Annotated in this window: 45 protein-coding genes (1 of these 45 cut by a window edge); 16 read left to right on the top strand and 29 right to left on the bottom strand. The window is 65.7% G+C overall.

Going from position 1 to position 57,214, the window contains the following annotated elements:
* On the bottom strand, positions 1 to 1,012 hold the 5' portion of the coding sequence (locus AZSI13_RS09040; protein ID WP_109040851.1) for a class 1 fructose-bisphosphatase. Its footprint begins 5 nt before the window's first position; 1,012 of the gene's 1,017 nt are visible here — the first part of the coding sequence; the start codon lies at positions 1,010 to 1,012; its stop codon lies beyond the left edge, outside the window.
* Positions 1,013 to 1,075: 63 nt separating this feature from the next.
* Complete coding sequence (locus AZSI13_RS09035; protein ID WP_109040850.1) at positions 1,076 to 4,930, bottom strand: EAL domain-containing protein; 3,855 nt, start codon at positions 4,928 to 4,930, stop codon at positions 1,076 to 1,078.
* A 179-nt stretch (positions 4,931 to 5,109) separates the two neighbouring features.
* Here AZSI13_RS09035 and AZSI13_RS09030 point away from each other — a divergent pair, with 179 nt between their 5' ends.
* The gene (locus AZSI13_RS09030) at positions 5,110 to 7,647 is read left to right on the top strand and encodes an EAL domain-containing protein (protein ID WP_109040849.1); all 2,538 of its coding nucleotides are present in this window, start codon (positions 5,110 to 5,112) and stop codon (positions 7,645 to 7,647) included.
* Positions 7,648 to 7,709: 62 nt separating this feature from the next.
* On the opposite strand, the gene AZSI13_RS09025 is transcribed toward AZSI13_RS09030, so the two are convergent.
* Positions 7,710 to 8,534 carry an inositol monophosphatase gene (locus AZSI13_RS09025; RefSeq protein ID WP_109040848.1) on the bottom strand — a complete coding sequence of 275 codons (825 nt, stop codon included), beginning with the start codon at positions 8,532 to 8,534 and terminating at the stop codon, positions 7,710 to 7,712.
* A gap of 17 nt (positions 8,535 to 8,551) precedes the next feature.
* Complete coding sequence (locus AZSI13_RS09020) at positions 8,552 to 9,112, bottom strand: thioredoxin family protein (protein ID WP_109040847.1); 561 nt, start codon at positions 9,110 to 9,112, stop codon at positions 8,552 to 8,554.
* 95 nt (positions 9,113 to 9,207) lie between these two features.
* Here AZSI13_RS09020 and AZSI13_RS09015 point away from each other — a divergent pair, with 95 nt between their 5' ends.
* From AZSI13_RS09015 to AZSI13_RS09000, 4 genes are all read left to right on the top strand, one after another.
* Positions 9,208 to 9,993 (top strand): 16S rRNA (uracil(1498)-N(3))-methyltransferase, encoded by a 786-nt coding sequence (locus tag AZSI13_RS09015; protein ID WP_109041031.1) that lies wholly within the window; start codon positions 9,208 to 9,210, stop codon positions 9,991 to 9,993.
* Between the two features lie 3 nt (positions 9,994 to 9,996).
* Entirely contained in the window at positions 9,997 to 11,520 is a 1,524-nt protein-coding gene (gene pap, locus AZSI13_RS09010; protein WP_109040846.1) for a polyphosphate:AMP phosphotransferase, read from the top strand.
* A gap of 92 nt (positions 11,521 to 11,612) precedes the next feature.
* A complete protein-coding gene (gene argA, locus AZSI13_RS09005; RefSeq protein ID WP_109040845.1) occupies positions 11,613 to 12,959 on the top strand; it encodes an amino-acid N-acetyltransferase in 1,347 nt (448 codons plus the stop codon).
* 101 nt (positions 12,960 to 13,060) lie between these two features.
* Positions 13,061 to 13,333 carry an oxidative damage protection protein gene (locus tag AZSI13_RS09000; protein WP_109040844.1) on the top strand — a complete coding sequence of 91 codons (273 nt, stop codon included), beginning with the start codon at positions 13,061 to 13,063 and terminating at the stop codon, positions 13,331 to 13,333.
* A gap of 80 nt (positions 13,334 to 13,413) precedes the next feature.
* Here the strand turns inward: AZSI13_RS09000 and AZSI13_RS08995 are convergent, their stop codons facing one another.
* The 8 genes from AZSI13_RS08995 to AZSI13_RS08960 form a co-directional block, all read right to left on the bottom strand.
* Complete coding sequence (locus AZSI13_RS08995; protein WP_165833427.1) at positions 13,414 to 13,824, bottom strand: DUF4124 domain-containing protein; 411 nt, start codon at positions 13,822 to 13,824, stop codon at positions 13,414 to 13,416.
* A 143-nt stretch (positions 13,825 to 13,967) separates the two neighbouring features.
* A complete protein-coding gene (phoU, locus tag AZSI13_RS08990) occupies positions 13,968 to 14,678 on the bottom strand; it encodes a phosphate signaling complex protein PhoU (RefSeq protein ID WP_109040842.1) in 711 nt (236 codons plus the stop codon).
* 90 nt (positions 14,679 to 14,768) lie between these two features.
* Entirely contained in the window at positions 14,769 to 15,440 is a 672-nt protein-coding gene (rpiA, locus tag AZSI13_RS08985) for a ribose-5-phosphate isomerase RpiA (RefSeq protein ID WP_109040841.1), read from the bottom strand.
* 59 nt (positions 15,441 to 15,499) lie between these two features.
* A complete protein-coding gene (locus AZSI13_RS08980) occupies positions 15,500 to 17,185 on the bottom strand; it encodes a hypothetical protein (RefSeq protein WP_109040840.1) in 1,686 nt (561 codons plus the stop codon).
* A gap of 146 nt (positions 17,186 to 17,331) precedes the next feature.
* On the bottom strand, positions 17,332 to 19,077 hold the full coding sequence (lpdA, locus tag AZSI13_RS08975; RefSeq protein ID WP_109040839.1) for a dihydrolipoyl dehydrogenase: 1,746 nt from the start codon (positions 19,075 to 19,077) through the stop codon (positions 17,332 to 17,334).
* A 12-nt stretch (positions 19,078 to 19,089) separates the two neighbouring features.
* Positions 19,090 to 20,745: a dihydrolipoyllysine-residue acetyltransferase gene (gene aceF, locus AZSI13_RS08970; RefSeq protein WP_109040838.1), complete on the bottom strand. Its 1,656-nt coding sequence runs from the start codon at positions 20,743 to 20,745 to the stop codon at positions 19,090 to 19,092.
* Between the two features lie 20 nt (positions 20,746 to 20,765).
* The gene (aceE, locus tag AZSI13_RS08965; RefSeq protein ID WP_109040837.1) at positions 20,766 to 23,438 is read right to left on the bottom strand and encodes a pyruvate dehydrogenase (acetyl-transferring), homodimeric type; all 2,673 of its coding nucleotides are present in this window, start codon (positions 23,436 to 23,438) and stop codon (positions 20,766 to 20,768) included.
* 389 nt (positions 23,439 to 23,827) lie between these two features.
* Positions 23,828 to 24,985 carry an ABC transporter substrate-binding protein gene (locus AZSI13_RS08960; protein WP_109040836.1) on the bottom strand — a complete coding sequence of 386 codons (1,158 nt, stop codon included), beginning with the start codon at positions 24,983 to 24,985 and terminating at the stop codon, positions 23,828 to 23,830.
* Between the two features lie 269 nt (positions 24,986 to 25,254).
* Between AZSI13_RS08960 and AZSI13_RS08955 the strand changes: the two genes are divergently transcribed.
* Positions 25,255 to 27,960: a PAS domain S-box protein gene (locus AZSI13_RS08955; protein WP_109040835.1), complete on the top strand. Its 2,706-nt coding sequence runs from the start codon at positions 25,255 to 25,257 to the stop codon at positions 27,958 to 27,960.
* Between the two features lie 2 nt (positions 27,961 to 27,962).
* Positions 27,963 to 28,616 (top strand): response regulator transcription factor, encoded by a 654-nt coding sequence (locus AZSI13_RS08950; protein ID WP_109040834.1) that lies wholly within the window; start codon positions 27,963 to 27,965, stop codon positions 28,614 to 28,616.
* A gap of 48 nt (positions 28,617 to 28,664) precedes the next feature.
* Here the strand turns inward: AZSI13_RS08950 and AZSI13_RS08945 are convergent, their stop codons facing one another.
* The 4 genes from AZSI13_RS08945 to AZSI13_RS08930 all read right to left on the bottom strand — a co-directional run bounded on the left by AZSI13_RS08945 (position 28,665) and on the right by AZSI13_RS08930 (position 33,199).
* On the bottom strand, positions 28,665 to 29,423 hold the full coding sequence (locus tag AZSI13_RS08945) for a phosphatase PAP2 family protein (protein ID WP_235609721.1): 759 nt from the start codon (positions 29,421 to 29,423) through the stop codon (positions 28,665 to 28,667).
* Positions 29,424 to 29,428: 5 nt separating this feature from the next.
* Positions 29,429 to 31,105 carry a phosphoethanolamine transferase gene (locus AZSI13_RS08940; RefSeq protein ID WP_109040832.1) on the bottom strand — a complete coding sequence of 559 codons (1,677 nt, stop codon included), beginning with the start codon at positions 31,103 to 31,105 and terminating at the stop codon, positions 29,429 to 29,431.
* Positions 31,106 to 31,200: 95 nt separating this feature from the next.
* On the bottom strand, positions 31,201 to 32,544 hold the full coding sequence (locus AZSI13_RS08935) for a sensor histidine kinase KdpD (RefSeq protein WP_235609720.1): 1,344 nt from the start codon (positions 32,542 to 32,544) through the stop codon (positions 31,201 to 31,203).
* Complete coding sequence (locus AZSI13_RS08930) at positions 32,531 to 33,199, bottom strand: response regulator transcription factor (RefSeq protein WP_109040831.1); 669 nt, start codon at positions 33,197 to 33,199, stop codon at positions 32,531 to 32,533. The genes AZSI13_RS08935 and AZSI13_RS08930 overlap by 14 nt, the downstream gene beginning before the upstream one ends.
* A 207-nt stretch (positions 33,200 to 33,406) precedes the next feature.
* Between AZSI13_RS08930 and AZSI13_RS08925 the strand changes: the two genes are divergently transcribed.
* From AZSI13_RS08925 to AZSI13_RS08915, 4 genes are all read left to right on the top strand, one after another.
* Positions 33,407 to 34,009 carry a malonic semialdehyde reductase gene (locus AZSI13_RS08925; RefSeq protein ID WP_109040830.1) on the top strand — a complete coding sequence of 201 codons (603 nt, stop codon included), beginning with the start codon at positions 33,407 to 33,409 and terminating at the stop codon, positions 34,007 to 34,009.
* Between the two features lie 100 nt (positions 34,010 to 34,109).
* On the top strand, positions 34,110 to 34,292 hold the full coding sequence (locus AZSI13_RS08920; RefSeq protein WP_109040829.1) for a hypothetical protein: 183 nt from the start codon (positions 34,110 to 34,112) through the stop codon (positions 34,290 to 34,292).
* 30 nt (positions 34,293 to 34,322) lie between these two features.
* Positions 34,323 to 34,484: a hypothetical protein gene (locus AZSI13_RS17560; protein WP_165833425.1), complete on the top strand. Its 162-nt coding sequence runs from the start codon at positions 34,323 to 34,325 to the stop codon at positions 34,482 to 34,484.
* A gap of 94 nt (positions 34,485 to 34,578) precedes the next feature.
* Positions 34,579 to 35,280: a c-type cytochrome gene (locus AZSI13_RS08915; protein ID WP_109040828.1), complete on the top strand. Its 702-nt coding sequence runs from the start codon at positions 34,579 to 34,581 to the stop codon at positions 35,278 to 35,280.
* Between the two features lie 202 nt (positions 35,281 to 35,482).
* Here the strand turns inward: AZSI13_RS08915 and AZSI13_RS08910 are convergent, their stop codons facing one another.
* The 7 genes from AZSI13_RS08910 to ppc form a co-directional block, all read right to left on the bottom strand.
* Positions 35,483 to 36,100 carry a methyltransferase domain-containing protein gene (locus AZSI13_RS08910; RefSeq protein ID WP_109040827.1) on the bottom strand — a complete coding sequence of 206 codons (618 nt, stop codon included), beginning with the start codon at positions 36,098 to 36,100 and terminating at the stop codon, positions 35,483 to 35,485.
* Positions 36,097 to 37,065, bottom strand: a complete 969-nt coding sequence (locus AZSI13_RS08905; protein ID WP_109040826.1) for a VTT domain-containing protein — start codon at positions 37,063 to 37,065, stop codon at positions 36,097 to 36,099. The genes AZSI13_RS08910 and AZSI13_RS08905 overlap by 4 nt, the downstream gene beginning before the upstream one ends.
* Before the next feature lie 133 nt (positions 37,066 to 37,198).
* Positions 37,199 to 37,681 carry a hypothetical protein gene (locus AZSI13_RS08900; RefSeq protein ID WP_109040825.1) on the bottom strand — a complete coding sequence of 161 codons (483 nt, stop codon included), beginning with the start codon at positions 37,679 to 37,681 and terminating at the stop codon, positions 37,199 to 37,201.
* A 112-nt stretch (positions 37,682 to 37,793) separates the two neighbouring features.
* The gene (locus AZSI13_RS08895; RefSeq protein WP_109040824.1) at positions 37,794 to 39,293 is read right to left on the bottom strand and encodes a DegQ family serine endoprotease; all 1,500 of its coding nucleotides are present in this window, start codon (positions 39,291 to 39,293) and stop codon (positions 37,794 to 37,796) included.
* Between the two features lie 266 nt (positions 39,294 to 39,559).
* A complete protein-coding gene (locus tag AZSI13_RS08890) occupies positions 39,560 to 41,146 on the bottom strand; it encodes a class I adenylate-forming enzyme family protein (RefSeq protein ID WP_109040823.1) in 1,587 nt (528 codons plus the stop codon).
* Between the two features lie 205 nt (positions 41,147 to 41,351).
* A complete protein-coding gene (locus tag AZSI13_RS08885) occupies positions 41,352 to 41,984 on the bottom strand; it encodes an acetate uptake transporter family protein (protein ID WP_109040822.1) in 633 nt (210 codons plus the stop codon).
* Positions 41,985 to 42,247: 263 nt separating this feature from the next.
* Positions 42,248 to 45,049, bottom strand: coding sequence for a phosphoenolpyruvate carboxylase (gene ppc, locus AZSI13_RS08880; RefSeq protein ID WP_109040821.1), 2,802 nt, complete (start codon positions 45,047 to 45,049; stop codon positions 42,248 to 42,250).
* Positions 45,050 to 45,248: 199 nt separating this feature from the next.
* On the opposite strand from ppc, the gene hemC reads away from it, so the two are divergent.
* From hemC to AZSI13_RS08855, 5 genes are all read left to right on the top strand, one after another.
* Entirely contained in the window at positions 45,249 to 46,208 is a 960-nt protein-coding gene (gene hemC / locus AZSI13_RS08875) for a hydroxymethylbilane synthase (protein WP_109040820.1), read from the top strand.
* A gap of 138 nt (positions 46,209 to 46,346) precedes the next feature.
* On the top strand, positions 46,347 to 47,114 hold the full coding sequence (locus tag AZSI13_RS08870) for a uroporphyrinogen-III synthase (RefSeq protein ID WP_109040819.1): 768 nt from the start codon (positions 46,347 to 46,349) through the stop codon (positions 47,112 to 47,114).
* 27 nt (positions 47,115 to 47,141) lie between these two features.
* Positions 47,142 to 48,242 (top strand): uroporphyrinogen-III C-methyltransferase, encoded by a 1,101-nt coding sequence (locus AZSI13_RS08865; protein WP_109040818.1) that lies wholly within the window; start codon positions 47,142 to 47,144, stop codon positions 48,240 to 48,242.
* Complete coding sequence (locus AZSI13_RS08860) at positions 48,239 to 49,450, top strand: heme biosynthesis HemY N-terminal domain-containing protein (RefSeq protein WP_109040817.1); 1,212 nt, start codon at positions 48,239 to 48,241, stop codon at positions 49,448 to 49,450. The genes AZSI13_RS08865 and AZSI13_RS08860 overlap by 4 nt, the downstream gene beginning before the upstream one ends.
* A 150-nt stretch (positions 49,451 to 49,600) precedes the next feature.
* Positions 49,601 to 49,840, top strand: a complete 240-nt coding sequence (locus AZSI13_RS08855) for a hypothetical protein (RefSeq protein WP_109040816.1) — start codon at positions 49,601 to 49,603, stop codon at positions 49,838 to 49,840.
* A gap of 216 nt (positions 49,841 to 50,056) precedes the next feature.
* Here AZSI13_RS08855 and hemF read toward each other — a convergent pair whose 3' ends face one another.
* From hemF to dusB, 6 genes are all read right to left on the bottom strand, one after another.
* Positions 50,057 to 50,962 carry an oxygen-dependent coproporphyrinogen oxidase gene (hemF, locus tag AZSI13_RS08850; RefSeq protein ID WP_109040815.1) on the bottom strand — a complete coding sequence of 302 codons (906 nt, stop codon included), beginning with the start codon at positions 50,960 to 50,962 and terminating at the stop codon, positions 50,057 to 50,059.
* Positions 50,963 to 50,973: 11 nt separating this feature from the next.
* Positions 50,974 to 52,707, bottom strand: coding sequence for a diguanylate cyclase (locus tag AZSI13_RS08845; RefSeq protein ID WP_109040814.1), 1,734 nt, complete (start codon positions 52,705 to 52,707; stop codon positions 50,974 to 50,976).
* Positions 52,708 to 52,725: 18 nt separating this feature from the next.
* The gene (purD, locus tag AZSI13_RS08840) at positions 52,726 to 54,009 is read right to left on the bottom strand and encodes a phosphoribosylamine--glycine ligase (protein WP_109040813.1); all 1,284 of its coding nucleotides are present in this window, start codon (positions 54,007 to 54,009) and stop codon (positions 52,726 to 52,728) included.
* A gap of 90 nt (positions 54,010 to 54,099) precedes the next feature.
* Positions 54,100 to 55,665: a bifunctional phosphoribosylaminoimidazolecarboxamide formyltransferase/IMP cyclohydrolase gene (gene purH, locus AZSI13_RS08835; protein ID WP_109040812.1), complete on the bottom strand. Its 1,566-nt coding sequence runs from the start codon at positions 55,663 to 55,665 to the stop codon at positions 54,100 to 54,102.
* A 77-nt stretch (positions 55,666 to 55,742) separates the two neighbouring features.
* Positions 55,743 to 55,982: a helix-turn-helix domain-containing protein gene (locus AZSI13_RS08830; RefSeq protein ID WP_109040811.1), complete on the bottom strand. Its 240-nt coding sequence runs from the start codon at positions 55,980 to 55,982 to the stop codon at positions 55,743 to 55,745.
* Positions 55,983 to 56,066: 84 nt separating this feature from the next.
* Positions 56,067 to 57,098, bottom strand: coding sequence for a tRNA dihydrouridine synthase DusB (dusB, locus tag AZSI13_RS08825; protein WP_109040810.1), 1,032 nt, complete (start codon positions 57,096 to 57,098; stop codon positions 56,067 to 56,069).
* Positions 57,099 to 57,214: the final 116 nt, after the last annotated feature.

Below are 57,214 nucleotides of genomic sequence, written 5' to 3'. Positions count from 1 at the left end.
GGTCCTGGTGGTAAGCGGTGACCCGCTCGACTTCGTTCTTGGAGCCGAGCACCACCGGCACCCGCTGATGCAGCTTGTTCGGCTGCAGGTCGAGAATGCGTTCCCGGCCGGTGGTGGCGGCGCCGCCGGCCTGCTCGACGATCAGGCTCATGGGGTTGGCTTCGTACATCAGGCGCAACTTGCCACCCTTTTCCGCCGTCTTGCTGTCCAGGGGGTACATGAAGACGCCGCCCCGGGTGAGGATGCGGTGCACATCGGCCACCATGGAGGCGACCCAGCGCATGTTGAAGTCCTTGCCCCGAGGGCCGTCCTTGCCCTGCAGCAGTTCGTCCACGTAGCGTTGTACCGGCGCTTCCCAGAAGCGCTGGTTGGACATGTTGATGGCGAATTCCTTGGTGTCTTCGGGGATGCGCAGATTTTCCTGGGTCAGCACGAAGGAACCCACTTCCCGATCCAGGGTGAAGCAATGCACGCCATCACCCAGGGTCAGCACCAGCAGCGTGTTGGGGCCGTAGAGGGCGTAGCCGGCAGCCAGCTGTTGGGTGCCGGGTTGGAGGAAGGCCTGTTCATTCGGCTCCATGCCTTCGGGGCAGCGCAGCACGGAGAAGATGGTGCCGACGGAAACGTTGATGTCGATGTTGGAGGAGCCATCCAGGGGGTCGAACATCAGCAGGTATTCGCCCTTGGGGTAGCGGTTGGGAATGGGGTGGGGATCGTCCATTTCCTCGGAGGCCATGGCCGCCAGATGGCCGCCCCATTCGTTGGCCTCCAGCAGGATCTCGTTGGAGATCACGTCCAGCTTTTTCTGGGCCTCGCCCTGCACGTTGTCGCTGCCGGCTTCCCCCAGCACACCGGAGAGAGCGCCCTTGCCGATGGAGATGGAGATGGCCTTGCAGGCCCGGGCGACGACTTCGATGAGGAAGCGCAGGTCGGCGTTGATGCGCTCCTCGCGCTGGGCTTCGATCAGGTATCGGGAAAGGGTGGTGCGGCTGGTACGGGAAGTGTGGGACATGAAATTCCTTGGTGCTGAAAACAGGTGGCCAGCCGGCAAGGCCGGGCGGCGAAGGCGGCCATTTTACCCTGCCCGGCGCGCCTGCTGGGCGAGGAACTCGGTGGCCGCCGCTTCGGGCAGGGGGCGGCTGAAGAAGTAGCCCTGTACTTCGTCGCAGCCATCGGTGGCCAGCATATCCAGCTGGGCTGCCGTTTCCACCCCTTCGGCCACCACTTCTAGGCCCAGGCTGTGGGCCAGGGCAATGGTGCCGCGGGCAATGGCCGCATCGTCCGGGTCCCGCTCGATGTCACGCACGAAGGAACGGTCGATCTTCAGCCGGTCGATGGGGAAAAGCTTGAGGTAGGAAAGGGAGGAATAGCCGGTGCCGAAGTCGTCGATGGCCAGGGTGACGCCCATGTCGTTGAGGGCGTGCAAGGTCTGGATGGCTTCCTCCGGGTGTTCCATGACGCCACTTTCGGTGATCTCCAGCTCCAGGAGGTCTGCGGGCACTCTGCTTGCTGCCAGGATCGCTGCGACGCGCTGCGGAAATTCTCGCTGTCGTAGTTGCCGGGTGGAGAGGTTGACCGCCATGCGCAGTGGGGGCAGACCCTGGGCCAGCCAGGCTTGGAGTTGGTGGCAGGCGCGCTCCAGTACCCAGTCGCCGATGCCGACGATGAGGCCGGTTTCTTCGGCAATGGGAATGAAGCGGTCCGGCGGAATCAGGCCGTCGTCCGGGTGGCGCCAGCGCAGCAGGGCTTCCACCCCGGTGATGCGGTCTGCCGCCAGGGCAAATTGGGGCTGGTAGTGCAGCTCGAATTCCTGGTTGGCCACCGCCTGGCGCAGTTTGCGTTCCAGCTCCAGGCGCTCGGTAGCGGCCCGGTTCATGGCGGCAGCGAAGAACTGGAAGTTGTTCCGACCGATGGCCTTGGCGTGATACATGGCGGTGTCGGCGTTCTGCATCACCGCCGGCACCGATTCGCCGTCGTCGGGGAAGAGGCTGATGCCGATGGAGGCGGAGGTGTGCAGCTCGTGGGGGCCTACCCGCAGGTCTCGGGCTACTTCCTCGATGATCTTGCCGGCCACGTGGGCGGCATCGTTAGCCCCTTCGACGTCCGGCAGAACCACCACGAACTCGTCCCCTCCGAGGCGGGCCACGGTATCCGATTCCCGTACCGAGGAGCGCAGGCGGTGGGCAATTTCCATGAGCAAAGAGTCGCCCACGGCATGGCCGAGGGAATCGTTGATGGTCTTGAAGCGGTCCAGGTCCATGAACATGACCGCCACCTTGTTGCCGTGGCGCCGGGCATCGGCCAGAGACTGCTCCAGGCGGGCTTCCAGGGTAAAGCGGTTGGGCAGGCCGGTGAGGGGGTCGTGGTGGGCCAGGTGGTGGATGCGGGCCTCGGTTTCCTTGCGTTCCGTAATGTCGGAGAAGAGGGTGATGTAGTGGGTGAGGGCGCCGCTTTGCAGATCGTGCACGGCATTGATGGTCATCCACTTGGGATAGACCTCGCCATTCTTGCGTCGGTCCCAGATTTCCCCGGCCCAGGCCCCTGTATCCCGCAGGGTTTGCCACATCTGGGCGTAGAACGCCTTGTCGTGGCGGCCAGAGGAGAGAATGCGCGGGTCCTGGCCCAGCACTTCGTCCGGGCCATAGCCGGTGATGTCACAGAAGGCCCGATTCACCGAAATGATGCGATTGCCCAGGTCGCAGATCATGATCGCCTCGGGGCTGTTGGCGAAGACCTTTTCTGCCAGTAGCAGGCGTTCCTGCGCCTGACGGTGTTGGGTGACATCCGTGTAAACCATGACGAAGCCGCCCGCGGCCAGCGGTACGCCACGCACGTGCAGGACGGTGCCATTGGGTCGGATGCGCTCGAAAGAGCGGGGCTCGGGAGCTCGGGCGAGTTGTAGTACTTCGTTGACGGCCTGTTCCGGGGAGCGGTTTCCGTATTCACCGCGGGCTACATTGAAATCGAGGATGCTCTGGAGCGCGGGCAGGCCTTCGGCAAAAAGGCTGGGCGGCAGGTCCAGCAGGACCTTCAGGCGGGCATTGCAGGTGATCATCTGCAGCTCGGCGTCGAACAGGGCGACGCCATCCGGGGAGTTATCCAGGATGCTTTGCAGGATAGTGTTCTGCTGCTCCAGGCGTTTCTGGGCTTCCTTGGTGTCGGTGATGTCGGTGTAAGTGGTGACGAAGCCGGCGAGCCGTCCCTCGTCGTAGAGGGGCTCACCCTGGATCAGCGTGGTACGGCCATTGGGCCGGGTGCGTTCGAAATGGTGAGGGCGGAACTGCATGGCCAGGGCCTTGCGTTCCTGAACGTAGATTTCCGGGTCGCCGGGACCGTATTCTCCCCGTTGGGCCGGATGGCGGATCAGGTCCTCGAAGGGCACGCCTCGATAGAGCGCCTCCGATGGCAGGCCGAGAACTTCCTGCATCCCCACGTTCCACAACTGCAGGCGCAGTTGTTCGTCGAAGACGCTGATGCCCTGGGGCAGGTTGTGCAGCACGGCGGCCAACTGGGCCGACTGGCGGCGGAATTCCTCTTCCGCCAGCTTGCGCTCGGTGATGTCCTGGGTGGTGCCGCTGGCCCGCAGGGGAGTGCCGGCCTCATCCGTGACGATGCCGCCGCGGTTGATGAAGTGGCGAATGCTGCCGTCGGGCAATATGACCCGGTATTCGACGCTGAAGGGAGCGTTGGGGTGGAGGCGGTGGTCGGTGGCCTCCATGACGGCCTGCCGGTCGTCGGGGTGGACGATGGACAGGAAGCGTTCGTAGGAGGCCTCCTCGTTCGCTTCCAGGCCCACTAGATGGTAGGCCTCCTCCGACCACCACAGGCGGTTGTTGCGCAGGTCCCGTTCCCAACTGCCGATACGGCCAATGCGCTGGGCCTCCAGCAGCCGGTCCTGGGTGCGGTGCAGCTTGTCGGCAGCAATACGCTCCCGTTCCTGCTGCTCGGCGAACAACAGGCGTTGCTGGCGCAGCAGATACAGGGTGAAGGATGCGCCGGAGAGCATGAGTAACAGGGAAAGCCCGTAAGCCATGAGGTTGCGCTGGCGGGCCGGAGTGAAGACTTCTTCCTTGTCCACCTTGGCGACCACGTACCAGGAGGTGCCTGGAATGGCAGTACTGGTGGCGAGCACGGCCTTCTGACGATAGTCCTGCCCTTCCAGGGGAGCGTTCTTGCCGAGCACGGCGTGGGCAGCGGGCAGGTAGGGGTCGGAAAGGGGGTGGTGCAGGCGCAGGGCCGTATTGTCCTGGTGGCGCAGCTGGTTGAGGAACAGCACCTGTTCCCCTTCCCGGCGGACCAGCAGGGTTTCCGCCGATTCGCTGGGTACGGGCCAGCTTTGGATGAGCGGATACAGGGTGATGTTGGGATCAATGCGCTGGATCAGGAAGCCCAGTCGCTTGTCGTTACGCGGGCTGCGGATGACCATGACCAGATCAATGAAGGGGCGCTGCCGGTCATCCAACTGCAGATCGGAAAATTGGGGCTGGCCGCTGTATTCCACCGCCTTGAACAGATTCCGGGTAGCGTCTCCCAGATAACCGTTGAGGGGATAGGGGGCTGTTTCAAAGACCAGTTCCCCGTCACCCGAAAGCAGGAGGAATTCCCGGGTATCCTGATAGTCCGCCATGGGCCGGAGGATGTGCCGTACGCGGTCCCGCTGTACCGGTGATAGAGCGCTCCGGTGGAGGAATTCCTCCAGCCCGAGGCTGTCCTGCCAAGCTCTTGCCTGGGCCAGGCGGTCACTGCGCCAGGCGGTGACCTGCTGCACCTTGAGATCGGCCACCGCCTGCAATTCCTGGTACACCTGCTCGCGAACCGCGGCCTCTTCCGTATGGGCGAAATAGACGTTGGCCATCCCCAGGCTCACTGCCAGGAGAAAGAAAACGGCGATTACGGTGGCCTGGAGTTGGGTTTCGCGACGAGAAGGCATGGCACAGGGGCCGGGCAACGGTTGGGGTTCCGCATTTTATTCTAGATTTCCGTAAGGGTATTTGACCTTTGCGGCTTGCCCGTGGCTTGGGCCTATAGTAATTTGCCAAAGGCATTGCCCCATGTCCGCCTATGTCAAATGGCTAATATTCATAAAAATACGGGGCTCAGGGATACTTCATGAAAATCAGAACCTTCGTGCTGCTGACCTCCATGCTGGTGGGATTGTCGTTCTTTGGCGGCAGCTACTGGGCAGTCAGTCGTGCTTTCGACAGCACCGTGCGGGACCATGCCCGGGAAGGGGCCAATACCATGGCCCGCATGGCCTTTGTTTCCATGTACGAGCTGATGAGTACCGGCTGGCGCCGGGCCCAGGTCGAACGTTTCCTCCAGGGCATGCGGGATGCCACCCGGGATTCCAACGCGACGGTAGAAATCTACCGCGGTCCCAAGGTTGAGGCCGTCTTCGGCGCGATCGAGCAGCCCCCCCTGGATGCCTTGCTGCAGCAGGGCTTTGCTACTGGTCAGCCTCAGGAAAGTGTGCAGGGTCCCTTCGTCCGTTTCGTCTATCCCCTGCGGGCCGAAGCCCGCTGTCTGCGCTGCCACGATAACGTTGAGGAGGGTGACGTGCTGGGCGCCATCGAGGTCCGCCAGAATGTCAGCGGCCTGGTGGAACAGGCGCGAGGTGAGTTTTTCTGGTCCCTGGTCATTCTCATGCCTTTGGGTTTGTTTCTGGCCCTGGGGGCAGTATGGTGGGTCAATAACCGCCTGGAAGGTGCCTTGCGTCATGTCGAGGAGGGGGTGGCCGGGGTCAATGCCATTGCTGACCTACGAAAACTGGAGCTGCACAGCCGTCGTCCGGGCTTTGCCGAACTGACCCGCATCGTCTGCGCCATTGAGGAGCTGGTAGAAAAGCTGCGGGCCGTGGCGGTGGACAAGGACATGCTGAAGTTCGAGATCGGCCTGCTGGAGAAGTTCGTCATCACTTCGGACATCATTCGCGACTGGACCGAATACGTGAATCACCTGGTGGTGGACATCAACAAGGTGATGAATGCCCACGTGCTGTTCTCCATCTTTCAGATCGACGATGAACTGTTCGACCTGGAAATCTTCTGGTACCGGGAGCCCACGGCGGCCACCAAGGCTCGGGTGGAAAAACACATTCGCGACGTGCTGAAGCAGAATCCCCGCTTCTCTGTCATCACCTCCTTCACCATCAACCACCACGTGGCCAAACCCGGCGGCGAGAAGGTGGAGCTGGCGGAAGAAGAGGTGCAGCTGCGGGTGAAGTCCTTCTTCGTCGATACACCGAAGATCGGCGGCATCGTCGGCATCGGCGTGCAGGCCGACGAGCTGGAGGACGATACCCGTCATCTGGTGCTCGATTCCGTGCTTTCCACCCTGCTCAATGTGGTCGGTTCGGTGAAGGCCATCTACAAGTACACCAAGGACCTGGAGTATTACGCCACCCGGGACCCCCTGACCGACCTCTTCAACCAGCGGGTGTTTTGGGAAATGGTGGGCTACGAGGTGGACCGCTCGGTGCGCCATAACGAACATTTCGGCCTGCTGCTCATCGACCTGGATAACTTCAAGCTGGTAAACGACAACTACGGCCATGCCGTGGGGGACAAGTTCCTCCAGTCCTTCGCCCGTGAGGTGAAGGGGGTACTGCGCAGCGGCGACATCTTTGCCCGTTATGGCGGCGACGAATTCGTGGTCATCCTGCCCGAGGCTGATCTGGAGGAAACCTCGATCATTGCCCAGCGCATTCTCGATGCCTCCCGGGCCAGCTGCATTACCGCCGACAACGGCGACATGGTGAACGGTACCGCCTCCATCGGCCTTGCCATCTATCCGGACCATGCGACGGAACCCAAGGACCTCTTCCTCTTTGCCGACAACATGATGTACAAGGCCAAGGCTGAAGGTAAGGAGCGGGTGGCCATTCCCACCGCCGAAGATGTCATGGAGGTGTTCCGCGACATTTCCCAGAAGAGCGTCACCATCCTCAAGGCCATCGACGAGAAGCGTCTGGTGCCCTTCTTCCAGCCCATTCTGGATGTGCAGGCGGGCAAGGTGGTGGGTTACGAGGTGCTGTCGCGGATCGAGGTGGATGGCGAAATCATGCGGGCCGACGAATTTGTGGAAATCGCCGAAAAGATCGGCGTCATCCACCGCCTGGATTGCCTGGTGATCGAGTTGGCGTTGAAGAAACTGGCGGCGGAAGGCCACGACGGCTACGTTTTCCTCAACCTTTCGCCCCGGGCCATGGTGCTCAACGAGTTCTCCCTCTCCCTGCGCCAGATCGTGGCGGAGAGCGGCATTCCGCCGGAACGCATCGTTTTCGAGATCACCGAGCGGGATACGGTGAAGAACCTTTCCCTGATGGAGCGCTTCCTCAACGACCTGAAGTTCGACGGTTTCAAGCTGGCCATCGACGACTTCGGTTCCGGCTTCTCTTCCTTCCACTACCTGCGCCGCTTCCCGGTGGATTTCCTCAAGGTGGAAGGGGATTTCGTGGTCAACATCCTCAACAGCACCAAGGACCGGGCCTTCGTCCAGAGCATGCAGTCCCTCGCCCATGAGCTGGGCATCCAGGTCATCGCCGAATTCGTCGAAACCCAGGAAGTGCTGGATGAACTGAAACAGATGGGCATGGATATGGCCCAGGGCTACCACATCGGCCGGCCTGACCGGAATATCCTCAGCTAAGGTGGCTTTGCCCCTAAGCGGCTAAGCCGCCGGGCCGCTTTCACCGGCCCGGGCGGCGACCCTTAATCCGTGGTCCGTAGCCAGTCCCGCCAGGCGGCAAAAACCTGGGGATCAAGGGCGGCCACCACGGGGCGGCGCCACAGGTCGTCGCTGTGGAAATCGTCCCGTTCCAGGGTGCACATGGCGCCGCCCGCTTCCTTGAGGATCAGGCAGCCGGCAGCGTAATCCCACAGCATCTGCCCGCCGTGCACCACGACATCGATACGGCCCGCCGCCACCTGGCACCACTCCAGGGCGCTGCTGCCGAAATTGCGCTGGGAGAAGAAGGGCGGCGCGGTGGCGATACGTAGCGCCAGAGCCCTGGGCAAGCGTTTCAAATCCACATTGGCTACCGCCTCGTCGAGGCAGCCGGCTACTTGCCGCAGGGGCAGGCGCTTGCCGTTGAGATAGGCACCGCCGCCTTCCCAGGCGTAGAACAACTCGTTGCTGATGGGGTTGTAGGTGACGCCCAGGCAAGGCCTGCCCTGGCGCAGCAGGGCGATGGAAACGGCGAAGACGGGCAGCCCGTTGACAAAGTTGGTGGTGCCGTCGATGGGGTCGATACACCAGGCATCCCCACCGCCGGCGGCCAGGGCGGCTTCCTGTTCGGCCCGGCTCATCTCCTCGCCGATCACCGGTACGGCGACGATCTGCGGTAGCCGTTGCAGCAAGGCCTGCTGGCAGGCCAGGTCGGCTTCCGAGAGCAGGGTGCCGTCATCCTTGCGGTGGTGGATGGCCTTCATGAAGCGGGGCACGATTTCCCGACTGGCCACTTCGTGGACGGTGGCGATCGCCGTCTCGACAACGGGGCGCAGGGCCAGGTCGGGGGGCAGGGCAGAGGCGGGCATGGCCGGGAATCCGGGCTTCAGTCTTGCCGCCACTTGATGGAGCAGCCGATGCTGGGAGTCTGCTCCGCCGGCCCATGGCCGCTGGCGGCCACCTGGATCATGGCCTGCTTCAGTTCCCGGGGCGTATCCGGCTGGGGCGGGTTGCGCCCGGTGGCGTCCAGGCGGCCCCGGTATTGCAGTTGCAGGTCGGCATTGAAACCGAAGAAGTCCGGCGTGCACACTGCCCCGTAGGTTCGGGCCACGGCCTGGCTGGCATCCAGCACGTAGGGGAAGGGCAGGTCCCAGGTCCGGGCCAGCGTCTGCATGTGGGGAAAATCGTCTTCCGGATAGGCCGCCGTGTCATTGCTCATGATGGCGATGCTGCCGATGCCATGGTGGTCCCGGAGTTCGCGGCAGTCGGCTACCAGCCGTTCAAGTATCGCTTTGACGTAGGGGCAGTGATTGCAGATGAACATTACCAGCAGGCCCTTGGGCCCCCGGGCGGAGGCCAGGCTGTGCTGCTGCCCGTCCGTGCCGGGCAGGAGAAAGTCTGGCGCAGGCCATCCAAAATCGCAGACCGGGGTGGTAAGGCTGACCATGAGAGGCTCGCTTTCAGGAGCGGGGCATCGGGCGGAATCCCGCGTGAACACAGGGAAATAGGCCGCTTTCGAGCGGTCATGCCTATAATAGCATGATGACTGATCCCCGCTTTTTCTGCTCCCCCGCCCAGATTGTCCTGGGTCCCGATCTTTCCCTTGAACTGCCCGAAGGACCGGGCCGCCATGCCGCCCGGGTGCTGCGCCTGGAAGCAGGCGATGGCTTGGTGTTGTTCGATGGGCAGGGCGGGGAATATCCCGCCCGCATCGAACGGGTGACCAAGGACCGGGTGCAGGTGCGTATCGGTGCCCATCGTGCCGTGGAGCGGGAGTCGTCCCTCGACCTGACCCTGATCCAGGCGCTGCAGGGCGGCGACAAGATGGATTTTACCCTGCAAAAGGCCGTGGAACTGGGGGTTCGCCGTTTTCAGCCGGTGGCCAGCCGGCGCAGCGTCGTGCGCCTGGATGGCGAGCGCGCGGCCAAGCGTCTCGACCACTGGCAAGGCGTTGCCGTGGCCGCCTGCGAACAATGCGGGCGCAACCGCATTCCGCAGGTGCTGCCGGTGCAGGCCCTGGAGCAGGCCCTGGCCCGGGAGGCGGCAGAGGCTGCCGCGCCGGAAGCCGCCGCAGGTGGTGCCCAGGCCCTGCGACTGGTCTTGCTGCCGGAGGCGGCTGTGCCTCTTACTGCCCTGCCACCACCGGCCGGCCCCGTGGTTTTTCTCGTCGGTGCCGAAGGTGGTCTGGCACCGGAAGAGAGTGCCGCCGCCTTGGCGGCGGGATTCACCCCGGTGCGTCTGGGGCCCCGCATCCTGCGTACCGAAACCGCCGGCCTCGCTGCCGTGGCGGCCATGCAAGCCCTCTGGGGCGATTTCAGGGAGGAGTGAGTCATGTTTGAATCGGCAGAACTGGAACACCGGGTCGACAAAGCCAGCTTCGACGAGCAGGCCCCCCTGCTGCGGGCGGATTTGCTCGATGCCCAGTACGACGTGCTGCAGGCCAAGCGTTTCCCCGTGATCATCCTGGTGAACGGGGTGGACGGTGCCGGCAAGGGGGAAACGGTCAATCTGCTCAATGCCTGGATGGACCCGCGCAACATCGACACCCATGCCTTCCCCCCGCCTTCCGACGAGGAACGGGAGCGCCCCCCCGTATGGCGCTTCTGGCGCGCCCTGCCGCCGAAGGGGCGGGTCGGCATCATGTTCGGCAACTGGTATACCGAGCCCATCCAGGGCCGGGTGAATGGCACCATGAAGGCTTCGGAGCTGGATCAGCGGCTGGAAGAAATTGTCCGCTTTGAGAAAATGCTGACGGACGAAGGCGCCCTGCTCATCAAGTTCTGGTTCCACCTCTCCCGCAACGACCAGAAGAAGCGCCTCAAGCTCCTCTCCAAGGACCCCAAGACCCGCTGGCGGGTGACCGATCAGGATTGGTGGCGCTACGAGCATTACGACGAATACCGCCAGGTGTCCGAACACACCCTGCGCCACACCAGCACCGGCAATGCCCCCTGGGTGGTGGTGGATGGTTTCGATGAACGCTACCGCTCCCTGGCTGTGGGGCGCATCGTCCTGCAGGCGGTGCAGAAGCGCCTGGCCCGGCCTGACGGCAACCTGCGCATCGCCGCGGCCCCCTTCCAGCGCCCGGTGCCCGGGGAGAACCTGCTGACCTCCCTGGACATGTCCCAGAAGCTGGCGAAGAAGAAATACGAGAACGAGCTGGAGCTATGGCAGGGCAAGCTGAACACCCTCTGCCGTGACGAGCGCTTCGCCAACCGTTCCCTCATCATCGTCTTTGAAGGCAACGACGCTGCCGGCAAGGGCGGCACCATCCGTCGCATTACCAGTGCCCTGGATGCCCGGCAATACCAGATCGTGCCGATTGCCGCGCCCACCGAAGAAGAGCGGGCCCAGCCCTACCTCTGGCGCTTCTGGCGCCAGGTGCCGCGCCATGGCCGGGTCAGCATCTTCGACCGCTCCTGGTATGGCCGGGTGCTGGTGGAACGGGTCGAGGGCTTCTGCGGCGAGGCCGACTGGATGCGGGCCTACGCCGAAATCAACGATTTCGAGGATCAGCTGGTGCGGGATGGCGCCGTGGTGGTGAAGTTCTGGATGGCCATTTCCAAGGACGAGCAGTACCGCCGCTTCAAGGAGCGGGAAGACACCCGCTTCAAGCGTTTCAAGATCACGGATGAAGACTGGCGCAACCGGGAAAAGTGGGACGCCTACGAGCAGGCTGTCTGCGACATGGTGGACCGCACCAGCACCGAGATCGCCCCCTGGACCCTGGTTCCGGCCAACGACAAGAACTTCGCCCGCATTCAGGTGCTGCGTACCCTGTGCGAGCGGCTCGAAAATGCCTTGAAGGAAAAGCCGGTGAAAAAAACGCCGGCCAAGGCCGCAAAAAAGAAATGAGACAGGCGTAAAGTCCCGTCTGCGCTGCCCGCAGACGCCTTTGTCCTCTCCGCCCATTGTGATCTACAGCTCCTTGCCAGAATTGCCGTGCCATGACCGATAACGTTCCGACTACCGCCGCCCAGTTCGTCGCCTGGTTCCGTTCCGTTGCGCCCTACGTCAATGCCTTCCGCGGCAAGACCTTTGTCGTCGCCTTCGGTGGGAAATTCATCTCCGGCCCCCTGGCTCGCACTTTCGCCTATGACGTCAGCCTGCTGGCCAACCTGGGGGTGCGTCTGGTGCTGGTACACGGTTCCCGCCCCCAGATCGAGGAGGAACTGCGGGAAAAGGGCCTGGAAAGCCGCTTCCATGCCGGCCAGCGGGTCACCGATGCGGATACTCTGGATTGCGTCATCGATGCCGTGGGCAGCGTCTATCTGGAAGTGGAGGCCCTGCTTTCCCAGGGGCTGCCCAATACCCCCATGGCCGGCAACACCATCCGGGTGGTAGGGGGTAACTTCATCACGGCCCGCCCCCTGGGGGTGCTGGATGGGGTGGATCTGCAATACACCGGTACCGTGCGCAAGGTGGATGCGGAAGGCCTCAAGGCCCAGCTGGGCCTGGGCAACATTGTCCTGCTCTCCAACCTAGGGGCCAGCCCCACCGGCGAAATTTTCAACCTCTCTATGGAGGAAGTGGCGGAAGAGGTGGCCAAGGCGGTGGTGGCCGATAAACTGATCTTCCTCACCGACAGCCAGGGCGCCAGCGATGCAGAAGGCAACCTGCTGGATGAACTGACCGCCGATGCGGCGGAACAGCTGGTGCGGGTCGGCGAATGGCTGTCGCCGGACTTGAAGCGTTATCTGCCCTGCGCCGTGCGGGCCAGTCGCCGGGGCGTGGGCCGGGTGCACATCGTCGGCTACGACCTGGATGGCGCGGTGCTGCAGGAATTGTTCACCCACGACGGCGTCGGTACTGTGGTTACCCGGGATCCCCTGGATACCCTGCGGGATGCCAAGCCGGACGACATCGGTGGCCTGGTGGGGCTGATTGCTCCTCTGGAAGAAGACGGCACCCTGGTGCACCGCCCGCGGGAATTGCTGGAGCGGGAAATCGGCCGTTTCTCGGTGGTGGAGCACGACGGTGTGATTGTCGGCTGCGCCGCCCTTTATCCCTATGCGGAGGACGGCCAGCGAGCCAAGACGGCGGAACTGGCCTGCCTGGCCGTATCGCCGGAGCACCGCCGCTGGGGCTACGGCGAGCGTCTGATGCAGCACATTGAAACCAAGGCCCGTTCGGTTGGGGTGAAGCACCTCTTCGTGCTGACGACCCGTACCACCCACTGGTTCATCGAGCGTGGTTTCGCCCTGGCCTCGGTGGATGAGCTGCCGGAAGAGAAGCGCCACATGTACAACCTGCAGCGCCGCTCCAAGGTGCTGATGAAGCGTCTGGGCAAGTAGGGGCGGGGAGTAGCCCTGGTCCGGCTGGGGGCTTTCCCGGCTTGCCGGCCGGCTCGGGCTATAATCTTCGCCGAACCATTTCTGGATACGGAGAAACACCCATGGCAAGAACCGTGAACTGCATCAAGCTGGGCCGCGAGGCCGAAGGCCTGGACTTCGTCCCCTATCCCGGGGAACTGGGCAAGAAGATTTTTGAGAATGTCTCCAAGGAAGCCTGGCAGCAGTGGATTCGCCTGCAGACCATGATCATCAACGAGAACCGCCTCAACCTGGCCGACCAGCGCCACCGCCAGTACCTGGCCGAGCAGCTGGAAAAGCACTTCTTCGGCGAAGGGGCCGAGCAGGTGCAGGGCTACGTACCCCCCCAGTCCTGAGCGTAGGGGCTGCAAGAAAAAACCGCGGATTTACCGCGGTTTTTTTTCGTCCCTGATTGGTGTTCTGCCAAGGTCGTGTTTCAGCGGGCGTAGCGCAGCAGGCGCCGGCCGTCGTCGGTGGTATGGCAGCGGTAGAGTTCGGGGCCCATGAAGGTGCCGTAGGCATTGAGCACCATCACCTCCACCTGGAAGGTGCGGGCCGTGGTCTGCCGCCCCGCCCCGTAGTCGATGATGTCGGCCTGGCCGCCGGTCACCTGGCGGATGCGTACGCTTTCAGGGTTTTCGATGCGGAAGTGTTCGACAAAGCGGTCGCGGCAAAGCTGGGCACCCAATTCCTTGGGGCCGCCACCATCCTGCTGGGTAGTGCCGCTGGCGTAGTGCTTCAGTTCACGTCCATCTGGGCAGGGCTTGTCGCTGAAGGTGTTGCCACAGCGGTACATGCCGCCCGCCTGGGCCGGCAGCAGCACGGCTCCCAGCATCAATCCCGCCATCCATCGCCCTTTCCAGCCCATCGTCGCTCTCCGTACGTTTTGTTGATCACGGGAGCATACCCCAGGTTGGTTCCGACAAAGAAAAAGCCGCCCGCAGGCGGCTTGGGTCGTTCAGCCGGAGGCTGAGTCCAGCGGGGCCGGGCTCAGCTGTTGGCGATTTCCCGGTCGATCTCTTCCAGGGTGGCGTGGCGCACATTGAGGCCCTTCACCATGTAGATCACGTACTCGGCGATGTTCTTGGCATGGTCGCCCACCCGCTCGATGGCCTTGGCGATGGACATGATGTCCAGGGAGCGGGAGATGGTGCGGGGGTCTTCCATCATGTAGGTGATGAGCTGGCGCACCACGGAGCTGTACTCGGTATTCACCGCTTCATCCTGGTGCACCACCTGGGCCGCCGCATTGACGTTGAGGCGGGCAAAGGCATCCAGGGCGGTGTGCAGCATGTTGAGGGAGAGGTCCGCCATGTGGCGCAGTTCCACATCGGGGGTGAAGGCGGTGTGCTGGGCGTTGAGGGTCAGGCCCAGGCGGCCGATCTTGTGGGCCTTGTCGCCGATGCGCTCCAGGTCGGAGATGGCCTTGATCACGGTGGTGATCATACGCAGGTCGATGGCGGTGGGCTGGCGCTTGGCGATGACCTGGTTGCAGGCTTCGTCCAGCTCCAGCTCCAGCTGGTTGACCCGGGAATCCTCCTTCACCACGGCCTCCAGCAGTGCGGTGTCGGCGGCGTAAAGGCCCTGCATGGCCTTTTTCACCTGTTGTTCCACCAGGCCGCCCATTTGCAGCACCCGGGTGCGCAGGCTTTCCAGTTCGATGTCGAATTGCTTGTAGGTATGTTCGCTCATGGCTTCCATGGTCGCCGTCCTGTGGGGGTTCAGAGGGTCAGAACCGGCGACGTTAACACGCTAATGTGACAGGGAGGTTGCAGCCTCCCCGGGGGTGGGTCAGATGCTCAGACGCTTGACGCCTTCCGGGGTGCCGAGGAGCAGCACGTCGGCGCCGCGACGGGCGAAGAGGCCGTTGGTGACCACGCCGACGATCTGGTTGAGGCTGGTTTCCAGTTCCACCGGATCGGCGATGGTCAGGCCGTGCACATCGAGAATGATGTTGCCGTTGTCAGTCAGGAAGCCCTCCCGCAGCTTGGGCGTGCCGCCCAGCTTGGTCAGTTCCCGGGCAACCTGGGCCCGGGCCATGGGGATGACTTCCAGGGGCAGGGGAAACTTGCCCAGCACCTGGACCAGTTTGGAGCCGTCTGCGATGCAGACGAAGCGTTCGGCCACGGCGGCCACGATCTTTTCCCGGGTCAAGGCGCCGCCGCCGCCCTTGATCATGTGCAGCTTGGGGGTGACTTCGTCGGCGCCATCCACATAGACCGGCATGGTGGTAACTTCGTTGAGGTCCAGCACCGTAATGCCGTGGCCCTTGAGGCGGCTGGCCGTGGCTTCGGAACTGGCGACGGCGCCGCGGAAACGACCCTTCAGGGCGGCCAGGGCGTCGATGAAACAGTTGGCGGTGGAGCCGGTGCCGACGCCGATCACGGCGTCTTCAGCAACAAGGCTGGCCACGTAGTCGGCGGCAGCGCGGGCTACGGCCTGTTTGAGTTCGTCCTGGGTCATGGGGGCTTTCCGGAAGGGGCTGGATAAATGCGTATTTTACCGGACAGCCCGCCCCGTGTTCAGGCTTCGGTTTCGCGGAAGAGGATGAGCTGGTAATCCGGGCCGCTTTCCTGAATGCCGGCCAGACGGACGGGGCGGCGCTTGCCGCCGACGATCAGGTCGGCCCGGCGATCCGGGGTGTAGGTGTCCGGCGGCACCAGCAGCAGGCGTGATTCCCGGGAAACGAGAATGGCGTCCAGCAGACCCAGGCCCATAGCCTCGGGAATGTGCTCGTTCCAGGGACATTCCGCATTCTTGTCCGCCAGCTGAACCTGGGCGCAGGCCGGGATGCCGTCGAAGATGGCCAAGCCGGCGTTGGGTTTGCCGTGACTGCGGCCGAGGCGGCGGATCAGGCCCACCTTCCAGTCGATGCTGCTCTCTTCCCGGTAACCCACCAGCGCGCCAATGCCGTGCCAGGGGCGGCGGAAGGGCAGCCGGGCACCCAGGCCCGCCGCGGAGAGGTCAATGCCCTCCCAGGTGTCGGTGCTCTGCTGAATGCCGGTACCTTCCAGGGCCTGGAGCGTTTCCAGGGGGGATTTCTGGGCCACCGGGGCCGCTTCCGGACGGGCGCCGCCTTCGACCCGGTGCAGGTCGAGAATGCGCACATGGCCCTTGTAGTCCAGGCTACGGCCGGAGCGGGCGAATTCGGCGGCGGCCACGGCCCGGCGGGCCATGGCGAGGCCGGCCACCACCAGCAGGTTGCCGTTGAGGGGCACGCGCTCCTGCTGCCGCGACGGCGGCGTCAGGGACCAGTGCTGGATCAGCATGTGCAGCAAATCCAGGGCCGTGCGCACGTCGCACTGGCAGTTGTCCAGCCAGTCCGGCAGGCGGCGGCTGGTCTGGATGGCGGCCCGCAGCTTCATCAACTGGGCATGGGCCGGGCCGGGGCCGAAGTAACGCCAGGCCGGGCCGGCTTCCTGGCCGGGAACGCAACGGCTGGGGCCATCGGTGGCCTCCAGGTTGATGCGGAAAGGTGTCTGGGAGGTGAAACTGTCGATGAACAGGCAGTGCCCCTCCACCTTGCGGATGGTCCGCTCCATGATTTCCATCTGGGAGGGCGTCAGGTTGGAGAGGGGAATGACTTCGAAGAGCACCCCCACCAGGTATTCGCGCCAGACGCTGGAGGGCTCCTGGCTGTCCGCATAGGCCGTGACCTTGCCGTGCAGCAGGCCCAGGTTGCGGGCAAGGAAGAGTAGTTCGTGGCAGGTCTTCCACCACTGGGCATCGGGGCCGGCATAGCCGAACTGGCCGATCTTCTTGCCCAGCACCAGGGCCTGCATGGCGCGCACCGCCAGCTTGGTCAGGCGGGGCCGGTCCGGCTCCTTGTTTGCCTGGATGGCCTGATTGGCCAGGGCTTCGATGACATGACGGCAGGCGTGGTGCACGCTGCGGTAATGGTGTTCCAGGGTCTTCAGCAGGCGGTCGGCCAGGTAATCCTGGCGGTTGTCGCTGAAATAATTGATCCAGGCTTCGCCGAGGGCATCCTGGGTGGCCTCATCGAGTCGCTCCACCGCGCGGGCGGCGCTTTCCGGCGGCATGTCGGCGGAAAACTGGGCCACCTGGTCCAGCCACTGGTCCACGTCCTGCAGCGTACTCTGGGGATTAACCCGGGGTACCTGGGCCAGATAAGCGTCGATCCCCTTGTCGCTACCCAGGGGATGGTCGCTGCCGGAGCCTTTTATGCGTGAAGCGATCCAGTTGAGCATAGTGTTTTCGGTGAAGCAGGAATGCGGGCAAGTCTATTACTTTTTTATTGGAAAAATAAGCGGTATGTAAGTTCCAGTTCTTTATAGACCAAAAAAAGAAAGCTGCCCGGAGGCAGCCTTCTCTTGGCACCAGAAGAACGGAGCGCTTATTTCTTCTTCATCGGCGGCAGATCGGTGCAGCTGCCATGGGCCACTTCTGCCGCCATGCCGATGGATTCGCAGAGGGTCGGATGGGGGTGGATGGTCTTGCCGATATCCACCGCATCGCAGCCCATTTCCACAGCCAGGCAGACTTCGCCGATGAGGTCGCCGGCGTTCATACCGACGATGCCGCCGCCCAGCAGGCGATGGCTTTCCGCATCGAAGAGCAGCTTGGTGAAGCCTTCCTCGGCGCCGTTGGCGATGGCCCGACCGCTGGCTGCCCAGGGGAACACGGCTTTTTCAAACTTTATGCCGTCGTTCTTGAGCTGGTCTTCGGTCTTGCCGGCCCAGGCGATTTCCGGGTGGGTGTAGGCCACGCTGGGAATCTGCAGGGCGTCGAAGGCGGCCTTCTCGCCAGCGGCGACCTCGGCGGCGACGTGGGCTTCGTGCACCGCCTTGTGGGCTAGCATGGGCTGGCCGACGATGTCGCCGATGGCGAAGATGTGGGGCACGTTGGTGCGCATCTGGGCATCGACATTGATGAAGCCCCGGTCGGTGACGGCGACGCCGGCCTTGTCGGCGGCGAGCTTCTTGCCGTTGGGGGTGCGGCCCACGGCCACCAGCACCAGGTCGAAAGCTTCCTTCTCACCGGTGGAATAGGTGACTTCCACGCCTTCGGCCTTGGCCTCGGCGGCAGTGACGCCGGTGGCCAGCAGGATACGGTCGAAACGCTGGGCGTTCTTCTTTTCCCAGACCTTGACCAGATCCCGGTCGGCACCGGGCATCAGGCCCGGGCCCAGCTCGACCACGGTGATGCGGGCGCCCAGGGCGCTGTACACCGTGGCCATTTCCAGGCCGATGATGCCGCCGCCGATGACCAGCATCTTCTTCGGCACCGAGCGCAGTTCCAGCGCACCGGTGGAGTCGATGACCCGGGGGTCATCCTTGGGCATGAAGGGCAGGGCCACGGGCTGGGAACCGGCGGCGATGATGGCATTCTTGAACTTCACCACCTGTTTCTTGCCGTCGGCCGCGGTGACTTCAATGTGGTGGGGGTCGATGAACTGACCGACGCCCTGCACGTGCTGCACCTTGCGGCCCTTGGCCATGCCGGCGAGGCCGCCGGTGAGCTTGCCGACGACCTTTTCTTTGTGGGCGCGCAGCTTGTCCACATCCACCTGGGGCGGTGCAAAGGTGACGCCGCAGTCGGCCAGGTGCTGGGCTTCTTCCAGCACTGCTGCCACGTGCAGCAGGGCCTTGGAGGGAATGCAGCCGACGTTGAGGCAGACGCCGCCCAGGGTCGGGTAGCGTTCCACCAGCACGGTCTTCAGACCCAGGTCGGCAGAGCGGAAGGCAGCAGAGTAACCGCCAGGGCCGGCGCCCAGCACCAGCATGTCGCACTCCACATCAGCGCCGCCGCTGTGGCTGCCAGCCACGGGGGCAGGCGCAGCCGCAGTAGCGGGGGCTGCCGTCGGGGCTGCAGGCTGGGGGGGCGGAGCAGCGGCAGCCGCACCGGCTTCCACCACCACGATCACCGTGCCTTCGGCCACCTTGTCGCCCAGCTTGACCTTGATTTCCTTGACCACGCCGGCGGCCGACGAGGGCACGTCCATGGTGGCCTTGTCCGATTCCAGGGAGACCAGGGGGTCTTCCACCTTCACCGTGTCGCCGACCTTGACGAACACTTCAATGACGGGCACGTCTTTGAAATCGCCGATATCCGGGACCTTCACTTCAACCAGTTGGCTCATGTCGTCTCTCCCTTACAGCATGACCCGGCGGAAATCCGCCAGCAGCTTGGCCAGTTCGGCGTTGAAGCGGGTCGCCAGGGCGCCGTCGATGACGCGGTGGTCGGCGGAGAGGGACAGGGGCACGATCAGGCGTGGCACGAATTCCTTGCCGTTCCACACCGGCTTCATGCTGGACTTGGAAACGCCGAGGATGGCCACTTCCGGCGCATTGACGATGGGGCTGAAAGCCGTGCCGCCGATGCCGCCGACGGAGGAAATGGTGAAGGTCGCGCCCTGCATGTCGGCGGGCTTCAACTTGCCGTCCCGGGCCAGCTTGGCCAGATCGCCGGTTTCCTTGGCGATCTCCAGCACGCCCTTCTTGTCGGCGTCCTTCAGTACCGGCACCACCAGGCCGTTGGGCGTGTCGGCGGCGAAACCGATGTGGTAGTACTTCTTGTACACCAGGTTGTCGCCGTCCAGGGAGGTGTTCAGTTCGGGGAACTGCTGCAGCACCTTGACGCAGGCCTTGATGATGAAGGCCAGCATGGTCAGCTTCTGGCCGCTCTTCTCGTTTTCCTTGTTCAGCTGCACCCGGAAGGCTTCCAGGTCGGTGATGTCCGCGTCTTCGTGATAGGTCACGGCGGGGATCATCACCCAGTTGCGCGCCAGGTTGGCGCCGGAAATCTTCTTGATGCGGGAGAGGGGCTTGGCTTCGATGGGGCCGAACTTGGCGAAGTCCACCTTGGGCCAGGGCAGCAGGTCCAGGGAGCCGCCGCCGGTGATGCCGCCGCCGCCCACCTGGGTGGGGGCCACGGTTTGGCCGGACATGACGCCCTTGATGTAGGCCTTCACGTCTTCTGCCTGGATGCGGCTCTTGGGGCCGGTGGCGGTGACCTTGGAGAGATCGACGCCCAGTTCCCGGGCGAAGGCGCGTACCGAGGGAGAGGCGTGCACCTTGCCGCCCAGGGCCAGGCCGTAGGGCGCCGCAGTGGGGGCTGCGACGAAGGGCTTGGTGGGGGCCGGGCCATCCAGCTCTGGCGGAATGACCGCGGGAGTGGGCGTAGTGGCCGGGGCGGTGACTGCGGCAGCAACCGGCGCAGCGGCACCGGCGGCGCCTTCCAGCACCACCACCACGCTGCCTTCGGAAACCTTGTCACCCACCTTGATGCGCACTTCCTTGACCACGCCGGCGGCGGAGGCCGGCACGTCCATGGTGGCCTTGTCGGACTCCAGGGAGCACAGGGCGTCTTCCTGTTTCACCGTGTCGCCGACCTTGACGAACACTTCGATCACCGGCACGTCCTTGAAGTCGCCGATATCCGGCACCTTCACTTCCACCGGGCCGGCAGCAGCAGGAGCCGCCGGAGCAGCGGGGGCGGCGGCAACAGGCGCCGAAGCGGCAGGAGCCGCGGCCTGGGGGGCGGGGGCTGCCGTAGCAGCGCCGCTTGCGGCGCTTTCCACGATCACCACGACACTGCCTTCGGCCACCTTGTCACCGACCTTGATCTTCACTTCCTTGACCACGCCGGCGGCGGAGGAGGGCACGTCCATGGTGGCCTTGTCGGATTCCAGGGAGCACAGGGCATCTTCTAGCTTCACCGTGTCGCCGGGTTTGACGAACACCTCGATCACCGGCACGTCCTTGAAATCGCCGATGTCCGGGACCTTCACTTCAATGGTTTGGCTCATTGTTCTTCTCCGTCAGGCGATTAGCAGGTCTGGGGGTTGAGCTTTTCGGGGTCCAGGCCGTACTTGACCAGGGCCGCAGCCACCTTCTCGCGCTCGATCTGACCATCGTCAGCCAGGGCCTTGAGGGCGGCCAGGACGACCCAGTGACGATCCACCTCGAAGAAGTGGCGCAGCTTCTCCCGGGTGTCGGAGCGGCCGAAGCCGTCGGTGCCCAGGGTGACGTAGCGGCGGTTGATGAAGGGGCGGATCTGCTCGGAGTAGAGGCGCACGTAGTCGGTGGAGGCGATGATGGGACCACGGGTGTCGTCCAGGCATTCTTCCACGTGGCTCTTCTTCGGCTTTTCCAGGGGGTGCAGCAGGTTCCAGCGGGCCGTGTCCTGGCCGTTGCGGGCCAGTTCATTGAAGCTGGGGCAGGACCACAGGTCGGCTTCCACGCCCCAGTCGTTCTTCAGCAGTTCGGCAGCGGCCATCACCTCGCGGAAGATGGTGCCGGAGCCCAGCAGCTGCACGCGGGGGCCATCGGAAACGGCGCCCTTCTTGAACTGGTACATGCCCTTGACGATGTCGCCCTCGGCACCGGCCGGCATTTCGGGGTGCTCGTAGTTCTCGTTCATCACCGTCAGGTAGTAATAGACGTCCTCCTGCTCCTTGAACATGCGGCGCAGGCCGTCCTGCATGATCACGGCCACTTCGTAGGCGAAGGTGGGGTCGTAGGAGACGCAGTTGGGGATCAGGCCGGAGAGGATCAGGGAATGGCCGTCCTCATGCTGGAGGCCTTCGCCGTTCAGGGTGGTGCGGCCGGCGGTGCCGCCCACCAGGAAGCCCCGGGCGCGCTGGTCGCCAGCAGCCCAGCAAAGGTCCATGGTGCGCTGCAGGCCGAACATGGAGTAGCAGATGTAGAAGGGCACCATCTGCACGCCGTGGGTGCTGTAGGCGGTGGCAGCGGCGATCCAGTCCGCCATGGCGCCGGCTTCGTTGATGCCTTCCTGGAGGATCTGGCCGTCCTGGGACTCACGGTAGAACATCAACTGGTCGTGATCCTGGGGAACGTACTTCTGGCCTTCCTGGTTCCAGATGCCGACTTGGCGGAACATGCCTTCCATGCCGAAGGTGCGGGATTCGTCCGGCACGATGGGCACGATGTGGCGGCCGATGTTCTTGTCCTTGAGCAGGGTGGACAGGACACGCACGATGGCCATGGTGGTGGAGATTTCGCGACCCTCGCCGGTGGCCTTGAGCAGGCCCTCGAAGGCGGCCAGCTCAGGTACCGCCAGGGGCGCGGCCTTCTCGCGGCGCTGGGGCAGGTAGCCGCCCAGGGCCATGCGGCGTTCGCGCATGTAGGTCAGCTCGGGGGAGCCTTCCTCGAACTTCAGGTAGGGCACCTCGTCAATCTTGTCGTCCGGCACCGGCAGGTTGAAGCGGTCGCGCATGCGACGCAGGGCCTCGTGGCCCATCTTCTTGGTCTGGTGGGTGGTGTTCTGGGCCTCGCCGGCCTCGCCCATGCCAAAGCCCTTGATGGTCTTGGCCAGAATCAGGGTGGGCTTGCCCTTGTGCTCGGTGGCGGTCTTGAAGGCGGTGAAAATCTTGAACATGTCGTGGCCGCCACGATTCAGGGCCCAGACTTCGTCGTCGGTCCAGTCGGCCACCAGTTCCTTCAGTTCCGGCGTGTTGAAGAAGTACTCGCGCACATAGGCGCCGTCCTTGGCCTTGAAGGTCTGGTACTCGCCATCCACGCATTCCATCATGCGCTTCTTCAGGATGCCCTTCTTGTCGCGGGCGAAGAGGGCATCCCAGTGGGTGCCCCAGATCAGCTTGATGACGTTCCAGCCGGCGCCGCGGAAGTCGCCCTCCAGTTCCTGGATGATCTTGCCGTTGCCGCGCACCGGGCCGTCCAGGCGCTGCAGGTTGCAGTTGATGACGAAAATCAGGTTGTCCAGCTTTTCCCGGGCAGCCATGCCGATGGCACCGAGGGATTCCACCTCATCCACTTCGCCGTCGCCGAGGAAGGCCCAGACCTTGCGGTTTTCGGTCTGCACGATGTTGCGGCATTGCAGGTACTTCATGAAGCGGGCCGCGTAGATGGCCTGCAGGGGCCCCAGGCCCATGGAGACGGTGGGGAATTGCCAGAAGTCCGGCATCAGCCAGGGGTGGGGATAGGAGGAGATGCCCTTGCCGTCCACTTCTTGGCGGAAGTTGTCCATCTGGTCTTCGGTCAGGCGGCCGAGCATGAAGGCCCGGGCATAGACGCCGGGCACGGAGTGGCCCTGGAAGAAGATGAGGTCGCCGCCGTGGTTCTCGGAAGCTGCGTTCCAGAACCAGTTGAAGCCCACGTCGTAGAGCACGGCGGAGGAGGCGAAGGAGGCGATGTGGCCGCCCACGTTGGTGTGCTTGTTGGCGCGCACCACCATGGCCATGGCGTTCCAGCGGATGTAGGAGCGGATGCGCTCTTCCAGATCCGGATTGCCCGGGTAGTTGGGCTGGCGGTCGGCGGGGATGGTGTTGATGTATTCGGTGGTGGCGCTGTAGGGAATGTCCACGCCTTCCTCACGGGCTTGCCCGATGAGTTTCTCGATCAGGTAGTGGGCCCGGTCCGGGCCTTCCTTTTCGATCACGCCTTCGAGGGCGTCGACCCATTCCTTGGTTTCCTGGGGATCGGCATCAACCGATTGGGGAACGTCGGGCAGTGCTGCCATGGTTTGTCTCCTATTTGGAAGGACGTTTTTTTGTCGTCCGCCGGGTAGGGCGGGCAACACCTAGCTTAGACCGAAACGATAGCTTCGCCTAGCGAATTTTCGCATTGTAAAAAGATGATTCGTATCGTGCAACATTGCGCTGCAACATAGCGTGGGCGGGCTTCTTCCAGAACCGCTGTCGGCCGCTCTAGGCCGCTGTATTGCTTGTTTTTGCCTTTGACACGGCTTTTTGCCGGTTCTTTTGGCTGCTTTCCATGCTGCCTCGGGTGTCGCTCCGCCCCGCCATGCATTGCGGCCTGCATAGGCTGCTCCGGGAATGGCTGCCACCGCACCAAGGGGGCATTGCTTGCGGCTTCCGGGAAGCGCTTCCACTGGACGACCGCAGGCCCTCAGGGCGCGTGGCGTAGGCGGGTGCTGTAGGCGTGGATGACCCGGCCGCCCCGCACCTCGCCCATCACCGGCACATCCAGGCGGTCGATGGCCTCGTGGTCGCCGGGGCTGAAAGGGCGGTCGTAGATCTGCACCACGCCTTCCACCTTTTCTTTCAGGCTTTCCAGGGCCGCCTTGATGCGGGGGCCGTCGGTGCTGCCGGCCTGGCGGATGGCGGCGGCCAGCAGCAGCAGGGCGTCGTAGCCCTGGGCGGCGGCGGAGGGCACGGGAATGCGGGTGCTGCCCGTGGCCTTGAGATAGGCGTCGATGAACTGGCGGCGCTTCAGGGAGGTGCCCTCGTCGATGAAGGTCAGGGGCATGCGGGCCCCTTCGCCGTTGGGGCCGGCGTTGTCGATGAAACTGGACATGGAGAGGGTCCAGCTGCCGATGAGGGGTGCCTCCCAGTGCAGCTTGGCCCGTCCGTTAGCCAGGGCCGCCAGCTCGGGGCCAATGCCGTAGGTCAGGATGGCTTCCGCGCCCGCATCCCGGGCTCGTTGCAGCTGGCGGGTCAGATCCACCTCGCCCAGGTTGAAGCGTTCCACCGCCACCGCTTTCAGGCCCTTGGCCGCCAGGGCCTTCTCCAGGTCTTCCCGGCCCAGCTGACCGTAATTGGTGGTGTCGTGGATGATGGCCAGGCGCTTGAAATGGCGGCGCTCCACCGCCTCCTCGACGATCATGGCGGCCTGGATGGCGTCGCTGTTGGAGACACGGAAGACGTAGTTCTCGCTGTAATGGGGCGGCAGGAACTGCTTGGTGATGATGGAGCCGGTGGCCACCGCGGTCACTACTGGAATGCGGGCTTCCTGAAAGTAATGCTGGCTGGCCAGGGCCACGCCGGTATTGACGATACCCACCGCCGCCGCCACCTTGGTCTGCACCAGTTCCTGGGCGATGCGGCTACCCCGCTGGTTGGCCGCCTCGTCGTCCCGCTCCACCAGTTGCACCGGCCGGCCCAGCAGGCCGCCGGCCCCGTTGATCTCCCCCGCCGCCAGGCGGATGCCGTCGCGCATGGAAATGCCCATGGGGCTGGAGCCGCCGGTGAAGGGGCCGTACACACCGATGCGGATGGGCTGGGGCGCCTGGGGCCCCGCCAGGGCCGGCAGTGGGGCCAGGCCCATTAGGCTGGCAGCAAGTACACAGGCCAGGCCGCGACCCAGCCGGAGCGCGGGGCGGAGCAAAGCGGAGCGAAAGAGATTGGCAGCGGGCATGGTCACGAGCGTACGGGAAGCCCGCGCGACGCGCCAATTCGGGTTATCCCGCAAGCCTGGCGGGTGGGGGAAGGGCTGCCGGGAGGCCGCAGGCCTGGCCTCTGGGCTCAGGGTAAACACCAATGGCTCGGCTTTTGGGGCGGCGGCGAAGATGGGGACCCGCTATCATTGCCCGCGCCATGCCGGACCGCGCCGACCCCGTCTCCCTTCCCTACAAAGCCGCCACCGCCCGCAGCGGGTGGTTCTGGCTCGTCCCCTATCTGGCCATCGCCTGCTTTGCCTTCACCATGTTCGGCCTGGTGGGCTACATGAACAAGCGGGATGCGGACGAGCGCCAGGCCATGGTGGAGCGGGACATGCAATGGGCCGACCAGACCCTGCGCCTGCATCTCAACGCCAACCAGGATTTTCTCCAGCAGCTGGGCCGCAACCTGGCCGATGGCGTGCTGGACTACGAGGATTTCCAGATCCGTGCTGCCCAGCACCTGGCCAACAACCCGGAGCTGGCGGTAGTGCTGTGGGTCAATCCCCAGGGCAAGGTGCAATGGGTGGCGCCCTTCGAGGCCACCGAATGGGTCGCCGGGGAAAGCCTGGAGGAAGGCCAGCAGGCCCATCTGGCGGACGCCCTGCGCAGCGGCCGCCCGGACTACGGCGGCATCTACCGCAATCGCCAGGGCGCCGCTTTCTTCGATCTGATCATTCCCGTGCAACGCTGGCGGGAAGACATGGGGGCCGTGATTGGCGTCTACAGCGCCGACAGCCTCCTCAGCCACCCGGTGCCCACCTGGTTCACCGAAAAATACCGCCTCACCCTGGAAGACGGGGAGGGCAAGGAAGTGGCCGCCAACACCGCCGTCCGCCCCACCGGCAAGGACCAGGCCTACCGCCTCGTACTGACCCCCCCCGGCAACGGCCTGGCTCTGCAGGCCATCGCCTACGCCACGGAAGAGGGCTGGTCCCGCGCCCTGCCGCCCCTGGTCATCGGCGCCCTGACCCTGGCCCTGGTGTGGAGCCTGGCCCTGCTGCGGCGGGACGTGCAGCGCCGTCTGCAGGCGGAGAAGGAGCGGGACCGCCTCTTCTCCCTCTCCCTCGGCCTGCAGTGCATCGCCACCCTGGAAGGGCGCCTGCGCCGGGTGAATCCGGCCTTCGAACGGGTGCTCGGGTATCCCCTGGGGGAACTGCGGGACCGCTCCCTGCTGGATTTCGCCCACCCGGAAGATCTGGCCCTGGTGGTGGACATGCTGCGCCACCTGGCGGAAGGCCTACCCCAGGAATTCGAATGCCGCTTCCACGCCAGCAATGGCCAGGAGAAATGGCTGTTGTGGAGCATCAACCCGGTGCCGGAGGAGAAGCTCCTCTACGCCGTGGCCCACGACATCACCGACCGCAAGACCGCCGAGCAGGCCCTCACCGACGAATACGCCTTCCGCAAGGCCATGGAGGAATCCGTGTCCACCGGCCTGCGCGCCATCGACATGGAAGGCCGCATCATCTACGTGAACCCGGCCTTCTGCCGCATGCTGGGCTGGAGTGAGGCGGAACTGCTGGGACTGAAGCCGCCCTTCCCCTACTGGCCGCCCGAACACGCCCGCCAGCTGGCCACCAACATCGAGCTGACCCTGGCCGGCCAGGCCCCTGCCAAGGGCTTCGAGCAGCGGGTGATGCGCAAGAACGGTGAGCGCATGGACGTGCGCTTCTACATCTCCCCCCTGATCGACGCCAACGGCAAGCAGACCGGCTGGATGGGGGCCATGACCGACATCACCGAGCCGAAGCGGGTGCGGGGCGAGCTGGAACGCTCCCAGGAGCGTTTCATGGCGGTGCTGGACGGCCTGGATTCGGCGGTGTACGTGGCCGACGCCAAGAGCGACGAAATCCTCTTCGGCAATCGGGCCTTCAAGAGCATCTTCGGATTCGATGCCGTGGGCCGCAACTGCTGGGAAATCACCGAAGCCTGCCGGCCGCCGGTGGGCGCCTTCGACTGCGACCTGCGCCTGCTCTCGCCGGAAGTGCTGCCGCGCCAGCTCTTCGACGGCGAGGTGCAGAACAGCCTCTCCGGCCGCTGGTACCACCTGCACGACCGGGCCATCCGCTGGGTGGACGGCCGGGTGGTGCGGGTACAGATCGCTACCGACATCACCGAACGCAAGCAGATCGACGAAGTAAATCTGCAGCAGCAGAAGCGCCTGGAGCAGACCTCCCGCCTCATCACCATGGGCGAAATGGCCTCCTCCCTGGCCCACGAACTGAACCAGCCCCTGGCGGCCATCGCCAATTACTGCATGGGCTGCGTCAAGCGCATGAAGGGCGGCACCGCCAAGCCGGAGGAGTTGCTGGGCGCTATGGAAAAAGCCAGCTTCCAGGCCGAGCGGGCGGGCAAGATCATCCGCCGCATGCGAGAGTTCGTGAAAAAGAGCGAGCCCAACCGGGGCCAGGTATTGCTGGCGGAAATCGTCGAGGAGGCCCTGGGCTTCGCCGAAATCGAGGCCCGCAAGCAGGCAGTGAATATCTGCGTGGACCTGCCGCCCGAACTGCCGCCCCTCTTTGCCGACCGCATCATGATCGAGCAGGTGCTGCTCAACTTGGTGAAGAATGGCATCGAAGCCATGCGCGACACTCCGGCGGCGGAACGCCGATTGACGGTGGCGGCGCGGCTCCAGGACAATCGCACGGTGGAGGTGACCGTCACCGACCGGGGCCACGGCATCGGCAGCACTACCGCGGAAGAGCTGTTCGCCCCCTTCTACACCACCAAGCCGGAGGGCATGGGCATGGGCCTGCCCATCTGTCGCTCCATCATCGAATTCCACAAGGGACGCTTGTGGGTCGAATCCAACCCCGGGGGGGGCTCGGTCTTCCGTTTCACCCTGCCCGTTGAGGACTGAACATGACGCCAAACCAACATCCGGACAGCGCCGCCAGCGCCCCCTCCAGCACCCAGTGCGTCTACGTGGTGGACGACGACGAGGCCATGCGCGATTCCATGGTCTGGCTGATCGAGTCCGAGGGCTACCCGGTGCAGGCTTTCTCCAGCGCCGAGGCCTTTCTCGCCTTCTACCAGGACGGCCTGGCCGGCTGCCTGGTACTGGATGTGCGTATGCCCGGCATGAGCGGCCTGGAACTGTACGAACGCCTGGCTGCCCTGCGCGCCACCCTGCCGGTGATTTTCATCACCGGCCATGGCGACGTACCCATGGCCGTGGCCGCCCTCAAGCAGGGGGCCGCCGACTTCATCGAAAAGCCCTTCAACGATACGGACATGCTGCGCCTGATCCGCCAGTGTCTGGAGATGGACACCAGCCGCCGAGCGCGCCGCGCCAAGGAGCTTTCCGTGGCCAACCGCCTGGCCCAGCTCACCGCCCGGGAGCGGGAGGTGATGGACCGGGTGGTGGAAGGCAAGCTGAACAAGCAGATTGCCGATGACTTGAACATCAGCATGAAGACCGTGGAAGCCCACCGGGCTCGGGTTATGGAGAAAATGGGAGTGCGCTCCCTGGCAGAGCTGGTGCAGTGCGCCCTGGAGTCCCAGGGCAGCCGCTGAGATTCGGGGGCTGTAGCCCGGGAAAAGGCCGCCCATGGGCGGCCTTTTTTATTCTGCTGCGGGTACTGTCCGACGGGGCGCCGCCACCTCCGCCCGGAGCAGGGCGGCCAGGGCCAGGCTGAGGGCCCAGGCGAACCAGGCCGACCACAGCACATGGGAGAGGAAGTGGGCACCCTGCACCATGCGCACGACGCCCAGCAGGGCGCCGTAGCTCAGGGCCGTCACCAGGACGATGCGGGCCAGGCCCCGGCCGGCGGGGCGCAGGGCCACGGCCCAGATCAGCCAGAGAAAGCCTGCGGCCGCATGGCCGGCAGGGAAGCAGACGCCGGCCTTGATGCCCGGCACCGAAGGCGCCAACAGGCCCAGGTAGGGCGCAAAGCCGCCAAATTCCACCACATCCCAGGGGCAATGGCGGTTGGTGGCGCTCTTCAGCAGGGAGGTGCAGATCGGGATCAGCACCATGCCCAGGGCGGCGAGCACCGCATTGCGCCGGGGTAGCCAGGCCAGTTCGCCCTTCCAGCCCAGCCAGCAGGGCACCAGGGCGACACAGATGAGGGCGTAGGAGGCGTACTTCATGCCGTGGTGCAGTACCCGGTCCAGCAGCCAGTGGTGGCGCAGGGGAAACTCCCCCAGGGCCGGGTCGAACAGCCACTGGCTGACGGTCAGGTCCAGCTGGGAGTTTTCAAAGACCAGCAGCAGCAGGCCGGCCATGGCCATCAGGCCCAGGGCCTGTGTCTGTAGCCAGCGCCGCCCGGCTTGGCGGTCCAGGGGGCCGTCCAGGGGCAGGGCGAGGGAAAAGTCGGCCATGGGCATCAGCTCCGGCAATCCGCCGCCAGATCAAAGGGGCGTTCGTAGAGGCCGGTCTGCACGTCGAGCAGGCCGAGCACCGAGTGGAAGACGTGGTCGTGGCTGGCCGGCTGGCGCGCCCGGGCCTTCAGGCAGGCAGTGTCGAGCTTGAAGTCGCGGGTGTAGCCGGCGGAGAACCACATCACCATGGGCACGTGGTTCTGCTCCTTGGGGGCGATGCTGTAGGGCATGCCGTGCAGGAAGAGGTTGTTTTCGCCCAGGGATTCGCCGTGGTCGGAAACGTAGAGCATGGCCGTGTCGTAATCCTTCTCCTGGCGCTTGAGGAAGTCGATGGTGCTGGCCAGGACATGGTCGGTGTACAGCAGGGCGTTGTCGTAGGCATTGACGATCTGCTCCCGGCTGCACTGCCGCAGGTCGGCGGAATCGCAGGTGGGGGCGAAGCGGTGGAAGGCCTCCGGGTAGCGCTTGTAGTAGGCCGGGCCGTGGTTGCCCAGCTGGTGCATGACGATCACCCGGTTGCCGCGGCCGTCTTCCAGCACCTTGTCCAGGTTGTGCAGCAGCACTTCGTCCAGGCAGCGCTCACCGTCGCACAGGGCGGGAATGCCGGCGTTGCTCAGGGCCTCGCTGGGCAGGCCGTCGCAGACGCCCTTGCAGCCGGACTGGTTGTCCCGCCACAGCACCTTGAAACCGGCCCGGTCCAGCACGTGGAGCAGGGATTCGCTGCCGCGGATCAGGCTCTCGTCGTACTGGCGGCGGCCCACCGGGGCGAACAGGCAGGGCACCGAAACCTCGGTGTTGGTGCCGCAGCTTTCCACGTTGGCGAAGTTGATGACATCCCGCTTGGCCAGTTCCGGCGTGGTTTGCCGGGCGTAGCCGTTGAGACCCCAGTTGGCGGCCCGGGCGGTTTCACCGACGACGATGACGAAGAGGGCCGGCTTCTTGCGCTGTTGCCAGGACGCGGCCAGGGCGGCATCGGTGCCGATGGGCCGGCGGGGGCCCTGGGCGGCTTCCGCCTTGGCCACCCGGGTGAGGGAATAGGCCAGGTTGGCGGGGGTGATGAGGTAGCGGATTTCCTTGTTGTTGCGCATCAGGGAGGCGAAATCCTGGAATACCAGGAAGACGGCTCCGCCGCCCAGCACGGCGGCCAGAACCATGGCGCCGGCCCGGGTGACCAGGGTGCGGCCCAGGCCGCCGGGCTGCAGGCGCAGGCGGCTGAGCAGCAGCAGGGGCAGGCCGGTGACCAGCAGCAGATGGGGCAGCAGGTCCCAGGTGAACAATTCCCGGGCTTCCCCCACGTCGGTCTTGAGGACGTTGCGCAGCATGGAGGGGTCCAGGTAGATGCCGTACTTCTGCATGTAGAAGCTGGCAAAACCGAGAACGATGAAGAGCAGGGCCAGCAGGGGCTTGCTGCTCCAGCGGTTGAGCAGGGGCGCCAGGAGGAGGAAATGCACCGCCGTGATGAAAACGAAGAGGGCGCCGGCGAAGCCCCAGGTGCTGGCCTGGCCTATTTCCCGCCCGGCCAGGCTGGCGTGCCAGAACATGGCATTGCCGGCGATGGCGAAATAGAGGCTGCTCAGCAGGGCCAGGGTCGTGCCGCCCAGGGTGGGCTGCCAGCCTTGCCAGGCGCGGCGCAAGGCGGCGAGGGAACGGGGTTTGGGCAGAGCGGCGTCGAGTCCGGGCATAGGGCGATCAGCATGAATTGGGCTGACCGCACTTTAGATTCCGGGGCGTGATGGCCGGGTGAGGAAAGTGTGAGGAAAGTGTGAAGCCCGCCGGCTCAGTCGTCCACGGGGGCGGGGAAGGGCGGGATCGCCAGGGCCTCGCCCAGGTCCAGGGCCAGCTCGGCGCCGCCCCGGGGGCCGTTGGCGGCGCTGATGCGCCAACCGCAGGCGCGGCAGACGTGGCCCACCAGGGCCAGCCCCAGGCCATGGCCGGCGCCGGAGCCGCGGCGGTAGAAACGGTCGAAGATGCGGGGCAGCTCTTCCGGGGCGAAGCCGGGCCCCTGGTCCGCCACGGTGAGGACGCTGCCTTCCAGGCGGCAATGGATGGTGCCGCTGTCGGTGTGGCGCAGGGCGTTTTCCAGCAGATTGCGCAGCACCAGTTGCAGCAGGCTGGGGTCGGCCCGCACCAGGGCGGGCTCGCGGATGTCCAGTTGCAGGTCCACCGGCTTGGCGTACTGGGTAAGAAGGAAATCCCACTGGGCCTGGATTTCCAGGGCCAGGCGCAGATCTTCCTGCAATTGGGGGCGGGTTTCCCGGGCCAGCAACAACAGGCTTTCGGCCAGGCGGGTGATGCGGTCGGCGCTTTCCATGATGCGCCGGCCCCGCCGCTGGACGCCTTCCGGCAGGTCGGCCTGGGCTGCCAGCAGTTCGCCGTCGGTGCGGATGGCGGTGAGGGGGGTGCGCAGCTCGTGGGACAGGTCGGCGGTGAAATCCCGTTCCCGCTGCAGGAGGGCGGCCTGGCGGGCTTCCAGGGCTTCCAGGGCATGGGCGATGGCGAGGATTTCCCGCTCCATGCCGGGCTGGGCGTAGCCGGGGAGCGGGCCGCCGGTATCGGGAACCTCCCCCCGCACTCGCCGCGCCAGCCATTCCAGGTGCCGCGTCAGGCGGCCGGAGAGAGCGTAGACCAGTACCAGCACGGCGATGCCGATGACCACGGCGCCGGTGATGACGATGGCGGTCAACGCGTCCAACCGCTCCTCGTGCTCGGCCACGTCGTAGCTGAGGATGAAGCGCTGGCCGTCGGCCTCCCGCACGGCCACGTGGTATTCCTTGCCGTCCTCGTAAATTTCGTGATTGCCGAGGGGGAGATGGATCAGGTTGTCCGGCACCGCATCGGCCGGGGTGTTGGGGCCGACCCGGTAGAGAGTCATGTCCACCGTATTGGGAAAGGCCGTGTCCGGCGCCGTGCGGGAGAGCTCGATGCTGTGCTCCACCTGGGTGGCGAGGAGGTCGTCGATGAAATCCTCCTCCATGTCGTCGAACATCAGCAGCAGGGCGATGGATTGGGCGAGGATGATGAGCAGGGCCAGGGCGGCCACCGCCACCGCCACCCGCAGGCGCATGGAGGGCGCCTTGCGGTCCCGCTCCAGTTCCTCGGCGCTGCGCTCAGCGGGCGACAAGCTTGTACCCCAGGCCGTGTACGTTGATCACCTCGACGCCGCCGTCTTCCCCCAGGGCGCGCCGCAGGGTGTGCAGCAGGCTGCGCAGGTTGTCGCTGGCCTCCTGCTCCCGGCCCCAGATGGCGATTTCCAGCTCCCGCCGGGAGAACACCCGGTTGGGCTGTTGCAGCAGCAGGGCGGTGAGGCGCAGGGCCTTCGGGGGCAGGTGCAGGGCCTGGCCGTGGAGGCGGATTTCCTGGGCCGCCGCATCGTATTCCAGCGGCCCCTGGCGCCAGGTGCCGGTGTCCTTGCGCGGCGCGGCGCGGCGGGCCAGCACCTGCAGGCGGGCTTCCACTTCCTGCAGGGCGAAGGGCTTGACCAGATAGTCGTCGGCGCCGGCGTCGAAGCCCGCCAGCTTGTCTTCCAGGGTGTCCCGGGCGGTAAGAATGAGCAGGGGAAGACTGCTGCCCTCGGCCCGCAGCCGCCGGGCCAGGCTCAGGCCGTCGCCGTCAGGCAGGCTGCGGTCCAGCACGGCGCAGTCGAATTCCGCTTCCGCCAGGCGCCGGGTGGCGGCGGCCAGATTGTCGGCGTAGTCGCACTGGTGCCCCCGGGATTCCAGGTATTCATAGAGATTCTCGGCGATGGGCCGGTCGTCTTCGACGATCAGGATGTGCATGGGGCTGCCCCGGGAAGGATGGCGGCATTATAGAGGTTCATCTGGTGCTGCGTTTTGCCTGGCCGAATCGTTCTATTTTGTTCAACGGTTTGATCGATTTTTATCGCTTTTTCTTCCTGGGGCGACTGGCTACTATCAGGAGAAGCAAGCAGGTCGCGCACCTCCGTTGCAACCCTTGAGAAATGAATCATGAAAGGAAATCACCAAATGAACGCTCCCGCCTCCGCTGCGGTATCCCCGGAAGTGCTGGCCCAGGTCTTTCTCGAGGCCCGCAGCGTCAACCGCTTCACCGACCGCCCGGTCAGCCCGGAAACCCTGCGCCAGCTCTACGACCTGATGAAATGGGGCCCCACCTCCATGAACACCCAGCCGGCCCGCCTGGTCTTCCTGGCTTCCCCCGCATCCCGGGAGCGTCTGGTGCCCGCCCTGGCTCCCGGCAATGTGGACAAGACCCGGGCCGCCCCGGTGACCGTCATCGTCGCCCAGGACACGGCCTTTTACGACCACCTGCCGGAGCAGTTCCCCGCCTACGACGCCCGCCCCCTCTTCGCCGGCAATGCCGCCCTGGCCGAGAGCACCGCCTTCCGCAACGCCAGCCTGCAGGGCGCCTACCTGATCATCGCCGCTCGTCTGCTGGGGCTGGATGCCGGCCCCATGTCCGGCTTCGATGCGGAAAAGGTGAATGCCGAGTTCTTCCCCGACGGGCGCTGGCGGGCCAATTTCCTGGTGAACCTGGGCTACGGCGACCCCGCCGGCAACTACCCCCGGGGTCCGCGCCTGGACTTTGAAACCGCCACCCGGGTACTCTGACCCAGCCCATCGGCATTGCGGGTTTCAGGCTTTGGTCATATGACAAACATTCGATATAGATCAAATGAGGGGCTAGGGAAGGGGCGTATGTTGGCCTTTCATGGACCACAGAAAGACCTCAGCCCCCCTGGAATGCCGCTGCGGCGCCTGCCGCCAGGCCGTTCCCCTGGCCGACTGGCCTGAGACGGTGGTGTGTCCGGTCTGTCTGGATTACCGGTCCGCCGCCGCCACCAGGCAATGCGCCGACTTCTGTGCCGATGAAAACGGCGAAGCGCCCGCCTGAGGAAATGTTTCTTTGTCTCCGGGACTCATCATGGAAACCCCAGGAAACCTGCAACATCACACCGCCTCCCTGCAAAAGGCCCAGCACATCCTCCACCAGGCCAAGCAGTTCCTCTGCGCCGGCTGCAAGCGGGATTGCCCCCGCCGCCTGACCCCCTTCGGCAACGCCCCCGAGTCCTGTCGTCGGGATTGAACCCGCCGGCCGCCCGGCGCGGCTTTTGACCCGAATCATTTTCTGCCCCGGGCCACGGCCCTAGAATGGCCCTGCCTATTTTTCCGGGGCCATCATGCTCGCCAATACCCGCCGCCTGCCGCGCCCTTCCTTCCTGCGCGGTGCCTCCCTGATCGCCGCCTGTGCCGCGGCGCTCCTGCTCTCGCCCTACGCCAGTGCCGATGAAAAGGGCAAGGAAATCTACGGCCCCTGCGCCGCCTGCCACGGCGAATTCGGCCAGGGCGGCAAGAAGGGCGAATACCCCCGCATCGCCGGCCAGCAGGCCAAGTACATGGAATCCCAGCTCAAGGCCTTCCAGAAGCGCATCCGGGTGAACATCCCCATGGTGCCCTACACCGAAGAGCGGGAACTGTCCCACGAGGACATGAAGATCGTTTCCGACTACGTGTCCGGCATCGAACTGCCCACCGCCATTCCCGTCTTCAAGGACACCGACGACGCCCTGACCCGCCTGACCGCCATGGAAAAGGTCATGATCGTGCCCCGGGAGCCCGGCGACGTGGAGGCCGGCAAGGCCCTCTACCAGCAAAGCTGCGCCGCCTGCCACGGCAAGACCGCCAAGGGCCGGGGCATGTTCCCCCGCCTGGTGGGCCAGTATTCCCAGTACCTCAAGCGCCAGGTGGACCTCTACCTGAAGGGCGACCGCCCCCACGACGAAGAAACCACCCAGGGCATCCTCAACACCCTGAAGCCGGAAGACATCCAGAACATCCTGGCCTACGTCACGGCCCTGCAGGAAGAAGTGAACAAGCAGTAAGGAAACACCGGGGATACCCGGCCGCTCCGGCGAAAGACCCGGGCGGCAGAAAAAACGACCCTTCGCCCCAGTTCATGGCGGGAAGGGCCGTTTTGCTTGGCTGTCGGGGCTATGAGTATCTTTGGGTTGTGCCGCAGTTTGCAGGTTTCTGCCGGATTGCCTGGCTCCAGGGCAAGGCAATCCATCCGCCTTAGCGGAGGGCTTATCGCCGCTGCCACACCTGCCAGCGTTCGCCCTCGGCAAACACCGGGATCGGCGCCTGGGAGGGGGTGTCGGCAATCTTGTCGAACCAGGGGGAGAGCAGGGCGGCGTGCTCGGCTTCGCCGATGCCGAAGGGCGGGCCCTTGGGTTCGTCGCTGAAGAAGAAAAAGCCGGCCAGGTAGCCGCCGGGCCGCACCAGTTCGGCCATGCGCGGGCCGTAGCCGGCCCACAGCTTGCGCGGTAGGGCGCAGAGGAAGGCCCGTTCGTAAACCACGTCGTAGGGCGTGGCCGGGGCGAAGGTGAAGAAATCGGCGCAATGCAGTTCGCCGTTCCAGGCCCCCAGGGTGTCCCGGGCGGCGCTGACGGCGGCGGGGGAGAAGTCCAGGGCGGTGACGGCCCAGCCCCGGGCATCCAGCCAGCCGGCCTCCCGGGCATGGCCGCAGCCGGGCACCAGGATGCGCGGGCGGGCCGGGCTGTCCGCGGGCGGGGCAAGGGCTTCCAGCTCCGCCGGGGCGTAGCCGTGGTCCCAGGGGGTGACGCCTTCGGCAAAACGCTTGTCCCAGAAATCCGGCAGCTCCGGGCGCTGGTGGGCGGGCTTGTCGGCGGGGGCTTGGCTCATGGGTTTTCCTTCGGGCAAGAGCAGTGCTGGGGAGTGGGGTGGGCGGGAACGGCGCCGTGGGCCTGCCAGGCCTGGTAGCCACCCCGCAGGGGGCGGGCCTGCCGGTAGCCCAGGGCGGTCAGTTGCCGGGCGGCCTGGATGGCGCTGGCGTCCCGGGGGCAGTTGCACAGGGTCACCACCAGTTGTTCCCGGGGCCAGTCGGCGGCGATCTGGGCGACCGCCTCCAGGGTGGCGGCGGTGGCGCCGGGCAGCAGGCCGGTTGCCCGGATCATGGCTTCGCCCCGCAGGTCGAGAAAGAGGGGCGGCTGGGCTGAGGCCAGGGCGGCTGCCAGTTCCGCCGGGGTGATGTGGGGAATGGCGGCGAGCTTTTCGAAGCGGTATTTCTGCCAGAATTTCCAGCCCAACCAGAGGCCGAGGGCCAGGGCCACCAGGGCCAAGGCGGTGCCGCCGTTGCCCTCCAGCCGCGCCAGGGCCTGCTGCAACTCGTCCCGCAGCCACCAGCCGGCGGCGATGGCGCCGCCGGCCCACAGGGCGGCGCCCATGGCGGCCGCAGCGAGAAAGGCGGCGAGGGCCATGCGCAGGGCGCCGGCAATGGGCGGGGCGACGGTGGAGAAGCCGGGAGCGAACTTGGCGACCACCAGGGACCAGGCGCCCCAGCGGGTGAAGCGGGCTTCGGTGGCGCTGACGCAGGAGCCGGGGTTGATGGAGAGGCGGCAGAGACCAGCCAGCACCCGGTAGCCGAAGGCCCTGCCGGCCAGGTACCAGAGCCAGTCGGCGATCACCGAGGCGAGGACGGCGGCGGCCAGTATTTGCCCCAACTGGCCGGGAGAAGCCGCCAGGCTGCCGGCTACCAGCAGGGTCGGCACGGCGGGCACCGGCAGGCCCACCTGCTGCATGAGGACGTTGAAGAAGACCACCCAGGCGGCATCCCGCTGCAAGGCGTCGGTCAACTGGGCAAGGTCCATGGCGGCTCCGGTGGCGTGAGCGGTGAAGAAGGGGCCGCAGCGGCGGAATGCAAGGCAGGCATGCGCCAAAGAAAAGGCCCGGGCCGAAACTATAGCCCGGGCCGCCGGCCGCCAGGAAGGGGCGCGCCGCTGCTCAGTAGCCGCTCAGCACCTGAATCTTGTAGCTGTCGTGCCGGGCTGGGGGAGCATCCTTGCAGCCGCAGGAGACCTTGAAGTAGCGGCTTTCGCCGACGGCGATGCTGCCGGAAAGGTAGGACGAATACTGATCCACGAACTTGGCACCCTGGAACAGGTTGACCTCGATGTTGATGCCGGTGGCCCGGCTGCGCCCCTTGCTGGTGACCTTGCCGGTGAAAAAGACCCGGCCATCGGCGGTGCTGTGTTCCTCCACCTCTGAGAACAGCCAGGGCTCGGCGCTCGCCGGCTCGGCCGTCGCCGGTGCAGGGGATGTGGCCGGCCCTTCGCTCATTGCCGCGTAGGGCCGGCTGCCGGTGGCTTCCTGGCCCATGCCGTAGGTCTGGGTGGCAAAGTAGGCCAGCCAGGCGGCGATGCTGAAGCCCAGGCCAAACAACAAGCCCTGGGCAATGGCGCCCAGGGCTTTCTTCAGATAATCCATTGGTACGCCTCCCATGACGATGGTGTCGATCAGGGAGACGCTACCATTGGCGTCTGGGAATTACAAAAGCATAAGCCCAGGGGCGGCTCTTAGACCGGGGTAGCGGACCGACTCAGTCCACCCGCACCGGTACGTAGAGCCGGGCATCGCCGCGCTGCACCAGCAGGGCGAAGCGCTTGCCGCCCTGGTCCACCAGCTCCTTCAGCTGGGCGGGGGTGGCGACCCGGGTGTTGTTTACTGCCAGCACCACGTCGCCTTCCTGCAGGCCGGCGCGGGCGGCGGGGCCGTTGACGCCCACCACTACCACGCCGCTGGTGCCCAGGGCGGCGCTTTCTTCCTTGCTCAGGGGGCGCACGGCCAGACCGATGCGGCCGCCGGCCGGGGCTTCCTGGCTGCGGGCGGTGGTTTCATTGGGCATGGCAGCCAGGGTGGCCTGCTTTTCCAGGCGCTTGCCGTCCCGCAGCAGGGTGAGACTCAGCTTGGTGCCGGGGGCGCTGTCCCCCACCTTGCGCGGCAGATCGGTGGCTTCTTCCAGGGCCACCCCGTCCAGAGCGACGATGACATCCCCCGGTTGCAGGCCGGCCTTGTCCGCCGGGCTGCCCCGGTCTACCCCGGTGACCAGGGCACCATTGGGCTTTTCCAGGCCGAAGGATTCGGCCAGTTCCTTGGTCACCGGCTGCATGGTGACGCCGAGGCGGCCGCGCTGCACCTTGCCGGTCTTTTGCAGCTGCTCCTTGACCTTCATAGCCACATCGATGGGAATGGCGAAAGAAATGCCCTGGTAGCCGCCGGAGCGGCTGTAAATCTGGGAGTTGATGCCTACCACCTCGCCCTTCAGGTTGAAGAGGGGGCCGCCGGAATTGCCCGGGTTGATGGCCACGTCGGTCTGGATGAAGGGCACATAGGTTTCATCCGGCAGGGCCCGGGACTTGGCGCTGACGATGCCGGCGGTGACGGAGTTCTCGAAGCCGAAGGGAGCGCCGATGGCCGCCACCCACTCGCCCACCTTGAGGCGTTCCGGGCTGCCGATCTTCACCGCGGGCAGGTTGCTGGCGGAAATCTTGATCAGGGCCACGTCGCTGCGGCGGTCGATGCCCACCACCTTGGCCTTGAAGTCCCGCTTGTCGGTGAGCTTCACCACCACCTCGTCGGCATCGGCCACCACGTGGGCGTTGGTCAGCACATAGCCGTCGGGGCTGACGATGAAGCCGGAGCCGATGCCTCGGCTTTCCTGGGGCTGGGGAGACCCCATGCCCGGGGCGATGCCGAAGCGGCGCAGGAAGTCGTAGAAGGGGTCGTTGGGGTTGAGGCCGTTCACCGGGCTGTTCTTGGCCAGGGTGACGGTGGAAATGTTCACCACGGCGCCCCCCACCTGCTCCACCAGGGCGGAGAAATCGGGTAGCGCGGCCAGGGGTGCGGCGGCCGGGGCATTGGCGGGAGCCGCCTGGATGGCGCTTGCCGGCGGCGTGGTGCCATTGGTGGCGGCCTTGGAGGCGGAAATCAGGGAGAGGTCGGCATGGCTGGCGGCCACCGCCAGCAGGCCCCCGGCGGCAAAGGCGGCCAGAGTGCGGGAGAAGCGGAAAGGCATGGCGCGGAAAGGCGTCCTGGTCATGGGGAGAGTCCTCCGGAAATTGGGGCAGGAATGAAGATTAGCGAATTTCCACCGCCGCGCACGGCACCTTACAAGGTGTTACACGGACGGCACAGAGCGTCATGAAACCTGTTCCGGGAGGTGGGGGCGGCGCCGTAAAAAAACAAGCCCCCGCCGGGGCGGGGGCCAAAGGCCGCTTCACATTGGGGAGGTGCTTGCCGGATGCGGCCGGAAACGAAGGGCGGCGTCGCCGCAACGGAGCGGCGACGCGAATGCCGGACCGGGCCTCAGATCTGCCGCTCCCGCCCGGCCCACCAGGGGTCCCGCAGGGTGCGCTTCAAGGTTTTGCCGGCGGCGTTGCGGGGGAAGTCGTGCACGATCTCCACCGAATGCAGGCGTTGGTACTTGGCCGCCACCCGCGCGTTCACCCAGTCCCGTAGTTCCGTCGGGCTTACTGCCACCGGGGCTTTGAGGACGATGGCGGCGTGGGGCGTCTCCCCCCATTTGTCGTGGGGAATGCCGAACACCGCCACCTCCTTCACCGCCGGGTGGCAGGCGGCGATTTCCTCGATGTCCTTGGGGTACACCTTGACCCCGCCGGAGTCGATCATGTCCTTCTTGCGGTCCACCAGATGCAGGTAGCCCTCCTCGTCCCGGTAGCCCAGGTCGCCGGTGTGCAGCCAGCCATCGCGCAGGGTCTGGGCCGTCAGCTCGGGACGGTTGTAATAGCCGCTCATGAGGATGGGGCCCTTGCCCACCACCTCGCCCACTTCACCGGGCGGCAGGTCGCGGCCGTCCTCGCCGACGATGCGCAGGTCGTAGAACTGGGGCGGGGTGCCCACCGAGAGGGGCTTGCGCTGGGCCTGGCTGCGATCCAGCACGGTAATGAAGCCCTCGGTGAGGCCATAGAGTTCGTAGAAGCGGTTGGGGAAAAACTGGTTGAGGGCCTGCTTGCGCTCCTGCAACAGGGGCGCGCCGACGGAGAGGAAAGTCTCGATAGAGGCCAGTTTCTCCGGAGCAAAGCTGGGGTGGTCCAGGATGCCGATGATCTGGGAGGGCACCACCACGGTGTGGGTGACTTTTTCCTGGGCGATCAACTCGATGGCCAGGGCCGGGTCGAACTGCTTCGCCAGCACATAGGTGGCCCCCAGGTAGACGGCGGGGAATAGGGTCAGCAGGGCGCCATTGAAGACGATGCCGCCGCTGTGCAGCACCACCGACTCCGGGCTCATGCGCCAGGTGGAGGCCAGCAGGGTGCAGTAGGCGGCGCGGCAGGCGTGGGATTGCAGGATGCCCTTGGGCAGGCCGGTGGTGCCGCTGGAATACATGATGGCGAAAATGTCGTCGCCGGCAGGGTGGGGGATTTCCGGTTCGCTCTCCGGGGCGTCGGCGGTGAAGGCGGCGTAGTCAGGATAGTCGCCGTGGGCGCCGGCCTGGGCAGGCCGGCCTGCCTCGCCGGAAACGTCGCCCACCACCACGATGCGCTGGGACTCCAGGGCAGGCAGTTCGCCGCGCAGGCTATCCACCTCCTCCAGGGCGCCGGGATGGATAAACAGCGCCGTGGCGCCCGCATCCGCCAACAGGCTGCCGAGGCCCGCGGCGTTGAGCAGGGGCGAGAGGGGCACCAGCACGGCGCCGATGCGCGGCACCGCCCAGTAGATTTCCAGCAGTTCCAGGCTGTTGGGCAGCACCGTGGCGACCCGGTCGCCCTGCTTGATGCCCCGGGCCAGCAGGGCGTTGGCCAGGCGATTGATCCGGCGGTGGAATTCGCGCCAGGAAAGGCGCGTGGTCGTGGCGCCGTCGGCAAAGACCACGGCGGTGTGGTCGGGCCGGTAGCGGGCGTGGTGGCCGATGAGGGTGGTGGGTTGCTGCATGTCGCCTCCTGATGCGGGGAGCGGCCGATGCCGCTGCACAGGAGGCAGTCTAGGAAAGGGGCAGTCCCCGCCCCAACGATTGTTTTGGAATATTTTTATGGCAAAAAGCAGGGCCGGGGAGCTTGCCCTCGCCGGCCCTGCACTTTCCAGCCATTCCCTGTCATTTTCAGGGAAGCCCGGCCCGTGGGGGCCGGGGCAAGGCGGCTTACTTGGCCGGGCCCTTTCGGATCAGGCCCAGGGGCTTGCCCAGGGAGAGCAGGGGGCGGCCGAAGTAGCTGTTGATGAAAATGGCACCGGCAGCATAGAAGCCCAGCAGGGCGATGGCCAGTTCAGACCAGGCGGCAGCGCCGCTGAAGAAGCCCGGGGCCACGCCCAGCATGGAGAGGGCCAGGGAGGGCAGCAGCACGTTGATCAGCACCAGGATGGCGGCAAACACCTTGTTGGCCTCGAAGGCCGCCACCATGATGAAGAGGGAGAAGATGAAATAGGCGATACAGGCGAAGGCGAACTGGCGCGGGTCGGCCTTGGCCGGGTCGAGTTCGCCGAACCAGCCCAGGCTGATGGCCCAGTGCATGGCTACGGCGATCCAGAACAGGCCGTAGGCACCGAGCACGATGGCGCCGAAGTAGTTGTTCTTCTTGAAGTCGATGGTAGAGGCCCAGATCTGGGCGATGGAACCCAGGAAGAGGGCCCAGGGAATCAGGAAGGTGACACCGCTGGTCCAGCCCATCTTGGCGGAAGCGGCGACGAAGGTGACCGTGGCCAGGCCGAACACCCCCAGGGCGGTGGGGTCGGACATGACAATCTTGGTCTCCATGACCTGCGCTTGCTGTTGCATAAAAACTCCCTCGCGTTGTGTTTGCGTTGTGTTTAGTCGATCGAGGTCGGCATTGCTGCCCGGCGGACGGGAGGCCACAGAAAGGGGGCGGGGAAGGCAGGCCTGTCGGCCGGCGCCATTCCCGCCCCCTTTCTTTTTGCAGCCGGGGCAACAAATTACGAATTATGAAATCGTATTTTTCCGAATCTCGACACGCACTATAGGGAGTCTTTATTTCCAGTCAATTCGCGGTGCACCATTGATTATGAATAGTAAAAATTGTTTTATCCGCTGTTGCGTAAACCGGCGGCCACGCCATTGATGGTGAGGTGGATGCCGCGGCGGATGCGCTCGTCCGTCTCCCCCGCCCGGTGGCGGTGCAGCAGTTCCACCTGCAGGTGATTCAGCGGGTCCATGTAGGGGAAACGGTTGCGGATGGAGCGCTTCAGCAGCGGGTTGTCCGCCAGCAGTTCGGCCTGCTCCTCGATGGCCAGCAGCAGGCTGCGGGTGCGCTCCCACTCGGCCTGGATGCGGCCGAAGATGGCGGCACGCAGTTCGGCATCGGTCACCAGTTCGGCGTAGCGGGAGGCGATGGCGATATCGGTCTTGGCCAGCACCATGTCCATGTTGGAAAGCAGGGTGCGGAAGAAGGGCCAGTTGCGGTACATCTTGCGCAGGGTGGCGAGGCCCGCTTCCTTGCCCTCGGGATGCTCGCCCAGCCAGGCTTCCACGGCACTGCCGAAGCCGTACCAGCCGGGCAGCATGAGGCGGCACTGGGCCCAGCTGAAGACCCAGGGAATGGCCCGCAGGTCTTCGATGGCGTCCGACTTCTTGCGGGAGGCGGGGCGGCTGCCGATGTTGAGGTTGGCGATTTCGGAGACCGGGGTGGATTCGCGGAAATAGGTGGTGAAACCCGGGGTTTCGTACACCAGGCCCCGGTAGGCGGCGAAGGCCAGCTGGGAGAGGCGATCCATCACCGCGTGGTAGGGCCGGGCCGGCTCGACGCGGTTTTCGTGGTCGGTGAGGGTGGCCTCCAGGGTGGCGGCGGCGAGAATTTCCAGGTTGCGCCGGCCCACTTCCGGGTTGGCGTACTTGGAGGCGATGACCTCCCCCTGCTCGGTGATGCGGATCTGGCCGGAGACGGCGCCGGCGGGCTGGGCCAGGATAGCCTGGTAGCTGGGGCCGCCACCCCGGCCGACGGAACCGCCGCGACCGTGGAAGAGGCGCAGGCGCACGCCCGCATCGGCAAACACCCGGGTCAGCGCAATCTCGGCCTGGTACAGCTCCCAGCCGGAGGTGAGGAAGCCGCCGTCCTTGTTGCTGTCGGAGTAGCCCAGCATCACCTCCTGCTCCTCGCCCCGGGCGGAGACCAGGGCCCGGTAGGCCGGCAGGGCGAAGAGGCTGGCCATGACCGGGGCGGAGCGGCGCAGGTCGTCGATGGTCTCGAAGAGGGGAATGATGTTCACCGCCAGCTTCGGTTCGGTACCGGGAATGAGCAGGCCGGCCTCCTTGGCCAGCAGGGCTACTTCCAGCAGGTCGGAGGCGCCGTCGGTCTTGGAGATGATGCAGTTGGGCAGGGCGGCGTCGCCGTAGCGGGTCTTCAGTTCCCGGGCGGCGAAGAAGATGGCCAGCTCGCCGGCGGTCTCCTCCGAATAATCCAGATGGGGCGAATAGAGGGGCCGGGGACTGGCGATTTCCTCCGCCAGCAGGGCGATACGGGCCGCTTCGTCGAGGGCGGAGTAGGCCGCTACGTCAGGCAGACGGCCCGCCTTGGCCAGCAGTTCGGCCACGCTGCGCTCGTGCACGTCCGAGTTCTGGCGCAGGTCGATGGGCGCCAGATGGAAGCCGAACACCTGCACGGCCCGGATCAGGCGGCGCAACCGCCCCCGGGCCAGCAGGCCGGCGCCGTGGGCGGCGAGGGAATCGGCCAGCACCTGGAGATCGGCCACCAGGGCGGCGGCGGACTCATAGGGCGCATCGTCCGCCACGGCGTGGCGCACCGGCGGGTGCTTGTCCAGGGATTCGGAAGTGGCCGCCAGGCGGGCGTAGATGCCGGTGAGGGCGCGGCGATAGGCCTCATCCACCCGGTGGGGCGAGCGGTCCGGGGAGCGGTCAGCCAGGGCGGCGAGTTCGGCGGAGACCGGCAGCAGCATTTGCGACAGGGGCAGGTCGGCGCCCAGGGCATGGATTTCGTCGAGATAGAAATCCAGGGCGGCGGACGACTGCAGGCGCAGGGCTTCCTTGAGGATGTCGGCGGTGACGAAGGGATTGCCGTCCCGGTCGCCGCCAATCCAGCTGCCGATGCGGAAGAAATTGGGCAGGTCCCAGGACTGCTCCGGGAAGCGGGACTTCAGCTGATCCTCAAATTGGCAGTAGAGCCGGGGCAGTTCGGCGAAGAAGGTGTCGTCGTAATAGCTGATGCCGTTCTTCACCTCGTCCACCACCGCCAGCCGGTTGGGCCGCAACATGCGGGTGCGCCACAGGGTGAGCACGGCGGTGCGCAGGGCACTGTCGTTGTCCGCCGCCTCTTCCGGCGTCATGGCCACCCGGTCCCGGGCGTCCAGCAGGCTGGCCACCTGCCGCTGGCAGTGCAGGATGCTCTTGCGGCTGACCTCGGTGGGATGGGCGGTGAGCACCGGCGACACCAGGGCGATGGAGAGGGCCTTGGCCAGAGCCTCCCCCGCCACGCCGGATTCGGCCAGGCGCTCCAGGGTGTAGGCCAGGCTGCCCTCCCGGGGTTCGGAGCCGGCGATGTCGTGGGTGCGGCGACGGCGAATGTGGTGCTGGTCCTCGGCGATGTTGGCGAAGTGCAGGAAATAGGTGAAGGCCCGCACCACGGAGAGCATGGTGTCCCGCGGCAGCTCGTTGAGAATGGCGGCCAGTTCGCCCCGGGCGGCCGGTTCCTGGTCCCGGGCAAAACGCACGGCGATCTGGCGGATGGTCTCCACCGCGGTGAAGGTCTCCTGCCCCTCCTGCTCCCGCACGGTATCGCCAAGCAGGCGGCCGAGGAGGCGGATGTCCTCCCGCAGGGGCAGATCCTTGTCGGCGGAGGCGGAGGCAGGGGAGGCGGCGGCGTGGGGAGACACGATGAATTCCTTGCAGAAAAGACAATGACCCGGCCAGATTACTGCGCTGCAACAGGAGCGCCTATGGGGGTTTTCACCCATGCAGGGGAAGGCATGACGCTTTTGTGCCGCATCAAAGTGCCCCCCCGCCCCCATGCTAGAATGGGCGCCACTTTTTCCACCCGCCGCACGGCATTTTCACGCTTTTCCGGGGACCGCTTTGACCACCACGCCTGCTAACGTAACCACTCCTTCCCGCATCGTCATCGCCTCCCGGGAATCCCGCCTGGCCATGTGGCAGGCCGAGCATGTGCGCGATCGCCTGGCCGAGATTCACGCCGGCGCCGAAGTGGCCATCCTGGGCATGACCACCCAGGGCGACCAGATCCTCGACCGCCCCCTCTCCACCATCGGCGGCAAGGGCCTGTTCATCAAGGAACTGGAAGTGGCCATGGAAGAAGGCCGGGCCGATCTGGCGGTGCACTCCCTGAAGGACGTGCCCATGGACATGCCCGAAGGCTTCGCCCTGGTGGCCATCTCCGCCCGGGAGAATCCCCGGGACGCTTTCGTCTCCAACAATTACCGGGGCCTGGAAGACCTGCCGGAAGGCGCCGTGGTCGGCACCTCCAGCCTGCGCCGCGAAGCCATCCTGCGGGCCAAGTACCCCAAGCTGCAAATTCGCAGCCTGCGCGGCAACCTGGATACCCGCCTGCGTAAACTCGATGAAGGCCAGTACGACGCCATCATCCTGGCCGCCGCCGGCCTGATCCGCCTGGGCCTGGAAGCGCGCATCCGCTCCGTGCTCACCCCCGAGCAGTCCCTGCCGGCCCCCGGCCAGGGCGCCCTGGGTATCGAGGTGCGGGCCGACCGCCTGGATGCGGCCGCCTGGGTGGCCCCCCTGAACGACGCCACCACTGCCGCCTGCGTCATCGCCGAGCGGGCCTTCTCCCGGGCCCTGGGCGGCAGCTGCCAAATCCCCCTGGGCGGTTACGCCGAACTGAAAAATGGCCAGGTCTGGCTGCGCGGCTTCGTCGCCAGCGTGGACGGCCAGCAGATGGTGGAAGGCGAAGCCTGGGGCACCCCGGTGGAAGCCGCCGCCCTGGGCCGTCAGTTGGCCGAGGAACTGAAGGCCAAGGGCGCTGGCGAAATCCTCGCTGCCCTGGCTTGTGCCAAGCACTGAAACCTTTTAGCCACAGAGGGCACAGAGAGCGCAGAGAAAAGCGAGGGCAAAGCAAAGGCGAGGAGTTGCCGCTGACGTGGATTCCCTCCTGCCGGTTTTCTCCTCTGTGCGCTCTGTGTCCTCTGTGGCAAAAAAACCATGCCCCTAACCGGCCGCACCATCGTCGTCACCCGGCCCCGGGCCCAGGCGGATAGCCTGGCCCAGGCCATTGCTGCCGCAGGCGGCATTCCCCTGATCTACCCCCTACTGGAAATCGAAGCGGCGGACCTCGCGCCGCTGCGGGCCGTGGCGCCCCGTCTGGCGGACTACGCCATCGTTTTCTGTGTCAGCCCCAATGCGGTGGAACATGCCCTGCCCACCCTGCTGGCGGCTGGTCCCTGGCCTGCCGGCACCCGCCCGGCCGGCGTTGGCACCGGCACGGAAAAGGCCTGGGCCCGCTTCGGCCTCAGCCATGTCATTGCCCCCAAAGAACGCTTCGATTCCGAAGCCTTGCTGGAACTGCCTGAATTCCAGGCCGAGGCCGTGGCCGGCAAGAAGGTGCTGATCCTGCGCGGCGACGGTGGCCGGGAACTGCTACGGGAGACCCTGGAGGCCCGGGGCGCCACGGTAGAGGTGCTGACCTGCTACCACCGCCGCCCCCCCGCCGAAGGGCCGGCGCCGCTGCTCTCGGCCTGGGCCGCTGGCCGGCTGGATGGCATCACCGTTTCTTCCAGCGAAGCCCTGCGTTATCTCTGGGACATGCTGGATGCCACCGGCCGCGAGTACTTGCGGGCCTCCCCCGTTTTCGTCCCCCACGCCCGCATTGCCGAAGCCGCCCAGGTCCTGGGACTGACGCGGGTGATCCTCACGCCGCCAGCCGACCAGGGCCTACTGACGGGCTTATGTGCCTATAATTGGCCGAAATAACTCGCCTCACACCATACGGCCTGCGCCATGAACGACTCCCTCCCTCCCCACGAGAGCCCTGCCCAACCCCCCGTCCCGCCTGCCGCTGCGGCCCCTGCCATGGCCGCTGCCGCGCCACCGCCCGCCACCGCCCGGAATGAAGCCTGGCGTAATCCCTGGATCGGCGTTGCCGTCATCGCCCTGGGCCTGGCCGGCTGGCAGTGGGTGGAAACCCGTATCAAACTGGCCGATACCCAGCAGGAACTGGCCAAGCGCCTGGCCGATGCGGACAGCCTCTCCAAGGAAACCCGCGGCGTCGCCCGCCAGTCCCAGGAAGAAGTGGGCAAGCTGCAGGCCAAGCTGGGCGCCCTGGAGGCCAAGTTGGCCGAATCCCAGAGCCAGCAGGCCGCCCTGGAAAGCCTCTACCAGGATCTGGCCCGCAACCGGGACGAGTGGGCTCTCTCCGAAATCGAGCAAAACGTCACCCTGGCGGCCCAGCAACTGCAGCTGGCGGGCAACGTGCAGGGCGCCATCCTGGCCCTGCAGGCCGCCGATTCCCGCCTCGCTCGCAGTGACCGGCCCCAGTTCGCCGCCCTGCGCAAGACCCTCAACCGGGATCTGGAGCGCTTGCGTGCCGCGCCCTATGTAGACGTTTCCGGCATGAGCCTGCGCCTGGAAAACCTCATGATGGCCGCCGATACCCTGCCTCTGGCCTTCGATGAGCGGCCCAGGCCCGAGAAGGAAGTGCCGGCCGAGGACGAAACCGTCACCACCCTGGGCTTCTGGCAGCGTCTGGGCCTGGACCTGTGGGGCGAAGTGAAGAGCCTGGTGCGCATCCAGCGTTTCGACCGGCCCGAGCCGGCCCTGCTGTCGCCCTCCCAGAGCTTCTTCCTGCGCGAGAACCTCAAGCTGCGCCTGCTCAATGCCCGCCTGGCCCTGCTTTCCCGCGACCAATGGACCTTCCGTAGCGAGCTGAAGCTCTCCCAGGCCTGGATGGAGCGTTACTTCAACACCAACGACAAGTCGGTGCAGACCGCGGTGGGCAGCATCAAGCAACTGGCCGGCACCGAGATCGTCATTGAGCTGCCCCTGCTCAACGACAGCCTCAACGCCCTGAAAACCCTGAAGCTGGGCAAGGAGCGCAAATGAGAGGCTTGTTCTGGCTCCTGGCCCTCTTTGCCGGCGCCGTCGGCGTGGCCCTGGCGGGGCGCCTGAATGAAGGCTACGTGCTGCTGGTCTTCCCGCCCTGGCGCATGGAAATTTCCCTCAACCTGCTCATCATCGGGCTGGTGGTGGGCTTTGTGCTGCTGCACCTGCTGCTGCGCCTGGTTTCCCTGACCCTGGGCCTGCCTGCCCGGGTCAGCGAGTTCCGCGAGCGCCGCGGCCGGGAAAAGGCCGTCACCGCCCTGCAGGATGCCCTGCGCCACTTCTTCGAAGGCCGTTACGGCCAGTCCCTGAAGCGGGCCGATGAAGCCCGGGCTGCGGGGTACGCCCCCGGCCTGGCCGCCCTGATGGGCGCCCGGGCCGCCCATGCCCTGCGGGAGCCGGCCAAGGAAGCCCAGCGCCTGGAAGCCGCCGCCCAGGAACCGGGCCTGCAGGTGGCCCGCCTCATGCTGAGCGCCGAAATGTGCCTGGACAACCGGGATTTCGATGGCGCCGTGGCCGCCCTGAAGGAGGTCCAGGTGGCTTCCGGCCGCCACATCGCCGCCATGCGCCTGGAACTGCGGGCCCAGCAGGGCCGCAAGGACTGGGAGCAGGTGTTGCGCCTGGCCCGCCAGTTGCAAAAGCGCGATGCCCTGGCGCCGGAACAGGCCCGGGAGATCATTCTCAAGGCCCACCGGGAGGCCATCCGCCAGCGTCTGGACGACGGCCCGGCCCTGCTCGACTACCTGCGGACCATTCCGGCGACCGAAGGCTCCCCCCGTTTGGCCGCCACCGTGGCCCGGGCCCTGGTGGCCCAGGACGCTGGTGCCGAAGCCCTGAAGGTGGTGGAGCGCAGTCTGGAGAAGGGCGACAAGTCCGGTGAAGACGACTGGAATGGCGAGCTGGTGGAAATCTACGGGCAGGTGGCCCTGGCCGATGGGGAGGCGGGGGAGCTGACCGCCCGTATCGCCAAGGCCGAAGGCTGGCTGCGGGAGCGCCCGCGGGATGCCGGCCTGCTCCTGGCTCTGGGCCGCCTCTGCCTGCAGCAGCGGCTGTGGGGCAAGGCCCAGAACTACCTCGAAGCCTCCCTTTCCGTCGAACCCAGCCGGGATGCCCACCTGGAGTTGGCCCGCCTGCTGGATCAGCTGGGCCGCCCCGAAGAAGCGGAACAACATTACCGGGCCGGTGCCCGGCCGGAGCTGGCGCGTACCTGAAAGCTGTTGCAGGAATGCCTCGTGAATATTCCTTGGCTTCCTGAAGCGCGCTAGAATGGCAGACCCAACCGGGAAAACATACACAAGCACACAAGCAGCGCATCAGCAGTCGCAAGCACACCACAAGGACAGGAAGCGCGGGGACAAGTCATGCTCAATATCGATCTACGCAAAATCTACAATTTCTACCCGGTGGAACCGGCGCCGGATCCGGCCAGCCTGCCCACCGGCGGCGACATCTACTACGAGTGCCTGGATTGCACCACCATCATCAACTCCGTGCCCCACATCAAGAGCGCCTGCCCCTGCGGCAATCTGGTGGGTGGCGGTGGCGAGCTGGTGGTGAAGGACCCGGCCCGGGTCAAGGTGGTCAAGGGCAAGCTGAAGTAAGCTGCGCCTGCCGCGATAAAAAAGGGAGCCGAAGGGCTCCCTTTTTGCTACCTGCCTGGAGAGGCAGGAAAGACGCCACTCTTCGTCGTGGCAGGGTGAAACATGGCGTCCCTATTGCCTTCCAGGCCGATACCCGGGGGAAATGGCTCCAGACCTGCGTCTCAGGCCCGTGTTTGCAGGGCCAGGTTTTTTGCGGTTTTTCTTCCGGTCCGGTTTTCAGACCCAGTCCCGCGGTGGCAGGAAATCGGTATAGAGCGCAGCTTCGGCGCTGCCTGCTTCCGGCTGCCAGTCATAGCGCCATTTGACGATGGGCGGCAGGGACATGAGGATGGATTCGGTACGCCCGCCGGACTGCAGGCCGAACAGGGTGCCCCGGTCCCAGACCAGGTTGAATTCCACGTAGCGGCCCCGGCGATAGGCCTGGAAATCCCGCTCCCGCTCGCCGTAGGCCGTGTCCCGGCGCTTTTCCAGGATCGGCAGGTAGGCCGGCACGAAGGCATCGCCCACGGCCCGGGTGAGGTCGAAGCAGCGGTCGAAGCCGCCCTCATTCAGGTCGTCATAGAAGACGCCGCCGACCCCCCGGGGTTCGTTGCGGTGCTTGAGGAAGAAGTAGTCGTCGCACCACCGCTTGTAGCGCGGATGCACCTCGTCGCCGAAGGGCGCCAGGGCATCCTTGCAGGTACGGTGGAAGTGCCGGGCATCCTCGGCAAAGCCGTAATAGGGGGTCAGGTCCATGCCGCCGCCGAACCACCACACCGGCTCTTGGCCTTCTGCCGTGGCGATGAAGAAGCGCACGTTCATGTGGGCCGTGGGGCAGTAGGGGTTGCGCGGGTGCAGCACCAGGGAGACGCCCATGGCCTCGAAACTGCGGCCGGCCAGTTCCGGCCGGTTGGCGGTGGCGGAAGGCGGCAGGTTGCCGCCGGTGACGTGGGAGAAGTTCACCCCGCCCCGCTCGAAGAAATGGCTCTCCTCGATCACCCGGGATTCACCGCGGCCACCCTGGGGGCGTTGCCAGGCATCGCGCTGGAAGGTGCCGCCGTCAAAGGCTTCGAGGGCAGAGATGATGCGGTCCTGCAGGCCGGTCAGATAGGCCAGTACCGGGGCGGAAGTGACAGATTCCATGGCTGAAATACTCAAAGGGCCGCTGCGGTGGCAGCGGTGCTGGGGAGGGAGCTCTGGCCGGGCGTCGGAGGCGGCGCCACGGTAAAGCGGTTGCGCCCGCCGCTCTTGGCTTGGTACATGGCGGCATCGGCGCGGCGAATGAAGGTGGCGACGCTCTCCGGGGGCACGTCTTCGGGCCCCAGGCTAGCGATGCCGATGGAAACGCCGATGCCGATGGGCGGCAGGCCGGCATAGCGGTAAGGGGCAGAAATGGCGGCCAGGCAGGCCTGGGCCACCCGCTCGGCGGCTTGCTGGGCGGCCTCCACTTCGGTCAGCAGAATGATGAACTCGTCACCCCCCTGGCGGGCCACCATGTCCGTATCCCGCACGCAGCCCTGCAGGCGCTCGGCCACTTCGCACAGCAGCCGGTCGCCGACGTCGTGGCCGTAGGTGTCGTTCACGGCCTTGAAACCGTCCAGGTCGAGGAAGAGCAGGGCCAGGGTCTTGCGGCTGCGCGCCAGGCGTTGCAGTTCGTGGGAGAGGCGCTCGTTGAGGGGTTCCCGGTTGGCCAGCCCGGTCAGCGGATCGCGGCGGGCGAGGGCCGCCAGGCGCTGTTCCTGGGCCAGCAGCTTGTGCTGCAACTGATTGAAGGCTGTCGCCACCTCGGCGATTTCCGTATAGCGGCGTGGCACGGCCACCGGCTCCATGGCCCGCTGGCCCTGGGCCATGTCCTGCAGCTGCCGGGCCAGCCGTTCCAGGGGGCGCATCAGGCGGCCCAGGGCGAGGAGCAGCAGGAGAATGAGGGGAATGCCGATCGCGGCCGCCAGCAGCACCGTGTTGCGGATGGCGTTTTCCACCGGGGCGAAGGCTTCGGTGGTGGGGAGCCGGGCGGTCAGCACCCAGCCGATATGGGGTACATCCACGCTGGCCATCAGTTCCTCCACCCCTTCGGCGTTGAGCCGTGTGGCCACGCCGCGCTCGCCGGCACTGACCGCCCGGTGCAGGGGGTCGCCGCCCGCGGTGGTGGAGGGCGCCAGGGTCAGGGCCTGGTCCGAGCCCAGGACAAACATCTCGTCCCGGGGGGAATACAGTTCGTAGCTGCCGCTCCGGCCCGGCCGGGCATCGGTGATCTGGTCAAGAAAACCGGGAGTGCGCAGGGGGGTGATGCCCACCACAAGGGCCAACAGGGTGCCTTGGCGGTCGAAGAGGGGCACGGCGGCGGCCAGGGCGGGTTCGCCGGTGGCCCGGGTGATCAGAGGCTTGCTGAAATAGGGTTCCCGGGTGGTGACGGCGCCGATGAACCAGTCCCGGTCGGTAAAGGACTTGGGCCGGGTCGGGAGGATGGGGGTTTCCGCCAGCACCGGGCCGCCATCCGCCGGCACGATCATCAGGCCGGTGGGAAAGAGGGTGTGGATGGCGCGCCGGTCTTCCAGCCAGCGTTGCAGGGCTGGCCGGTCCTTGAGCAGGTGGGGCGGGATGTTGGTGGCCACCTTGCGCAGGCCTTCCATGCGCAGGGCCAGCTTGCTGCCGATGTCCCGGGCGATGAAGGAGGTGGTGGCCAGTTGCTGCTGGGAGAGCACCTGCTCCATGTCGGCATGGAGACGCAGGGTGGCGACCCAGGTAATGCCGGTGCCGCCCGCCAAAAACAGCAGGGCGGCCACCAGGACGATGCGGGCCTTGAGGGTGCGGGGATGCCAGCGCAGCAGCCCCCCGGGCAGGCGGGGCTGGGCGGGGGCGGCTCCCGCCGACGATGCCGGCACTGTCATTCAGCCCCCGGAATCGCCTTAGCGGGAAATGGCCCGGTAGCCAATGTCCTTGCGGTACTGCATGCCGTCGAAGCGCACCTGGGCGGTGACTTCATAGGCCCGCTTCTGGGCCAGCTTGACGCTGTCGCCCAGGGCGGTGACACACAGCACGCGGCCGCCGGCGGTCAGTGCTTCGCCGTTGGCGCCGGTGACGGTGCCGGCATGGAAGACCTGGGCATCGTCGCCAAAGGCGTTGCCCTGGGCGGGCAGGCCACTGATGACGTCACCCTTTTTCGGGGTGTCCGGGTAGTTGGCGGCGGCCAGCACCACGCCGAGGGCGACGCGGCGGTCCCATTCGGCTTCCACCTGGTCCAGGGTGCCGGCGATGGCGTGCTCCAGCACCTTGGTCAGGTCGGACTTCAGCCGCATCATGATGGGCTGGGTTTCCGGGTCGCCCATGCGGCAGTTGAATTCCAGGGTCTTCACCGTGCCGTCCTTGCTGATCATCAGGCCGGCGTAGAGGAAACCGGTGAAGGGAATGCCATCGGCCTCCATGCCGCGCACGGTGGGCAGAATGATTTCCCGCATCACCTTGGCGTGCACTTCCGGTGTCACCACGGGGGCCGGGGAATAGGCGCCCATGCCGCCGGTGTTGGGGCCGGTGTCGCCGTCGCCGATGCGCTTGTGGTCCTGGCTGGAGGCCAGGGGCAGCACGTTCTTGCCATCCACCATGACGATGAAGCTGGCTTCCTCGCCGTCGAGGAAATCCTCGATCACCACCCGGGCGCCGGCATCGCCAAGCTTGTTGCCGGAGAGCATGTCGTCGATGGCGGCGTGGGCTTCAGCCAGATCCATGGCCACCACCACGCCCTTGCCGGCGGCGAGGCCGTCGGCCTTGATGACGATGGGGGCGCCCTGGCGATCCACATAGGCGTGGGCCGCGGCGGCGTCGGAGAAAGTCTCGAAGCCGGCGGTGGGAATGTTGTGGCGAGCCATGAAGCGCTTGGCGAAATCCTTGGAGGATTCAAGCTGGGCGGCTTCCTTGGTGGGGCCGAAAATCTTCAGGCCCCGGGCGCGGAAGATATTGACCACGCCGGCGGCCAGGGGGGCCTCGGGGCCCACCAGGGTGAGGTGAATCTTTTCCTTCTCGGCGAAGTCGGCCAGGGCCACCGGATCGGTGATGTTCACGTTTTCCAGTTCATGTTCCCGGGCAGTGCCGGCGTTGCCGGGGGCCACGTAGACCTTCTGCAGGCCGGGGGATTGGGAGAGCTTCCAGGCCAGGGCGTGCTCACGGCCGCCGGAACCGATGACGAGGAGTTTCATTGTGTGTCCTTTGCGCTGCACAGCGTGCAGGATGGGCTGCGGATCGTTAGGGGCTGCGGGGCGGCCGTTGGCGGCGCCCCGCAAAAGCCATCAATGGCGGAAGTGACGGGCGCCGGTGACCACCATGGCCAGGCCATGCTCGTCGGCGGCGGCGATCACCTCGGCGTCACGCATGGAGCCGCCGGGCTGGATCACGGCCTTGGCACCGGCTTCGGCCAGCACGTCCACCCCGTCGCGGAAGGGGAAGAAGGCATCGGAAGCGACGCAGGAGCCGGCCAGGGAGAGGCCGGCGTGCTGGGCCTTGATGGCGGCGATCTTGGTGGAATCAACGCGGCTCATCTGGCCGGCACCCACGCCGAGGGTCATGCCGCCGCCGCAGAAGACGATGGCGTTGGACTTGACGAACTTGGCGACGCGGTAGGCGAAGAGCAGGTCTTCCAGCTGGGCGTCGGTGGGGGCCTTCTTGGTCACCACTTTGAGGTCGGAGGGCTGCACGTTGAACATGTCCGGGCTCTGGATCAGCAGACCACCGCCGACGCGCTTGTATTCGAAAGCGTGGTAGGCGCGCTGCAGGGGCACTTCCAGCACCCGCAGGTTGGTCTTGCCGGCCAGCAGTTCCTTGGCGGCAGGGGTGAAGGCCGGGGCGATCAGTACTTCGACGAAGTGCTTGCGCTCGTTCATGGCGTTCACCACATCCACATCCACGGTGCCGTTGAATGCGATGATGCCGCCGAAGGCGGAGGTGGAATCGGTCTTGAAGGCCTTTTCATAGGCTTCCAGCAGCTTGCCGCCGATGGCTACGCCACAGGGGTTGGCGTGCTTGATGATGACGCAGGCCGGGGCGTCGAAAACCTTGACGCATTCCCAGGCGGCATCGGCGTCGGCGATGTTGTTGTAGGACAGTTCCTTGCCCTGCAGCTGGGTGTAGTTGGCGATGGCGCCGGGGGTGGGCACCGGGTCCTTGTAGAAGGCGGCCTGCTGGTGGGGGTTCTCGCCATAGCGCAGCACTTCGACGCGGTCGAAGGCGGCATGGTAGGCGGCGGGGAACTGCTGGGGCTGATCCTTCTCGTCCAGGCTGGTGAGCCAGTTGGCGATGGCGGAATCGTAGCGGGCGGTGTGGGTGAAGGCCTTCTTGGCCAGACCGAAACGGGTGGCCAGGGCCAGTTCGCCGCCGTGGCCCTGCATTTCCTCCAGCAGGGGCTGGTAGTCGGCGGGGTCGGTGACGATGGCCACGCCGGCATAGTTCTTGGCGGAGGAGCGGACCATGGCGGGGCCGCCGATGTCGATGTTCTCGATGGCGTCTTCCAGGGCGACGTTGGGCTTGGCCACGGTCTCGCGGAAGGGGTAGAGGTTCACGCACACCAGATCAATGGTGGGGATGCCGTGCTGCTCAATGGTGGCCAGGTGCTCAGGCAGGTCGCGGCGGGCCAGGATGCCGCCGTGCACCTTGGGGTGCAGGGTCTTCACCCGGCCATCGAGCATTTCCGGGAAGCCGGTGTAGTCACCGATTTCGGTAACTTCCAGGCCGGCATCGCGCAGCAGCTTGGCGGTGCCGCCGGTGGACAGGAGCTTGACGCCCTGGGCAGCGAGGCCCTGGGCAAATTCGAGAACGCCGCGCTTGTCGGAGACGGAAAGGAGGGCTTGACGGATTTTCATGGTCGGGTGCGATGAAATTGAAAACGGATTAGAAAAAGAGCTTGGGCAGTGCGGTGGGCCTGGGGACTGACGCTGCTTTACAGCAGCTTGTAGTCCACCAGCTTCTTGCGCAGGGTGTTGCGGTTGATGCCCAGCATCTCGGCCGCCAGGGTCTGGTTACCACCGGCCTGCTGCAGGACGATCTGCAGCATGGGTTTTTCCACGTTGCGCATCACCATGTCGTAGATGGCGGCCGGCCGTTCGCCGTCCAGATCCCGGAAATACTGCTCCAGCGCCCCATACACGCAGGCGGAAATATCGTTGTTATTGCGGCTCATGGCCGTGGTACCTCTCCAAAAGTGTGTTGCTGACGCCCTCTGTGAGGCGGCGTCCGACCTGCCCGGGGAGTGTGGCGCTCCCGCTCAGGCGGCCAGATCGTGGTCTTGCGCTTGTTGTGGTGCTTCGTATTTCAGGTGCTCCCCCGCCTGGGCCAGGCCGGAGAAGAACGCGTTGACAGCGGCCTGTTGGGCCTCCAGCTCGAGCAGCTGGTTCATGGATTTGCGGAAGGCGGCGGAACCCACCAGCCCCCTGGTGTACCAGGAGATATGCTTGCGCGCGACCTTCACCCCGGTGTCGATGCCGTAGAAGGTGTAGAGGTCCTGCAGATGCTCCTGCAGGATGCGGTGAATCTCGTCCACCCGCGGCGGCGGCAGGTGTTCGCCGGTTTTCAGGAAATGTTCGATCTCGCGGAAAATCCAGGGCCGGCCCTGGGCCGCACGGCCGATCATGACGCCGTCGGCGCCGGTCACTTCCAGCACGTGCTTGGCCTTTTCCGGCGTGGTGATGTCGCCGTTGGCGATCACCGGAATGCCGATCTGGCTTTTCACCAGGGCAATGGTCTCGTACTCCGCCTCGCCCGTATATTGGTCAGCCCGGGTGCGGCCATGGATGGCCACGGCGCGAATACCGGATTCCTCGGCAATGCGGGCGATATTGGGGGCGTTCTTGTTGAGGCGGTTCCAGCCGGTGCGGAACTTGAGGGTCACCGGTGTGCCGGGCACGGCGCCGACCACCGCCTCCAGAATGCGGCCCACCAGCACCTCATCCTGCATCAGGGCCGAACCGGCCATGACGTTGCACACCTTCTTGGCCGGGCAACCCATGTTGATGTCGATGATCTGGGCGCCGTTGTCCACATTGTATTTGGCCGCCTCCGCCATCATCGCCGGGTCAGCCCCGGCGATCTGCACGGAAATGGGCGCCACTTCCCCCTCATGGTTGGCCCGGCGCTGGGTCTTCTTGCTGCCGTAGAGCAGGGAGTTGGAAGTGACCATCTCGGACACCGCCAGGCCCGCGCCCAGGGTCTTGCACAACTGCCGGAAAGGCCGGTCCGTCACACCCGCCATGGGCGCGACGAAGAGATTGTTGCGCAAGGTAAAACCGCAAAATTCCATAGGTATTGCCGGGGACGAAAGGGGAGAGGAAGGGGGCGGATTCTACCCCAAGCGCTGCTTAAAAAATAGTCACCAGACGGGGCGCGGCCTGGCGGGGTGGTGGGGGAGGGGTTGGT

The sequence above is a fragment of the Azospira sp. I13 genome, assembly GCF_003112695.1.
In the GTDB taxonomy this organism is placed as follows: domain Bacteria; phylum Pseudomonadota; class Gammaproteobacteria; order Burkholderiales; family Rhodocyclaceae; genus Azospira.
Note: the sequence above shows the minus strand (reverse complement) of the source record. Positions and strands in the feature narration are given on the sequence as shown.

Excerpts from the sequence above, each read along its gene's own strand:
- AZSI13_RS08915 (WP_109040828.1), top strand. The coding sequence starts at position 34,579 with ATGCTCGCCAATACCCGCCGCCTGCCGCGCCCTTCCTTCCTGCGCGGT.
- AZSI13_RS08905 (WP_109040826.1), bottom strand. The coding sequence starts at position 37,065 with ATGGACCTTGCCCAGTTGACCGACGCCTTGCAGCGGGATGCCGCCTGG.
- rpiA (WP_109040841.1), bottom strand. The coding sequence starts at position 15,440 with ATGACCCAGGACGAACTCAAACAGGCCGTAGCCCGCGCTGCCGCCGAC.
- AZSI13_RS09030 (WP_109040849.1), top strand. The coding sequence starts at position 5,110 with ATGAAAATCAGAACCTTCGTGCTGCTGACCTCCATGCTGGTGGGATTG.
- AZSI13_RS09000 (WP_109040844.1), top strand. The coding sequence starts at position 13,061 with ATGGCAAGAACCGTGAACTGCATCAAGCTGGGCCGCGAGGCCGAAGGC.
- AZSI13_RS08895 (WP_109040824.1), bottom strand. The coding sequence starts at position 39,293 with ATGACCAGGACGCCTTTCCGCGCCATGCCTTTCCGCTTCTCCCGCACT.
- AZSI13_RS08910 (WP_109040827.1), bottom strand. The coding sequence starts at position 36,100 with ATGAGCCAAGCCCCCGCCGACAAGCCCGCCCACCAGCGCCCGGAGCTG.
- AZSI13_RS08980 (WP_109040840.1), bottom strand. The coding sequence starts at position 17,185 with ATGCTCAACTGGATCGCTTCACGCATAAAAGGCTCCGGCAGCGACCAT.
- AZSI13_RS08860 (WP_109040817.1), top strand. The coding sequence starts at position 48,239 with ATGAGAGGCTTGTTCTGGCTCCTGGCCCTCTTTGCCGGCGCCGTCGGC.
- AZSI13_RS08955 (WP_109040835.1), top strand. The coding sequence starts at position 25,255 with ATGCCGGACCGCGCCGACCCCGTCTCCCTTCCCTACAAAGCCGCCACC.
- AZSI13_RS08930 (WP_109040831.1), bottom strand. The coding sequence starts at position 33,199 with ATGCACATCCTGATCGTCGAAGACGACCGGCCCATCGCCGAGAATCTC.
- AZSI13_RS08865 (WP_109040818.1), top strand. The coding sequence starts at position 47,142 with ATGAACGACTCCCTCCCTCCCCACGAGAGCCCTGCCCAACCCCCCGTC.
- AZSI13_RS09020 (WP_109040847.1), bottom strand. The coding sequence starts at position 9,112 with ATGGTCAGCCTTACCACCCCGGTCTGCGATTTTGGATGGCCTGCGCCA.
- aceE (WP_109040837.1), bottom strand. The coding sequence starts at position 23,438 with ATGGCAGCACTGCCCGACGTTCCCCAATCGGTTGATGCCGATCCCCAG.
- purH (WP_109040812.1), bottom strand. The coding sequence starts at position 55,665 with ATGAAAATCCGTCAAGCCCTCCTTTCCGTCTCCGACAAGCGCGGCGTT.
- AZSI13_RS09015 (WP_109041031.1), top strand. The coding sequence starts at position 9,208 with ATGACTGATCCCCGCTTTTTCTGCTCCCCCGCCCAGATTGTCCTGGGT.
- AZSI13_RS08845 (WP_109040814.1), bottom strand. The coding sequence starts at position 52,707 with ATGACAGTGCCGGCATCGTCGGCGGGAGCCGCCCCCGCCCAGCCCCGC.
- pap (WP_109040846.1), top strand. The coding sequence starts at position 9,997 with ATGTTTGAATCGGCAGAACTGGAACACCGGGTCGACAAAGCCAGCTTC.
- AZSI13_RS08830 (WP_109040811.1), bottom strand. The coding sequence starts at position 55,982 with ATGAGCCGCAATAACAACGATATTTCCGCCTGCGTGTATGGGGCGCTG.
- AZSI13_RS08960 (WP_109040836.1), bottom strand. The coding sequence starts at position 24,985 with ATGGGCCTGGCCCCACTGCCGGCCCTGGCGGGGCCCCAGGCGCCCCAG.
- hemF (WP_109040815.1), bottom strand. The coding sequence starts at position 50,962 with ATGGAATCTGTCACTTCCGCCCCGGTACTGGCCTATCTGACCGGCCTG.
- phoU (WP_109040842.1), bottom strand. The coding sequence starts at position 14,678 with ATGGAAGCCATGAGCGAACATACCTACAAGCAATTCGACATCGAACTG.
- AZSI13_RS17560 (WP_165833425.1), top strand. The coding sequence starts at position 34,323 with ATGGAAACCCCAGGAAACCTGCAACATCACACCGCCTCCCTGCAAAAG.
- AZSI13_RS08940 (WP_109040832.1), bottom strand. The coding sequence starts at position 31,105 with ATGCCCGGACTCGACGCCGCTCTGCCCAAACCCCGTTCCCTCGCCGCC.
- AZSI13_RS08950 (WP_109040834.1), top strand. The coding sequence starts at position 27,963 with ATGACGCCAAACCAACATCCGGACAGCGCCGCCAGCGCCCCCTCCAGC.
- AZSI13_RS08925 (WP_109040830.1), top strand. The coding sequence starts at position 33,407 with ATGAACGCTCCCGCCTCCGCTGCGGTATCCCCGGAAGTGCTGGCCCAG.
- AZSI13_RS08900 (WP_109040825.1), bottom strand. The coding sequence starts at position 37,681 with ATGGATTATCTGAAGAAAGCCCTGGGCGCCATTGCCCAGGGCTTGTTG.
- aceF (WP_109040838.1), bottom strand. The coding sequence starts at position 20,745 with ATGAGCCAAACCATTGAAGTGAAGGTCCCGGACATCGGCGATTTCAAG.
- AZSI13_RS09035 (WP_109040850.1), bottom strand. The coding sequence starts at position 4,930 with ATGCCTTCTCGTCGCGAAACCCAACTCCAGGCCACCGTAATCGCCGTT.
- AZSI13_RS08945 (WP_235609721.1), bottom strand. The coding sequence starts at position 29,423 with ATGGCCGACTTTTCCCTCGCCCTGCCCCTGGACGGCCCCCTGGACCGC.
- AZSI13_RS08920 (WP_109040829.1), top strand. The coding sequence starts at position 34,110 with ATGGACCACAGAAAGACCTCAGCCCCCCTGGAATGCCGCTGCGGCGCC.
- argA (WP_109040845.1), top strand. The coding sequence starts at position 11,613 with ATGACCGATAACGTTCCGACTACCGCCGCCCAGTTCGTCGCCTGGTTC.
- purD (WP_109040813.1), bottom strand. The coding sequence starts at position 54,009 with ATGAAACTCCTCGTCATCGGTTCCGGCGGCCGTGAGCACGCCCTGGCC.
- AZSI13_RS08890 (WP_109040823.1), bottom strand. The coding sequence starts at position 41,146 with ATGCAGCAACCCACCACCCTCATCGGCCACCACGCCCGCTACCGGCCC.
- AZSI13_RS08995 (WP_165833427.1), bottom strand. The coding sequence starts at position 13,824 with ATGGCGGGATTGATGCTGGGAGCCGTGCTGCTGCCGGCCCAGGCGGGC.
- AZSI13_RS08885 (WP_109040822.1), bottom strand. The coding sequence starts at position 41,984 with ATGCAACAGCAAGCGCAGGTCATGGAGACCAAGATTGTCATGTCCGAC.
- AZSI13_RS09025 (WP_109040848.1), bottom strand. The coding sequence starts at position 8,534 with ATGCCCGCCTCTGCCCTGCCCCCCGACCTGGCCCTGCGCCCCGTTGTC.
- AZSI13_RS08855 (WP_109040816.1), top strand. The coding sequence starts at position 49,601 with ATGCTCAATATCGATCTACGCAAAATCTACAATTTCTACCCGGTGGAA.
- dusB (WP_109040810.1), bottom strand. The coding sequence starts at position 57,098 with ATGGAATTTTGCGGTTTTACCTTGCGCAACAATCTCTTCGTCGCGCCC.
- lpdA (WP_109040839.1), bottom strand. The coding sequence starts at position 19,077 with ATGAGCCAACTGGTTGAAGTGAAGGTCCCGGATATCGGCGATTTCAAA.
- AZSI13_RS08870 (WP_109040819.1), top strand. The coding sequence starts at position 46,347 with ATGCCCCTAACCGGCCGCACCATCGTCGTCACCCGGCCCCGGGCCCAG.